The 57,252-nt window shown below is 64.5% G+C and carries 57 protein-coding genes (2 of these 57 running past the window's edge); 34 read left to right on the plus strand and 23 right to left on the minus strand.

The features are described from left to right. From L0B83_RS05715 to L0B83_RS05785, 15 genes are all read left to right on the plus strand, one after another. Positions 1-477, plus strand: the 3' portion of a protein-coding gene (locus L0B83_RS05715; RefSeq protein WP_372461160.1) for an ABC transporter ATP-binding protein. Its footprint begins 1,314 nt before the window's first position; 477 of the gene's 1,791 nt are visible here — the last part of the coding sequence; its start codon lies off the left edge, out of view; it ends in the stop codon at positions 475-477. Between the two features lie 5 nt (positions 478-482). Further along, positions 483-860: a GntR family transcriptional regulator gene (locus L0B83_RS05720; protein ID WP_234757443.1), complete on the plus strand. Its 378-nt coding sequence runs from the start codon at positions 483-485 to the stop codon at positions 858-860. A gap of 65 nt (positions 861-925) precedes the next feature. Continuing rightward, entirely contained in the window at positions 926-3,853 is a 2,928-nt protein-coding gene (gene uvrA / locus L0B83_RS05725; RefSeq protein WP_234757444.1) for an excinuclease ABC subunit UvrA, read from the plus strand. Positions 3,854-3,953: 100 nt separating this feature from the next. Beyond that, positions 3,954-4,670, plus strand: a complete 717-nt coding sequence (locus tag L0B83_RS05730) for an HAD hydrolase-like protein (RefSeq protein ID WP_234757445.1) — start codon at positions 3,954-3,956, stop codon at positions 4,668-4,670. Then, positions 4,657-5,325, plus strand: coding sequence for a lysophospholipid acyltransferase family protein (locus L0B83_RS05735; protein ID WP_234757446.1), 669 nt, complete (start codon positions 4,657-4,659; stop codon positions 5,323-5,325). The genes L0B83_RS05730 and L0B83_RS05735 overlap by 14 nt, the downstream gene beginning before the upstream one ends. A gap of 58 nt (positions 5,326-5,383) precedes the next feature. Further along, the gene (gene uvrC, locus L0B83_RS05740; protein WP_234757447.1) at positions 5,384-7,375 is read left to right on the plus strand and encodes an excinuclease ABC subunit UvrC; all 1,992 of its coding nucleotides are present in this window, start codon (positions 5,384-5,386) and stop codon (positions 7,373-7,375) included. An 82-nt stretch (positions 7,376-7,457) separates the two neighbouring features. Beyond that, positions 7,458-8,381: an RNase adapter RapZ gene (gene rapZ / locus L0B83_RS05745; RefSeq protein WP_234757448.1), complete on the plus strand. Its 924-nt coding sequence runs from the start codon at positions 7,458-7,460 to the stop codon at positions 8,379-8,381. Next, positions 8,381-9,397, plus strand: a complete 1,017-nt coding sequence (locus L0B83_RS05750; protein WP_234757449.1) for a gluconeogenesis factor YvcK family protein — start codon at positions 8,381-8,383, stop codon at positions 9,395-9,397. Before rapZ ends, L0B83_RS05750 begins: the two co-directional genes overlap by 1 nt. 9 nt (positions 9,398-9,406) lie before the next feature. Continuing rightward, positions 9,407-10,387, plus strand: coding sequence for a DNA-binding protein WhiA (gene whiA / locus L0B83_RS05755; protein ID WP_133202987.1), 981 nt, complete (start codon positions 9,407-9,409; stop codon positions 10,385-10,387). Between the two features lie 110 nt (positions 10,388-10,497). Beyond that, positions 10,498-11,121: a superoxide dismutase gene (locus L0B83_RS05760; protein WP_234757450.1), complete on the plus strand. Its 624-nt coding sequence runs from the start codon at positions 10,498-10,500 to the stop codon at positions 11,119-11,121. A gap of 286 nt (positions 11,122-11,407) precedes the next feature. After that, positions 11,408-12,418 carry a type I glyceraldehyde-3-phosphate dehydrogenase gene (gene gap, locus L0B83_RS05765; protein WP_234757451.1) on the plus strand — a complete coding sequence of 337 codons (1,011 nt, stop codon included), beginning with the start codon at positions 11,408-11,410 and terminating at the stop codon, positions 12,416-12,418. Positions 12,419-12,427: 9 nt separating this feature from the next. Continuing rightward, complete coding sequence (locus L0B83_RS05770; RefSeq protein WP_234757452.1) at positions 12,428-13,654, plus strand: phosphoglycerate kinase; 1,227 nt, start codon at positions 12,428-12,430, stop codon at positions 13,652-13,654. Between the two features lie 83 nt (positions 13,655-13,737). Then, entirely contained in the window at positions 13,738-14,553 is an 816-nt protein-coding gene (gene tpiA / locus L0B83_RS05775) for a triose-phosphate isomerase (protein ID WP_234757453.1), read from the plus strand. 47 nt (positions 14,554-14,600) lie between these two features. After that, positions 14,601-14,858 carry a preprotein translocase subunit SecG gene (gene secG / locus L0B83_RS05780; RefSeq protein ID WP_234757454.1) on the plus strand — a complete coding sequence of 86 codons (258 nt, stop codon included), beginning with the start codon at positions 14,601-14,603 and terminating at the stop codon, positions 14,856-14,858. Positions 14,859-14,967: 109 nt separating this feature from the next. Continuing rightward, positions 14,968-15,363 carry an RNA polymerase-binding protein RbpA gene (locus tag L0B83_RS05785; RefSeq protein ID WP_234757455.1) on the plus strand — a complete coding sequence of 132 codons (396 nt, stop codon included), beginning with the start codon at positions 14,968-14,970 and terminating at the stop codon, positions 15,361-15,363. Here the strand turns inward: L0B83_RS05785 and pgl are convergent. The 6 genes from pgl to tkt are packed head-to-tail and all read right to left on the minus strand — an operon-like array spanning position 15,316 to position 23,573. Further along, entirely contained in the window at positions 15,316-16,134 is an 819-nt protein-coding gene (gene pgl, locus L0B83_RS05790; protein WP_234757456.1) for a 6-phosphogluconolactonase, read from the minus strand. The genes L0B83_RS05785 and pgl overlap by 48 nt on opposite strands. 8 nt (positions 16,135-16,142) lie before the next feature. Beyond that, positions 16,143-17,066, minus strand: coding sequence for a glucose-6-phosphate dehydrogenase assembly protein OpcA (locus L0B83_RS05795; RefSeq protein WP_234757457.1), 924 nt, complete (start codon positions 17,064-17,066; stop codon positions 16,143-16,145). Further along, the gene (gene zwf, locus L0B83_RS05800; RefSeq protein ID WP_234757458.1) at positions 17,063-18,628 is read right to left on the minus strand and encodes a glucose-6-phosphate dehydrogenase; all 1,566 of its coding nucleotides are present in this window, start codon (positions 18,626-18,628) and stop codon (positions 17,063-17,065) included. The genes L0B83_RS05795 and zwf overlap by 4 nt, the downstream gene beginning before the upstream one ends. 15 nt (positions 18,629-18,643) lie before the next feature. Next, on the minus strand, positions 18,644-20,275 hold the full coding sequence (locus L0B83_RS05805; RefSeq protein WP_234757459.1) for a glucose-6-phosphate isomerase: 1,632 nt from the start codon (positions 20,273-20,275) through the stop codon (positions 18,644-18,646). 5 nt (positions 20,276-20,280) lie between these two features. Next, positions 20,281-21,399, minus strand: a complete 1,119-nt coding sequence (tal, locus tag L0B83_RS05810) for a transaldolase (RefSeq protein ID WP_234757460.1) — start codon at positions 21,397-21,399, stop codon at positions 20,281-20,283. 56 nt (positions 21,400-21,455) lie between these two features. Further along, a complete protein-coding gene (gene tkt, locus L0B83_RS05815) occupies positions 21,456-23,573 on the minus strand; it encodes a transketolase (RefSeq protein WP_234757461.1) in 2,118 nt (705 codons plus the stop codon). A gap of 413 nt (positions 23,574-23,986) precedes the next feature. Here tkt and L0B83_RS05820 point away from each other — a divergent pair, with 413 nt between their 5' ends. Then, positions 23,987-24,949 (plus strand): heme o synthase, encoded by a 963-nt coding sequence (locus L0B83_RS05820; RefSeq protein ID WP_234757462.1) that lies wholly within the window; start codon positions 23,987-23,989, stop codon positions 24,947-24,949. 900 nt (positions 24,950-25,849) lie between these two features. Here L0B83_RS05820 and L0B83_RS05825 read toward each other — a convergent pair. Genes L0B83_RS05825 through L0B83_RS05835 form a run of 3 tightly spaced genes read right to left on the minus strand, consistent with a single transcriptional unit; the run spans position 25,850 to position 28,593 of the window. Then, positions 25,850-26,794, minus strand: a complete 945-nt coding sequence (locus L0B83_RS05825) for a COX15/CtaA family protein (protein ID WP_234757463.1) — start codon at positions 26,792-26,794, stop codon at positions 25,850-25,852. Between the two features lie 60 nt (positions 26,795-26,854). Then, complete coding sequence (locus tag L0B83_RS05830; protein ID WP_234757464.1) at positions 26,855-27,631, minus strand: ABC transporter permease; 777 nt, start codon at positions 27,629-27,631, stop codon at positions 26,855-26,857. Further along, positions 27,628-28,593, minus strand: a complete 966-nt coding sequence (locus L0B83_RS05835; protein WP_234757465.1) for an ABC transporter ATP-binding protein — start codon at positions 28,591-28,593, stop codon at positions 27,628-27,630. The genes L0B83_RS05830 and L0B83_RS05835 overlap by 4 nt, the downstream gene beginning before the upstream one ends. Before the next feature lie 152 nt (positions 28,594-28,745). Here L0B83_RS05835 and L0B83_RS05840 point away from each other — a divergent pair, with 152 nt between their 5' ends. The 8 genes from L0B83_RS05840 to L0B83_RS05875 all read left to right on the plus strand — a co-directional run bounded on the left by L0B83_RS05840 (position 28,746) and on the right by L0B83_RS05875 (position 36,620). Further along, entirely contained in the window at positions 28,746-29,513 is a 768-nt protein-coding gene (locus L0B83_RS05840) for a helix-turn-helix transcriptional regulator (RefSeq protein ID WP_234757466.1), read from the plus strand. 11 nt (positions 29,514-29,524) lie between these two features. Then, positions 29,525-31,000 (plus strand): Fe-S cluster assembly protein SufB, encoded by a 1,476-nt coding sequence (gene sufB, locus L0B83_RS05845; RefSeq protein ID WP_234757467.1) that lies wholly within the window; start codon positions 29,525-29,527, stop codon positions 30,998-31,000. 2 nt (positions 31,001-31,002) lie between these two features. Next, positions 31,003-32,316, plus strand: coding sequence for a Fe-S cluster assembly protein SufD (sufD, locus tag L0B83_RS05850; protein WP_234757468.1), 1,314 nt, complete (start codon positions 31,003-31,005; stop codon positions 32,314-32,316). 24 nt (positions 32,317-32,340) lie between these two features. Further along, a complete protein-coding gene (locus L0B83_RS05855) occupies positions 32,341-32,697 on the plus strand; it encodes a non-heme iron oxygenase ferredoxin subunit (RefSeq protein WP_234757469.1) in 357 nt (118 codons plus the stop codon). Between the two features lie 38 nt (positions 32,698-32,735). Next, positions 32,736-33,530: a Fe-S cluster assembly ATPase SufC gene (gene sufC, locus L0B83_RS05860; RefSeq protein ID WP_234757470.1), complete on the plus strand. Its 795-nt coding sequence runs from the start codon at positions 32,736-32,738 to the stop codon at positions 33,528-33,530. A gap of 14 nt (positions 33,531-33,544) precedes the next feature. Continuing rightward, the gene (locus L0B83_RS05865) at positions 33,545-33,877 is read left to right on the plus strand and encodes a metal-sulfur cluster assembly factor (RefSeq protein WP_059389266.1); all 333 of its coding nucleotides are present in this window, start codon (positions 33,545-33,547) and stop codon (positions 33,875-33,877) included. A 105-nt stretch (positions 33,878-33,982) separates the two neighbouring features. After that, positions 33,983-35,410, plus strand: a complete 1,428-nt coding sequence (locus L0B83_RS05870; protein ID WP_234757471.1) for a class I adenylate-forming enzyme family protein — start codon at positions 33,983-33,985, stop codon at positions 35,408-35,410. After that, a complete protein-coding gene (locus L0B83_RS05875) occupies positions 35,403-36,620 on the plus strand; it encodes a thiolase family protein (protein WP_234757472.1) in 1,218 nt (405 codons plus the stop codon). Before L0B83_RS05870 ends, L0B83_RS05875 begins: the two co-directional genes overlap by 8 nt. Before the next feature lie 4 nt (positions 36,621-36,624). Here L0B83_RS05875 and L0B83_RS05880 read toward each other — a convergent pair whose 3' ends face one another. The 4 genes from L0B83_RS05880 to L0B83_RS05895 form a co-directional block, all read right to left on the minus strand. Continuing rightward, positions 36,625-37,248, minus strand: coding sequence for an energy-coupling factor transporter transmembrane component T family protein (locus L0B83_RS05880; RefSeq protein WP_234757473.1), 624 nt, complete (start codon positions 37,246-37,248; stop codon positions 36,625-36,627). A gap of 7 nt (positions 37,249-37,255) precedes the next feature. Beyond that, entirely contained in the window at positions 37,256-37,978 is a 723-nt protein-coding gene (locus tag L0B83_RS05885) for an energy-coupling factor ABC transporter ATP-binding protein (RefSeq protein WP_234757474.1), read from the minus strand. Between the two features lie 17 nt (positions 37,979-37,995). Then, entirely contained in the window at positions 37,996-38,610 is a 615-nt protein-coding gene (locus L0B83_RS05890) for a biotin transporter BioY (RefSeq protein WP_234757475.1), read from the minus strand. A gap of 149 nt (positions 38,611-38,759) precedes the next feature. Then, a complete protein-coding gene (locus tag L0B83_RS05895; RefSeq protein WP_234757476.1) occupies positions 38,760-39,569 on the minus strand; it encodes a hypothetical protein in 810 nt (269 codons plus the stop codon). A 224-nt stretch (positions 39,570-39,793) separates the two neighbouring features. Between L0B83_RS05895 and L0B83_RS05900 the strand changes: the two genes are divergently transcribed. Further along, entirely contained in the window at positions 39,794-41,392 is a 1,599-nt protein-coding gene (locus L0B83_RS05900; RefSeq protein WP_234757477.1) for an ABC-F family ATP-binding cassette domain-containing protein, read from the plus strand. Between the two features lie 9 nt (positions 41,393-41,401). On the opposite strand, the gene L0B83_RS05905 is transcribed toward L0B83_RS05900, so the two are convergent. The 5 genes from L0B83_RS05905 to L0B83_RS05925 form a co-directional block, all read right to left on the minus strand. After that, on the minus strand, positions 41,402-41,845 hold the full coding sequence (locus L0B83_RS05905) for an SRPBCC domain-containing protein (RefSeq protein ID WP_234757478.1): 444 nt from the start codon (positions 41,843-41,845) through the stop codon (positions 41,402-41,404). A 74-nt stretch (positions 41,846-41,919) separates the two neighbouring features. Then, complete coding sequence (locus tag L0B83_RS05910) at positions 41,920-42,405, minus strand: YbaK/EbsC family protein (protein WP_234757479.1); 486 nt, start codon at positions 42,403-42,405, stop codon at positions 41,920-41,922. Then, positions 42,389-43,243 (minus strand): SURF1 family cytochrome oxidase biogenesis protein, encoded by an 855-nt coding sequence (locus tag L0B83_RS05915; RefSeq protein ID WP_234757480.1) that lies wholly within the window; start codon positions 43,241-43,243, stop codon positions 42,389-42,391. Before L0B83_RS05915 ends, L0B83_RS05910 begins: the two co-directional genes overlap by 17 nt. Beyond that, complete coding sequence (locus L0B83_RS05920; protein WP_234757481.1) at positions 43,244-43,522, minus strand: hypothetical protein; 279 nt, start codon at positions 43,520-43,522, stop codon at positions 43,244-43,246. Beyond that, a complete protein-coding gene (locus tag L0B83_RS05925) occupies positions 43,519-44,022 on the minus strand; it encodes a DUF3099 domain-containing protein (protein ID WP_234757482.1) in 504 nt (167 codons plus the stop codon). Before L0B83_RS05925 ends, L0B83_RS05920 begins: the two co-directional genes overlap by 4 nt. Before the next feature lie 153 nt (positions 44,023-44,175). Here L0B83_RS05925 and L0B83_RS05930 point away from each other — a divergent pair, with 153 nt between their 5' ends. After that, positions 44,176-44,901, plus strand: coding sequence for a beta-ketoacyl-ACP reductase (locus L0B83_RS05930; protein ID WP_234757483.1), 726 nt, complete (start codon positions 44,176-44,178; stop codon positions 44,899-44,901). 145 nt (positions 44,902-45,046) lie between these two features. Continuing rightward, complete coding sequence (locus tag L0B83_RS05935; RefSeq protein WP_234757484.1) at positions 45,047-45,796, plus strand: SDR family oxidoreductase; 750 nt, start codon at positions 45,047-45,049, stop codon at positions 45,794-45,796. An 80-nt stretch (positions 45,797-45,876) separates the two neighbouring features. On the opposite strand, the gene serB is transcribed toward L0B83_RS05935, so the two are convergent. Continuing rightward, complete coding sequence (gene serB / locus L0B83_RS05940) at positions 45,877-46,770, minus strand: phosphoserine phosphatase SerB (protein WP_234757485.1); 894 nt, start codon at positions 46,768-46,770, stop codon at positions 45,877-45,879. Positions 46,771-46,895: 125 nt separating this feature from the next. Here serB and L0B83_RS05945 point away from each other — a divergent pair, with 125 nt between their 5' ends. The 4 genes from L0B83_RS05945 to L0B83_RS05960 all read left to right on the plus strand — a co-directional run bounded on the left by L0B83_RS05945 (position 46,896) and on the right by L0B83_RS05960 (position 49,794). Next, positions 46,896-47,681 carry an ABC transporter ATP-binding protein gene (locus L0B83_RS05945; RefSeq protein WP_234757486.1) on the plus strand — a complete coding sequence of 262 codons (786 nt, stop codon included), beginning with the start codon at positions 46,896-46,898 and terminating at the stop codon, positions 47,679-47,681. 18 nt (positions 47,682-47,699) lie between these two features. Beyond that, the gene (locus L0B83_RS05950) at positions 47,700-48,485 is read left to right on the plus strand and encodes a sulfite exporter TauE/SafE family protein (RefSeq protein ID WP_234757487.1); all 786 of its coding nucleotides are present in this window, start codon (positions 47,700-47,702) and stop codon (positions 48,483-48,485) included. A 6-nt stretch (positions 48,486-48,491) separates the two neighbouring features. Beyond that, positions 48,492-49,349 (plus strand): TrmH family RNA methyltransferase, encoded by an 858-nt coding sequence (locus L0B83_RS05955; RefSeq protein WP_234757488.1) that lies wholly within the window; start codon positions 48,492-48,494, stop codon positions 49,347-49,349. A gap of 208 nt (positions 49,350-49,557) precedes the next feature. Beyond that, on the plus strand, positions 49,558-49,794 hold the full coding sequence (locus L0B83_RS05960; protein ID WP_234757489.1) for a hypothetical protein: 237 nt from the start codon (positions 49,558-49,560) through the stop codon (positions 49,792-49,794). A 74-nt stretch (positions 49,795-49,868) separates the two neighbouring features. Here L0B83_RS05960 and L0B83_RS05965 read toward each other — a convergent pair whose 3' ends face one another. Further along, entirely contained in the window at positions 49,869-50,495 is a 627-nt protein-coding gene (locus L0B83_RS05965; protein ID WP_234757490.1) for a dihydrofolate reductase family protein, read from the minus strand. Positions 50,496-50,751: 256 nt separating this feature from the next. Here L0B83_RS05965 and L0B83_RS05970 point away from each other — a divergent pair, with 256 nt between their 5' ends. After that, positions 50,752-51,009, plus strand: a complete 258-nt coding sequence (locus tag L0B83_RS05970; RefSeq protein ID WP_009358283.1) for a type B 50S ribosomal protein L31 — start codon at positions 50,752-50,754, stop codon at positions 51,007-51,009. Between the two features lie 81 nt (positions 51,010-51,090). Next, positions 51,091-52,188: a lipoate-protein ligase LplAB gene (lplAB, locus tag L0B83_RS05975; RefSeq protein ID WP_372461158.1), complete on the plus strand. Its 1,098-nt coding sequence runs from the start codon at positions 51,091-51,093 to the stop codon at positions 52,186-52,188. A 23-nt stretch (positions 52,189-52,211) separates the two neighbouring features. Here the strand turns inward: lplAB and L0B83_RS05980 are convergent, their stop codons facing one another. From L0B83_RS05980 to L0B83_RS05990, 3 genes are all read right to left on the minus strand, one after another. Continuing rightward, positions 52,212-52,592: a hypothetical protein gene (locus L0B83_RS05980; RefSeq protein ID WP_234757492.1), complete on the minus strand. Its 381-nt coding sequence runs from the start codon at positions 52,590-52,592 to the stop codon at positions 52,212-52,214. A gap of 144 nt (positions 52,593-52,736) precedes the next feature. Continuing rightward, entirely contained in the window at positions 52,737-55,352 is a 2,616-nt protein-coding gene (gene pepN, locus L0B83_RS05985) for an aminopeptidase N (RefSeq protein WP_234757493.1), read from the minus strand. A gap of 4 nt (positions 55,353-55,356) precedes the next feature. Further along, complete coding sequence (locus L0B83_RS05990; protein ID WP_234757494.1) at positions 55,357-56,400, minus strand: YeiH family protein; 1,044 nt, start codon at positions 56,398-56,400, stop codon at positions 55,357-55,359. Between the two features lie 113 nt (positions 56,401-56,513). On the opposite strand from L0B83_RS05990, the gene L0B83_RS05995 reads away from it, so the two are divergent. Beyond that, positions 56,514-57,252, plus strand: the 5' portion of a protein-coding gene (locus tag L0B83_RS05995) for a circularly permuted type 2 ATP-grasp protein (protein WP_234757495.1). The gene runs 818 nt beyond the window's last position; 739 of the gene's 1,557 nt are visible here — the first part of the coding sequence; it begins with the start codon at positions 56,514-56,516; the stop codon falls past the right edge of the window.

Here is a 57,252-nt window from a genome sequence, read left to right on the forward strand (position 1 = left end):
GATGCGGAGATCGTGGCGGCAGCCGAGGCGAGCCACGTTGACCACTTTGTCCGCTCGCTGCCCCACGGGTACTCGACCATGCTCAGCAACGGCGGTGAGCCCCTCAGCCAGGGCCAGAGGCAACTGCTGAGCATAGCGCGGGCACGGCTCTCGGGCCGCCCCATCCTGATCCTGGACGAGGCGACAAGTTCGGTGGACACGCGCACGGAGGTCCTCATCCGCCAGGCGATGCACAGGCTTCGGAGCAACAAGACGTCATTCGTCATCGCCCACCGCTTGTCCACCATCCGCGACGCTGATCTAATTCTCGTCATGGACCACGGACGGATCGTTGAACAGGGCACGCACCATTCGCTGTTGCAGCTTGGCGGGCACTACGCCCACCTGCATGAAGCGCAATTTGCCGCTGGAGGCGGCGAACTCGCCGCGATGCCGGTGAGGTCGGCGAAGCACCGCGCCGAGCAAGGGGAGAAGTGAGGATCATGAGCCCGCTTGAGTTTCCCGGTTCGTGGCGCCCCAATCAGTCCAGTTCCGTCGCCCTGTACGAACAGCTTCGGCTCCGCGTCATCGAGTTGGCCGACGGCGGCATCCTGGCTCCCGGTACCAAACTCCCCGCGGTGCGCAGCCTGGCCGAACAACTGGATGTCGCCCCGCACACAGTGGCCAGGGCATACAAGGAACTCGAAGCTGCCGGAGTGGTGGCGACCCGCGGCCGTAACGGAACAGTTGTGTGTGCCCGGGATGACCGTTGGAGCGCTTTGGCGGCCGTGGCCGCGAGCTACTCGGCGGCGGCCAAAGCGCAGGGCGCCAGTTTCGCGGAGGCCGTGCAGCTTCTGGCGGCCGCCTACGACGCCGATTGATACCCGCCGGTAGGCCACGGGAGGCCACATGGAAATTCGAAGAAGTTTTCGATTAGCATTAGTGGGTGCCTAAAGCCGTAGCTGAAGTCCCCGCCGTCGAATCCTTCGCAAGCATTTCCGAGCAGCAAGCTGCCACGCCCGTACGACATGATCTGTCCAGGCTTGTGGTCAAGGGAGCGCGTGAACACAACCTCCGCAACGTCGATCTCGATCTTCCCCGCGACGCCATGATCGTTTTCACGGGCTTGTCGGGGTCGGGCAAATCGTCGTTGGCCTTCGACACAATCTTCGCCGAGGGACAGCGCCGGTACGTGGAGTCCTTGTCGGCCTATGCCCGCCAGTTCCTTGGCCAAGTGGACAAACCGGATGTGGATTTCATCGAGGGCCTTTCGCCGGCGGTCTCCATCGACCAGAAGTCGACGAGCAAGAACCCGCGCTCCACAGTGGGCACCATCACCGAGATCTACGACTACATGCGCCTGCTTTGGGCACGCGTCGGCCGGCCGCATTGCCCTGTGTGCCACGAGCCGATCACGCGGCAGACCCCGCAGCAGATTGTCGACCAGTTGCTCGAGCTTGAATCCGGCACCCGCTTCCAGGTCCTGGCCCCGGTGGTCCGCGGACGCAAGGGCGAATTCATCGAACTCTTCAAGGAGCTCACTGCCAAGGGCTACTCGCGTGCCCGCGTGGACGGAGATCTCGTCCAGCTGAGCGATCCGCCCAAGCTCGGCAAGCAATTCAAGCACTCCATCGAAGTGGTTGTGGACCGGCTGGTGGTCAAGGAAGGGATCAGCCAACGGCTGACGGACTCCATCGAAACCGCGCTGCGGCTTGCGGAAGGCCGTGTACTGGTTGAGTTCGTGGACCTCGGCGCCGAAGACCCCGCACGGATCCGGGCCTTCTCCGAGAACCTGGCCTGCCCCAACGAGCATCCGCTGGCCATCGACGAAATCGAACCGCGTTCCTTTTCCTTCAACAACCCCTTCGGCGCATGTTCGGCATGCAGCGGCATCGGGACGAAGCTCGAAGTCGATGAGGAGCTGGTTGTCCCCAACCCGGAACTTTCCCTGAGCCAGGGTGCCATCGCGCCCTGGTCCCTGGGTACCGCCACCACGGAATACTGGAACAGGCTCCTCGAAGGCCTTGCCCTGGAGCTCGACTTCTCCATGGAGACCCCGTGGGAGAAGCTGCCGCAGGAAGTCCGGCAGACCGTCCTGCACGGCAAGGACCACAAAGTGGTGGTCCAGTACCGCAACAGGTTCGGCCGGGAGCGGAAGTACAGCACCGGCTTCGAAGGCGCCATCCAGTACGTTCACCGCAAGCACGGCGAAACGGACTCCGACTGGGCCCGTGACCGCTACGAAGAGTACATGCGCCAGGTTCCCTGCCCGGCATGCAACGGCGCCCGGCTCAACCCGGCGTCGCTGTCCGTGCTGATCAACGGCAAGTCCATCGCCGAAGTAGCGGCCCTTCCAATGCGCGATTGTGCCGATTTCCTCGGTAACCTCACGCTCACCGACCGCGAGGCCCAGATCGCCCACCAGGTCCTCAAGGAGATCCAGGCGCGCCTGACCTTCCTGCTGGACGTCGGGCTCGAATACCTGAACCTCGAACGTCCGTCCGGGACCTTGTCCGGCGGCGAAGCGCAGCGCATCCGGCTCGCCACCCAGATCGGGTCCGGCCTGGTGGGCGTCCTGTACGTCCTGGACGAGCCGTCCATCGGGCTGCACCAGAAGGACAACCGGCGGCTCATCGAAACGCTCACCCGGTTGCGCGATCTCGGCAACACGCTGATTGTGGTGGAGCACGACGAAGACACGATTCACGAGGCCGACTGGGTAGTGGATATCGGACCCGGCGCCGGTGAGCACGGCGGCCAGGTGGTGCACTCCGGTTCCTATAAGGAACTCCTCGAGAACACGAACTCGCTCACCGGCGACTACTTGTCCGGGCGGCGCAAGATCGAGGTCCCGGCCAAGCGGCGCAAATACGACAAGAAGCGCGAGCTCAAGGTCATCGGCGCACGCGAAAACAACCTGAATAACGTTGACGCAACGTTCCCGCTGGGCCTCTTCACGGCCGTCACTGGCGTCAGTGGCTCGGGGAAGTCCACCTTGGTGAACGAGATCCTTTACAAGGTTCTCGCCAACAAGCTCAACGGCGCCAAGCAAGTCGCCGGGCGGCATCGCTCCGTGGCGGGACTGGAGCACCTCGACAAGGTGGTCCACGTGGACCAGAGCCCCATCGGGCGCACCCCGCGCTCCAACCCTGCCACCTACACCGGAGTCTTCGACAACATCCGGAAGCTCTTCGCGGAAACTACTGAAGCCAAAGTCCGCGGATACCAGCCCGGCCGCTTCTCGTTCAACGTCAAAGGCGGCCGCTGCGAGGCGTGCTCGGGCGACGGCACCCTGAAGATCGAGATGAACTTCCTGCCTGATGTCTATGTTCCGTGCGAGGTGTGCCATGGTGCCCGGTACAACCGCGAGACCTTGGAGGTCCACTACAAGGGCAAGACCATCGCGGACGTCCTCAACATGCCCATCGAGGAGGGGGCCGAATTCTTTGCCGCGTTCACTCCGATCGCCCGGCACTTGAACACCCTCGTCGACGTCGGCCTTGGTTATGTCCGGCTCGGCCAGCCCGCCACCACGCTTTCAGGCGGAGAGGCGCAGCGCGTCAAGCTGGCCTCGGAGCTGCAGAAGCGTTCGAATGGCCGCAGCGTCTATGTCCTGGACGAGCCCACTACGGGCCTCCATTTCGAGGACATCCGGAAGTTGCTCATGGTGCTGCAGGGCTTGGTGGACAAGGGCAATACGGTCATCACCATCGAGCACAACCTTGACGTCATCAAGTCCGCGGACTGGATTGTGGACCTTGGCCCCAATGGCGGTTCAGGCGGCGGGCGCATCGTGGCAACGGGCACGCCCGAACAGGTTGCCAAATCCGCAGAAAGCCATACCGCAACCTTCCTGGCGGAGATTTTCGGCTAGCACTGCGTAAACGGCCAGGGAATATTTCGGCGCTGGGCGAAGTATTCCTTGGCCGGCATGTGAGTTTCAGGCATGCCTCAACTCGTGAGAAACTAACCCGGTGACTCAATCAACGGTGCCCGTAATCTTTGATCTGGACGGCACCCTTGTCGATCCTGCAGGTGGCATAACGGGCGGCATCGCCGCGGCCATGGGCGAAATGGGCCTCCGTGTCCCGGACCAGGCCGTGCTGGACTCCATGGTCGGGCCCAGGCTCGGCGATGCCCTCGAACACATTGCCGGAGTTCCCGCGGAAAAGGTCGACGACGTCATCCGGCTTTACCGCAGCTACTACCGTTCGGTGGGAATCGGCCAAAGCCGGCTCTATCCAGGCATCCGCGATCTCCTGGAGTTGTTCGCGGAATCGCGGCGGCCGGTTGCCGTAGCCACCCAGAAACCCCAGGGCTTGGCGCACATCGTGCTGGAGCACCACGGCATCGCCGGTTTCTTTGCCGCCATCTGCGGCTCTCCGGACGATGAATCAATCGCCGCCACCACCAGTCCGGGCAAATCGGCAATCGTTGGTGCGGCCCTGGCGTTGTTGCAATCCCAGCCGGCGGTGATGGTCGGCGACCGCCACCAGGATGTTGCCGGTGCGATGGCCAATGGCCTGGACTGCATCGGGGTCAGTTGGGGATTTGCTTCCGACGGCGAGCTTCAGGAGGCAGGCGCCGTCGCCGTCGTGGACACCGCGGCTGAGCTGCTGAAGAAGATCGAAGAACTTGATGCTGTCCGCGCGGCGGCCCTGAGCGAGGTGCAGAACGATGGAAGCCTTTGACATCATCCGCTGGACCACCCGCGGACTGATTTCCAGCACGTGCCGGCCCACGGTCATTGGGCTCGAGAACGTGCCCAAGGAAGGGCCCTTCATCGTGGCCCCGAACCATTTGTCGTTTCTGGACAGTGTCATTGTGCAAGCGCTGATGCCGCGCCCGGTGGGCTTCTTCGCCAAGGCCGAGTACTTCACCACCAAAGGGCTCAAGGGCCGCGCGATGAAAGCATTCTTCCAGGCGGTTGGCTCCATCCCGGTGGAACGCGGAGAACAAGCCGCCAGTGTGCAGGCCCTCAAGACCCTCTTGGACATCCTGGAGAACGGCAGGGGAATCGGCATCTATCCGGAGGGGACCCGCTCGCGCGACGGTTTGCTCTACCGCGGGCGCACCGGCGTCGGTTGGCTTGCCTTGACCACGGGAGCGCCCGTGGTGCCGGTTGGCCTGATCGGCACGGACAAGCTGCAACCGGTGGACCGCAACACCGTTCGTCCGCAGCATTTCACCATGAAGGTCGGCGAGCCGCTGTACTTCGAAAAGACCGGTCCGGACCACTCCCTGCCGGCCAGGCGCGAAGTCACTGACAAGATCATGGATGCCATTGCGGCATTGAGCGGCCAGGAACGTTCCACGAGCTACAACCAGAGCAAGTCCGCGGGGTAGCATCGGCGGGCTGTCCGATCCGTACGGGGGAGCGTAATTCCCTTACTAGACTGGATCTGTGGCAGATCCAGCTAGTTATCGACCCCAGACCGGAGAAATCCCCACCACCCCCGGCGTCTATCGGTTCCGGGATCCGCACGGCCGTGTCATCTACGTGGGCAAGGCGAAAAACCTCCGCTCCCGGCTGAACTCGTACTTCGCCAACCCGGCGGGTTTGCTGCCGAAGACGCATGCGATGGTGCACGCTGCCAGCAGCGTCGAGTGGACCGTGGTGGGCAGCGAGCTTGAGTCCCTTCAGCTCGAATACACCTGGATCAAGGAATTCAAACCCCGCTTCAACGTGGTCTTCCGCGATGACAAGACCTATCCGTACCTTGCCGTGAGCATGGGGGAGAAGTTCCCGCGTGTGCAGGTCATGCGCGGGGAGCGCCGCAAGGGCACGCGCTACTTCGGGCCATACACAGCCGGGGCCATCCGGGAAACCATGGACACCCTGCTTCGGGTCTTTCCGGTCCGTAGCTGCAGTCCGGGCGTGTTGAAGCGCGCCCAGGCCAGCGGCCGGCCATGTTTGTTGGGCTACATCGACAAGTGCTCGGCCCCGTGTGTCGGCCGTGTCAGCGCCGAAGAGCACCGGGCCATCGCTGAAGACTTCTGCTCGTTCATGGGCGGAGAAGCCAAGCGCTTCATCACCCGCCTCGAAAAGGACATGGCCGCCGCCGTCGCCGAACTGGACTACGAGCGGGCGGCGCGGCTCCGGGACGACATCATCGCACTGCGCAAAGTGTTCGAACGCAACGCCGTGGTGCTTTCCGAAGACACCGACGCCGATGTCTTCGCCCTGTACGACGACGACCTTGAGGCTTCCGTGCAGGTGTTCCACGTCAGGGGCGGCCGGATTCGCGGCCAGCGGGGCTGGGTTGTGGAAAAGGTCGAAGACGCGACCACCCCGGAACTTATCGAGCACCTGCTGCAGCAGGTGTACGGAGCGGACAGCGACAACGACGGCCGTATTCCGCGCGAAGTCCTGGTACCGGAGATCCCCAGCAACCATCACGAACTCCTTGAATGGCTCGGCGGCCTCAGGGGTGCCAAGGTGGACATCCGGGTGCCGCAACGCGGTGACAAGGCGGCCCTCATGTCCACCGTCCGCGAAAACGCCGAGCAGGCGCTGAAACTCCACAAAGTCCGTCGCGCGGGCGACATCACCGTCCGCTCCCAAGCGCTCCAGGAACTGCAGGAAGCGCTCGAGCTTCCCGTGCCGCTGCTCCGGATCGAGTGCTACGACATTTCCCATGTGCAGGGCACCAACGTTGTTGCGTCCATGGTGGTGGTGGAAGACGGCCTCCCCAAGAAGGCCGACTACAGGAAGTTCTCCATCACCGGCGCCGCGGCAAGCGATGATACCGCCGCGATGCACGATGTCCTGACCCGGCGTTTCAGGCACTACCTGCAGGACAAATCCGCCCAGGTTCCCAAGAGCGGAGAGGTTCCGAACCCGGCTGCCGGGGAATCGGCGTCGGATGACGCTGCCCTCACGGGAACCAAGGCGAAATTCGCCTATCCGCCCAACCTTGTGGTCGTCGACGGCGGGAAGCCCCAAGTGAATGCCGCAGCCCGGGCCCTGGCCGAACTCGGCATCGACGACGTCTACGTCGTCGGCCTTGCCAAGCGCCTCGAGGAAGTCTGGTTGCCGGACAGTGACTTCCCGGTGATTCTGCCCCGCACTTCCCAGGGACTCTATCTGCTCCAGCGCATCCGCGACGAAGCCCACCGGTTCGCCATCACTTTCCACCGGCAGAAGCGTGGAAAGGCCATGACCGTGTCTGCCCTCGACGGCGTTCCGGGGCTGGGCGAGGCCAAACGGAAGGCGCTCGTGGCGCACTTTGGTTCATTGAAGAAGATCAAGGCGGCCACAGCGATTGAGTTGACGGCCGCCAAGGGCATCGGCCCCGCTTTGGCGGAAGCGGTGGTCAGCCACTTGGCAGCGAGCTCCTCGGGCGAGGCTGCCCCGGCCGTGAACATGACCACCGGCGAAATCCTTGAAATTTAGCTAGGGTAATAATTGGGACGCCCTTTCAGGCGGTCTGCCTTCGGGCACGGAATCTGGACATTCTCAGAAACGGGGACACTAGATGTCAGAATCAACAGCGGCATCTGAGGCGGAGCAGGACGGCCTCATCGCCGTCAAGCCTGTCGAAGCGGAACTGCTGGTGGTCACTGGCATGTCCGGGGCAGGACGGAGCACCGCCTCCGACGCCCTGGAGGACCATGGCTGGTACGTCGTCGAGAACCTCCCGCCGCAGATGCTGGGCACGCTGGCTGAAATCGTCTCGCACGCTCCGCAGTCCATCCCGAAGCTCGCCGTCGTCGTTGACGTACGCAGCAAGGGCCTCTTCACCGATATCCGGACGGCACTTGGCGCCCTCAGCGCCAGCGGAATCACCTTTCGGGTCCTCTTCCTCGATGCCAGCGACGATGTCCTGGTGCGGCGCTTCGAGCAGGGCCGCCGTCCGCACCCGCTGCAGGGCGGCGGCAGGATCCTGGACGGTATCGCGGCGGAGCGCGATGTACTGAAGGAACTCCGCGAATCGGCAGACCTGGTCCTGGACACGAGTACCTACAACGTCCACGGCCTGGCCACTGCCATCACCGAACTTTTCACGGACACGGGTCCCGTGGCGGTGCGTTTGAACGTCATGAGCTTCGGGTTCAAGTATGGGCTCCCGGTGGACGCCAACTTCGTAGCGGACGCCCGCTTCATTCCCAACCCGCACTGGGTTCCGAAGTTGCGTCCGCACACCGGGCTCGACGCCGATGTCAGCGACTACGTCCTCGGGGCTGCGGGCGTGAAGGACTTCGTTGACCGCTACGTCCTTGCCTTGGAGCCCGTCCTGGACGGCTATCGGACGGAAAACAAGCACTACGCCACCATTGCTGTCGGTTGCACAGGCGGCAAGCACCGTTCAGTCGCGGTCGCCGTCGAGCTTTCCAAACGGCTCGCGCAATATCCCCGGGTCACCGTCACCACCAGCCACCGCGATCTGGGTCGCGAATAATGGGGGTCCTTACAGGACCCCTGCCGCTGGTTCCACCGAAGGGCACCCCGGGCAGCCAGCCCGCCAAGGACCCTTCGGTTGTGGCGCTCGGCGGCGGACACGGGCTTTCCGCGTCGTTGTCGGCATTGCGGCTGCTGACCTCCGAACTCACCGCGATCGTCACGGTTGCCGACGACGGCGGCTCCTCCGGGCGGCTCCGCGAAGAGTACGGCGTCCTTCCGCCGGGCGACCTTCGAATGGCCCTGAGCGCACTGTGCGACGACACCGATTGGGGCCGCACCTGGCGGGACGTCATGCAGCATCGCTTCAAGACTCCGAACGGCCGCCAAGGCTCCTTGGATGACCACGCCATGGGGAACCTGCTCATTGTCACGCTCTGGGAACTGCTCGGCGACGCCGTGGCCGGACTGAAATGGGCCGGCGCCCTTCTGGGTGCCCGCGGCCAGGTGCTCCCGATGTCCACCCAGCCCCTGAACATCGAGGGCGACGTCCGGGTACCGTTGCCCGGGGGCGGCTACGAGTTCCAGGCAGTCAAAGGCCAGGCCAAGTGCGCCGTCGCCGGATCGCTTGAAAACGTCAGGCTCCTCCCCGACGACGCGCGCGCCTGCATCGAAGCATTGACGGCCATCGAGCTTGCGGACTGGATCATTCTGGGCCCCGGCTCCTGGTACACGTCCGTGTTGCCGCATCTTCTGCTGCCGGAAATGCGGCAGGCCTTGTGCGATACCCCTGCCAAACGCTGCCTCACCATGAACCTCGCCATGGACACCAAGGAAACGTCCGGGATGTCCGCCGCGGACCACCTCGATGCCTTGCGCCACTACGCTCCGGAGTTCAGCCTGGACGTCGTCCTGGCAGATCCCAGCTCGATATCGGACCTCAAGGAATTCGAACGCGCTGCCGGAATGATCGGTGCGGAGGTGGTCTTGGGTAAAGTGGGGGCGTCGAGCCGCCGTCCAGTCCACGATCCGCTGCGTCTGGCATCGGCGTATCACGATATTTTCGGGAATAGTTAGGAACATGCGATGGCACTGACCGCATCGGTCAAGGAAGAACTTTCCCGGCTGGACATCAAGAAGTCGTCCGTCCGCAAGGCCGAGGTTTCGGCAATGCTGCGTTTTGCCGGCGGATTGCACATCATTTCGGGCCGCATCGTGATTGAGGCAGAGGTTGACCTCGCCTCCACGGCGCGGCGGCTGAGGGCCGCGATCGCCGAAGTTTACGGACACCAGAGCGAGATCATCGTCGTCTCAGGCGGGGGACTGCGTCGCGGTAGCCGCTATGTTGTCCGCGTGGTGCGCGACGGCGAGGCACTCGCCCGCCAGACCGGCCTCCTGGACGGACGTGGACGGCCAGTCCGCGGCTTGCCGTCCGCCGTTGTCAACGGCTCGGCGTCGGACGCCGAAGCTGTGTGGCGCGGCGCGTTCCTCGCTCACGGATCCCTCACCGAACCCGGCCGGTCCTCGTCGCTCGAGGTCACGTGCCCGGGACCGGAATCCGCGCTTGCCCTGGTGGGTGCAGCCCGTCGCCTCGGCATCCAGGCCAAGGCCCGCGAAGTGCGCGGCGTGGACCGCGTCGTCATCCGCGACGGCGACACCATCGCCGCGTTGCTCACCCGGATGGGCGCCCATGACGCCCTCATGGTGTGGGAGGAACGCCGCATGCGGAAGGAAGTGCGCGCTACGGCCAACCGCCTCGCGAACTTCGACGACGCCAACCTGCGGCGCTCGGCCCAGGCCGCCGTCGCAGCCGGCGCCCGCGTGGACAGGGCCCTGGAAATCCTTGGCGACGACGTTCCGGACCACCTCAAGTACGCCGGCGAACTCCGGGTCGCCCACAAACAGGCCAGCCTCGATGAATTGGGCCGGCTCGCTGATCCGCCCATGACCAAGGACGCCATCGCGGGAAGGATCCGCCGGCTTCTGGCCATGGCGGACAAAAGGGCCGGCGACCTCGGGATCCCGGGTACCGAGGCAAATGTGACCCCGGAGATGATGGACGAATAGGGCACCCGTCCTAGAATCGTCAGGGTGTAGATTTCCGGCCGGGCTCCCCGGGCGGATGAACAAAACGAGAGTTACCAACCGGACTCCGGTCCACTACATTGGAGGATTTCGTGACAGAGTACGTACTGCCCGAGCTCGGCTACGACTACGCAGCACTCGAGCCGCACATTTCGGCGAAGATCATGGAGCTGCACCACAGCAAGCACCACGCCGCCTATGTAGCAGGCGCCAACAACGCTTTGGCCCAGTTGGCCGAAGCCCGCGACAAGGGCGACTTCGCCAACATCAACCGCCTCTCCAAGGACCTCGCCTTCCACACGGGCGGCCACATCAACCACTCCGTGTTCTGGAACAACATCTCCCCGGACGGCGGCGACAAGCCTGAAGGCGAACTGGCTGCGGCCATCGATGACGCCTTCGGCTCCTTCGATGCCTTCCGTGCCCAGTTCTCCGCGGCCGCGCTCGGCCTCCAGGGATCCGGTTGGGGCTTCCTCGCCTACGAACCCATCGGCGGCAACCTCCTCATCGAGCAGCTCTACGACCAGCAGGGCAACGTCGCAGTCGGCACCACGCCCCTGCTCATGCTCGACATGTGGGAGCACGCTTTCTACCTCGACTACGTCAACGTCAAGGCTGACTACGTCAAGGCATTCTGGAACATCGTCAACTGGGCCGACGTCGCCAGGCGCTTCGAAGCGGCCCGCGCGAACGCCACTGGCCTGATCGTTCTCTAGGGAACACCGTCCCGAACCGGTGAGTGAGGCGGAATACACAGGGATGTAACAAACTTCACATTCAGGTGCATTTCGACCAAATCCCGGATTGTCTGCCCCCGCAGTTGCGGGGGCAGACGTAGTTAAACGTAAGATGGGTCACGGAAGGCGGTTAGCCTTCAGCAACGTGGCTGGTCGCCCTCCGATCTGATAATCACTTCTGCCCAATGATGTGCGGGAATTGTTAGTTGGAATCAAGATCCGACTCACTAGGTGTGCTTGCAAGAGCACCAAGGAGACTGAAAAAGTGACCACCCGTATTGGTATCAACGGCTTTGGCCGAATCGGCCGCAACTACTTCCGCGCAGCACTCGCCCAGGGTGCAGACCTTGAAATTGTTGCGGTCAACGACCTCACGAGTCCCGAGGCCCTTGCCCACCTTTTGAAGTACGACTCCGTCGGCGGCCGCCTGACCGAGTCCGTTGAAGTCAAGGAGGGCAACCTCATTGTCGACGGCAGCATCATCAAGGTCCTCGCAGAGCGCGATCCCGCGAACCTCCCTTGGGCCGAACTCGGCGTCGACATCGTCATCGAGTCCACCGGCTTCTTCACCAAGGCTGCCGCTGCGAAGAAGCACATCGACGCGGGCGCCAAGAAGGTCCTGATCTCCGCTCCCGCTTCGGACGAAGACATCACCATCGTCATGGGCGTCAACCACGAGCTCTACGACAACGAAGCGCACCACATCATCTCCAACGCTTCCTGCACCACCAACTGCCTCGGCCCGCTGGCCAAGGTGGTCAACGACGCGTTCGGCATCGAGCGCGGCCTCATGACCACGGTGCACGCCTACACGGCAGACCAGAACCTGCAGGACGGTCCCCACGGCGACCTGCGCCGTGCCCGTGCCGCAGCGATCAACATGGTTCCCACCTCCACGGGTGCCGCCAAGGCGATCGGCCTGGTCCTCCCGGAACTCAAGGGCAAGCTTGACGGCTACGCCATCCGGGTCCCGGTCCCGACCGGTTCCGCCACGGACCTGACCGTCACGGTGTCCCGCGAAGTGACCGTTGAGGAAGTCAACGCGGCTCTCAAGGCAGCGTCGGAGACCGAGCAGTTCAAGGGCATCCTGAGCTACACGGCAGACCCGATCGTCTCTTCGGACATCGTTGGCGACCCCGCCTCTTCGATCTTCGACTCCGGCCTGACCAAGGTCATCGGCAACCAGGTCAAGGTTGTTTCCTGGTATGACAACGAATGGGGCTACTCCAACCGCCTCGTTGACCTTACGGAGCTCGTCGCATCCAAGCTGGGCTAGGGTAGACACATGACATTTCACACCCTCAACGAATTGATCGCTGAAGGTGTCCGCGGGCGGTACATTCTTGTCAGAAGTGACCTGAATGTGCCGCTCGACGGCTCTACAGTGACCGACGACGGCCGCATCAAGGCCTCCCTCCCGGTCATCGAAAAGCTCTCGGACGCCGGTGCCCGCGTGCTCGTCACGGCCCACTTGGGACGCCCCAAGGGCGCCCCCGAGGCCAAATATTCGCTCAAGCCGGCGGTAGCGCGGCTTGCGGAACTCGCTCCGTTCAAGGTCCAACTCGCTGAAGACACCGTTGGTGAGTCCGCCAAGGAGCTGGCCGGGTCCCTGGACGACGGGGACGTCCTGGTCCTGGAGAGCGTGCGTTTCGACGCCCGCGAAACCAGCAAGGACGACGCCGAGCGCGGCGCCTTCGCCGATGAACTCGTGGCGCTGACCGGTGCCAACGGTGCCTATGTTGATGACGCCTTTGGCGCTGTCCACCGCAAGCACGCAAGCGTCTACGACGTCGCCACCCGGCTTCCCTCCTACCAGGGGGACCTCGTGCGCACAGAGGTAGAGGTCCTGCGCAAGCTCACCACGGACACCCAGCGCCCGTACGTCGTGGTTCTCGGCGGCTCCAAGGTCTCTGACAAGCTCGCGGTGATCGACAACCTCCTGGGCAAGGCGGACACCATCCTCGTGGGTGGCGGAATGCTCTTCACCTTCCTCGCGGCGGCCGGTCACAAGGTCGCGGGCAGCTTGCTTGAGGCTGACCAGATCCCCGTGGTCCAGGAATACCTCAAACGCGCCTCCGACGCCGGCACCACCTTCGTCATTCCAACCGACGTCGTGGTTGCAAGCCGCTTCGCTGCCGACGCCGACCACGAGGTGGTCGCCGCGGACGCGATCGAGGAAAGCTCGTTCGGTACTTCCGGCATTGGCCTGGACATCGGACCGGTATCGGCCGAGGCGTTCGCCGCGCAGATCCGGTCCGCCCAGACTGTGTTCTGGAACGGGCCGATGGGCGTCTTCGAATTCGAAGCCTTCTCCGGCGGCACCCGGGCCATCGCCCAGGCTTTGACCGAGACGCCGGCATTCACCGTGGTCGGCGGCGGCGACTCCGCCGCAGCCGTCCGGATCCTCGGCTTTGAGGACTCCCAGTTCGGCCATATTTCCACCGGCGGCGGCGCCAGCCTGGAATACCTTGAAGGCAAGGATCTTCCCGGCCTCAGCGTTCTGGACCGCTAAGGCTAAACGGCCGGCGGGGCGCCCTTCCTTGAAGGCAAGCGCCCCGCCGGCTTTCCCTATCTCAACCCATCTTTGGAGCACACGTGACCACTTCTGCAAACGGAAACTTCATCCGCAAGCCCTTCATTGCCGGCAACTGGAAGATGAACATGGACCATGTCCAAGGCATCACCCTGCTGCAGAAGCTTGCTTGGACCCTGTCCGACGCCAACCACGACTACAGCCGGGTGGAAGTTTCGGTGTTCCCGCCGTTTACCGACCTGCGCGGTGTGCAGACCCTCGTCCAAGGCGATGAGTTGGAGATTGTCTACGGTGGACAGGACCTCTCGCAGTTCGACTCCGGAGCGTACACTGGCGATATCTCCGGCCATTTCCTGAACAAGCTCGGCTGCGCCTACGTCCTGGTAGGCCACAGTGAACGCCGCACCATCCACCACGAGGACGACCAACTGCTCAACGCGAAGGTCAAGGCAGCCTTCCGCCACGACCTTACCCCCGTCCTGTGTGTCGGCGAGGGCCTGGAGATCCGCCAGGCCGGCACCCACGTGGAGCACACGCTGGCCCAGCTGCGCGCCGGCGTCGAAGGCCTCACGGCAGATCAAGCCGGCGAACTGGTTGTCGCGTACGAGCCCGTCTGGGCCATCGGAACGGGCGAGGTTGCAGGTCCCGAAGACGCACAGGAGATGTGCGCCGCGATCCGTGCAGAGCTCGCCTCCCTGTTCGACGAAACTGTCGCTGCGAAGACCCGCCTCCTCTACGGCGGATCGGTCAAGGCCAACAATGCCGCAGCGATCATGGCCGAAAGCGACGTCGACGGCCTGCTGGTAGGCGGCGCGAGCCTGGACCCCGCCGAGTTTGCTAACATTGTCAGGTTCGAGAGCCACCTCAGCGCGGCTTAGTCCGTTTCAGGTTCCGCTCCCGTTTTCCGTTCTTCTGAAAGGCCGTCGTGGACGTTCTTCAAGTTATTCTGCAGATCCTGCTGGGCATCACCAGCCTTCTGCTGACGCTGCTCATCCTTCTCCACAAGGGCCGTGGCGGCGGGTTGTCCGATATGTTCGGTGGCGGCATGAGCTCTGGATTGAGCTCTTCAGGTGTCGCAGAGCGAAACCTCAACCGCTTCACCATCGTCTTGGGCTGCACTTGGGGTGTCGTGATCATTGGACTCGGCCTCATCATGCGCTTCACCGCCGGCGCAAACTCCTAGCACCGGCTAACACCGACGCCGTCGGATCCTCGCACTGGCTGCGGGCTCTTACTAGACTAGGCTGCATGGCTTTCACAGCCATGCAGCCGAACTCTCAAGGGGATCGACGATGGTTCATGCTACTTCTGGATTCCGGGGCACACGGGCCGGCGTAACCGCTGGATCCGCCCCAAGGAACGAAACTGACTCCTCAGCCGGCGAAAGCCTGCCGCGTATTCGTGTTCCCTATTGGTGCGCCAAGGGACATGAGACGCGGCTTGTTTTCGTTAAGCTCGCCGAAGACCAAATCCCGGGCCAATGGGACTGCCCCAAATGCGGCCTGGTTGCAGTCCGGGAACCGGGCGAAGCCACCTTGGAACGCCCGGACGACGAGGTCTTCAAGAGCCACTTGGACTACGTTAAAGAAAGACGCTCCAGCCAGGACGCGGAGATTGTCCTGACTGGAGCGCTGGAGCGGCTACGCGCCCGCAGGGTCCTTTCGGACGAGCTGCTGGGGGACACGTGAGGCTGCATTCTCATCGATAAGCCATAGGGTCCTCGAGCGGCCGCTCGGACCCGCGGCGGGAACCTGGACCGGGTTGGCCCCGGCAAGGGCCAGTCCCACGGCGCCGGCCTTGTCCTCGCCTGCCACAACCATCCAGATTTCCTGGGCGGAGTTGATGGCGGGCAAGGTCAGCGAAATCCTCGACGGCGGCGGCTTAGGGGAGTTCTCCACCCCCACCACCGTGCGGTCCTTCACGCGGATACCTGCCCGCTCCGGGAAAAGCGAGGCGATGTGGGCATCCGGGCCGACACCGAGCAGCAGGATATCGAAGCGGGGCAGCTCGCCGGCCTCTTCCGGGCGATTGTCCGAAGCATCCGCCGCATGCTCCGCTTGCGCGGCGGCCTTGAGCCGGGCCGCGTAATCGGCGGCGGCGTCGTCCGCGGTGGCGAACTCATCGGAGGAGCCCGGTTCGTGGACGCGGGCCGGATCCACCGGCAGGCTGGAGAGCAGAGCCTCACGCGCTTGCACCGTATTCCGGTCCGCGCTGTCCTTGCCGACGAAACGCTCGTCACCCCACCAGAAGTTCACCCGTGACCAGTCGACAGCGGGAGCTGCGGGGGAGTCCGCGACTGCCCGCAGCGTGCCGATGCCCACTGTTCCGCCGGTGAGGACCACAGTGGCTTCCCCGTGCTTGTCCTGGACGTCCACCAGCTTGGTGATGAGGCGCGCCGCTATAGCTGCCATCAGCACGGTGGAGTCGGGATGGATGCTTACTCTTGGGTCAGCGCTCACTGGGACGGTCACTCCTTGCTGTTGGTTCGGGGCAGTCCCATAGTAATCACTTCTCCGAAGACATCGTCCGGATCAAGGCGGCGCAATTCTTCGGCGAGGCAGTCCCGCAGGCTTCGGCGAGGCAATGAGATCCGCTGGGCGGGCTGCCCCGGCTGGGTCAGTTCCGCCACTGTCAGGCCCGGACGAACCAGCTGGACGTCGCCCGTAGCCCGGCTTAGGCGCACCCTCCGGATGCCTGTTCCTGCGGGATCCGCGACGATCTCGACCGGTGCGTCGAGGAACAGCGTGAGCCACGAGGCCAGCAGCAGCGTGCTGGGAGAGTCAGAAGCACCCTCGACCTCGATAGCCGTCACGGGGGATTCGTCCACCTGGTCCAGGGCTGCCGCGAGCTGGAGGCGCCAGTTCGTCAGGCGTGTCCACGCGAGGTCGGTGTCCCCGGCCCGGTACGTTTCCCGGATTCGTGCCAGCGCCGCCGCGGGGTCCGGCTCGTTGGCGGAGTCCGTGATGCGGCGGTGCGCGATCCTGCCGATGGAAGTCTCGCAGGCGTTCTCGGGGGCGCCGTGCGGCCACCAGGCCACGATCGGCGCGTCCGGGAGCAGGAGTGCAGCGACGAGTGATTCGCTTTCCTTGGCGAGCTCACCGTAGCCGCGCAGCACGATGACCTCTGACGCTCCGGCGTCGCCACCCACACGGATCTGGCCGTCGAGGCGGGTCGGCGCTTCGCTGCCTGCGTCCGCAAGGACGATGATGCGGCAGGGGTGTTCGCGGCTGGCCTCGTTGGCTGCCTCGATGGCTTCTTCCTCGAGACCGGACTTGGTGACCACCACAAGGGTCAGGACGCGTCCGAGGGCGATCACGCCTCCCTGCTCGCGCAGGGAGGTGAGCTTCTTGGAGATCTTGGAGGTAGTGGTATCGGGAAGATCTACGATCATGGCCTTCTCCAGGTTCGTCCGTCGCGGGCAAGCAGTTCGTCGGCCGAGGCCGGGCCCCAGCTGCCGGGAGCATAGGGCTCGGGCTGTTCGTCGAGCCCGGCCCAGTATTCCTCGAAGGGGTCCAGGATCTTCCAGGACTCCTCGACTTCCTGGTGCCGGGGGAACAACGGGGGCTCGCCCAGGAGCACGTCCAGGATGAGGCGTTCGTAAGCCTCGGGACTGGACTCTGTGAACGAGTGTCCGTAACCGAAGTCCATCGTGACGTCGCGGACCTCCATCTGCGTACCGGGAACTTTGGACCCGAAGCGGATGGTGGCGCCCTCATCGGGCTGCACCCGGATCACCACGGCGTTCTGGCCGAAGTCGTCCTCGCCGTGGCCGCGGAAGAGCAGGTTGGGTGCCCGCTTGAAGACCACGGCAATTTCCGTGACACGGCGGCCAAGCCGTTTGCCGGCCCGCAGGTAGAACGGCGCCCCGGCCCAGCGCCGGGTGTTGATGTCCAGGCGGATGGCCGCATAGGTCTCCGTCTTGGAATCAGCCGGAATGCCTTCTTCCTCCAAGTAGCCTTGGACGAGCTCGCCGCCCTGCCAGCCACCCGTGAACTGGCCGCGGGCAGAATGGGTAGACAGGTCCTCGGGAAGCCTGACGGCAGCGAGCACCTTTTCCTTTTCGGCCCGCAGGTCGTCGGCATTGAAGGAGATGGGTTCCTCCATGGCCGTCAGGGCCAGCAGTTGCAGAAGGTGGTTCTGGATGACGTCGCGGGCCGCGCCCACGCCGTCGTAATATCCCGCGCGGCCACCGGTGCCGATGTCCTCGGCCATGGTGATCTGGACATGGTCGACATAGTTGGCGTTCCAGAGCGGCTCGAACAACTGGTTGGCGAAGCGCAGGGCCAGGATGTTCTGGACCGTCTCCTTGCCAAGGTAGTGGTCGATCCGGAAGACCGCGTCCGGCGGGAAGACGGACTCAACGATGGAGTTCAGCTTGCGCGCCGACTCCAAGTCGTGGCCGAAGGGCTTCTCGATGACCACCCGGCGCCACTGCCCCTCGCCGGCCTGCGCCAGCCCGTGCTTGGAGAGCTGCTGGCAGACCTGCTCGAAAGCCTTCGGCGGGATGGAAAGGTAGAAGCCGTGATTGCCGCGCGTGCCGCGGTTCTCGTCCAGTTCGTCGAGCGTGGCGCTGAGGCGCTTGAACGCCTGGTCGTCGTCGAACTCTCCTTGCACGAAGCGGATGCCTTCGGAGAGCTGGTTCCAGACGGACTCGTCGAACGGGGTGCGGGAGTGCGCCTTGACGTTTTCCTTGACCTCGTTCGCGAACTCCTCGTTGTTCCAGTCCCGCCGGCCGAAGCCGACGAGCGCGAAGCTCGGCGGCAACAGCCCGCGGTTGGCGAGGTCGTAGACCGCCGGCATGAGTTTCTTGCGGGCAAGGTCGCCGGTGACTCCGAAGAACACGAGCGACGATGGCCCTGCGATGCGGTTCAGGCGCCGGTCCCGGGGATCCCGGAGGGGATTGCGGTGGCTTGCCTTTCCGGTGGACCGGTAGCCGGTTTCAGTTTCTGGCATGTTTGGGTTTGTGCCTTAGCTTTCGAGCGCGCTGGCCTGGTCGGCCAATGCGGCGACGATTTCCTGGAGCTGGGCGACGCCGGCTCCGCGGTCCGTGAGGTGCAGCCGCAGGACCGGGCGGCCGTGGTTCTCGAGAACCTGGGCATCGCCGGCCGCCTGGGCCGCAATCAGTTGACCGAAGGTGAACGGACGGTCCGGGATCGCGATGTCGCCCGCCGCGGCTGCCGTCACCTGCAGGAACGAACCGATAGCCGGGCCGCCCTTGTGGAATTGGCCGGTGGAGTGCAGGAAACGCGGGCCCCAGCCAAAAGTGACCGGGCGGCCGCTGACGGCCGCGAGTTCATCGCGGATGCCTTCGAGTTGCGCGAACGCGATCCGGTCGAAATATGCCTGGACGCTCAGGTAGCCGTCCGCTCCGAGTTCGCCAAGGAGTGCCTTGACGGCATCGGCGACAGTCGCCACTTCGCCGAGCCACGCACCGCCGCGGACCTCGATCACGCCGTCGACGAAGTTCGCCGGCGTCGGCTCGGGCCGGGCGTCAAGCAGGCCGCGCGCGGCCACCTTGGCTGCCTCGACGTCGGGCTGGTCGAAGGGGTTGATGCCCAACAGGCGCCCTGCGACGGCGGTGGCGAACTCCCAAACGAACATTTGGGTGGCGAGGCCGCCGGCGATGGCGGCTTCGTTCTGGCCGAGCTCGACGTCGGATTCCGCACCGACGAGGCGGATCACCAGGACGTCCTCCGCGCCACTGCTGACCTCGGGCGCGGAGGGGCCGGCAACAACCGGCAGCACTCCAGTGCCGAGCTTGCCGGTGGACTCGGCGATGAGCTGTTCGGCCCAGTCCGCAAAACCAACGATTCCGGAGCCGTCTTCGACGATGACGATCTTGTTGCGCAGGGGGGTGGTTCCGCCCAGCGCGGCACCGAGCCGGAGCCCGATGTTTTCGGGGGAGTCGTCGTTGAGGATTTCCGCGGCTTCCTCGGCCTCATCCAGGAATGCCTGGATGTCGACGCCCGCGAGGCCGCTCGGGACCAGGCCGAAAGCCGTCAGCGCCGAAAAGCGGCCGCCGACGTTCGGATCGGCGTTGAAGACGGCACGGTAGCCTGCTTCGCGGGAGGCCTTGTCGAGCGGGGAACCGGGATCGGTCACGATAATGATGCGGCTCTTGGCATCGATGCCGGCCTCGGTGAAGGCCTGCTCGAACACCCGCCGCTGCGAGTCGGTTTCCACGGTGGAACCCGACTTGGACGAGACCACGATTGCGGTCTCGGCCAGGCGGTCCGCCAGGGCAGCACCGACCTGTTCAGGGTCGGTGCTGTCCAGCACGGTCAGCTCGACGCCAGCAGTGCCGGCAATGACCTCGGGGGCAAGCGAAGAGCCGCCCATGCCACACAGGACAATGCGGGAGACGCCTTCGGCGCGGAGGGCGTCCCGGAGTTCCAGGATCCCTTCGACCAAGGGCTGGGAAACGGTTGCCGCTTCCACCCATCCGAGACGGATGGCTGCTTCGGATTCGGCGTCAGGGCCCCACAGAGTGTGGTCCTTGGCGAAAATCCTGGTGGCAATCCGGTCTTCGACAAGTGCCGGGATGTGTTGCTCGATGGCCTGCTGCGCAGCACCGCTGGCGTCGTAGCTGAGAGTGCTCATGTGGGTTAGGAAGCCTTCCGTGCAGAGGCGAGGGCACCGTCGACGTCGGCCAGAAGTTCCTTCCAGCTGGCGACGAACTTGTCCAGGCCCTCGGATTCGAGGATTGCGACGACGTCGTTGTAGGAGATGCCCAGGCCCTCAAGCTGGTTAAGGACGTTGTTTGCTTCTTCGTAGGTGCCGGAGACGGTGTCACCCTTCACGACCGCGTGGTCGAACGTGGCGTCGAGGGTCTTTTCCGGCATGGTGTTGACGACCCCCGCGACCACCAGTTCGGTCACGTAGAGGGTGTCCGGGTACGCCGGGTCCTTGACACCGGTGGAGGCCCACAGCGGACGCTGGGGGCGCGCACCGGCTTCGGCGAGGACTGCCCAGCGCTCGGTGGAGAACAGCTCTTCGTAGACCTGGTACGCGAGGCGGGCGTTCGCGACGCCGGCCTTGCCCTTGAGGGCCTTGGCTTCCTCGGTGCCGATCGCGTCGAGGCGCTTGTCGATCTCGGTGTCCACGCGGGAGACGAAGAAGGACGCCACGGAGTGGATCTTGGAGAGGTCGTGGCCGTTTTCCTTGGCCTGTTCCAGTCCGGACTGGAACGCGTTGACGACGGCGCGGTAGCGTTCAAGGGAGAAGATCAGGGTCACGTTGACGCTGATGCCCTCGGCCAGGGTTGCCGTGATGGCGGCGAGGCCTTCAAGGGTTGCCGGGATCTTGATGTGGACGTTGTCCTTGTTGACCTTCTTGTAAAGGTGCTGGGCTTCGGCGATGGTTCCTTCGGTGTCCCAAGCCAGCCGGGGGTCCACCTCGATGGATACGCGGCCGTCGACGCCGTTGGTCGCGGCAGCGACCGGGGCGAAGAGGTCGCAGGCGTCGGCGACGTCCGTGGTGGTGATCTCGAAGACGGTTTCTTCGACCGACGCGCCCTTTGCGGCGCTTTCGGCGATCACGGCGTCGTAGTCGCTGCCGGCGGTAATGGCGGCGTGGAAGATCGACGGGTTGGTGGTGACACCGACGACGTTCTTCTCGTCGATGAGCTTCTGCAGGGTTCCGCTGGAAAGGCGTTCGCGGGAAAGGTCATCGAGCCAGATGGATACGCCGGCGTCGGAGAGCTGCTGGGTGGGAGTCTTAGTCATTTCGTTAATCTCCTTGGAAATCTGTTCGTTGCTGTCGGATTCGTCTCAGACGCGTTTCAGCTGGCGAGACCCGCGAGGGAGTCCTTCGCGGCGGCGGCGACCGCTTCCGCCGTAATGCCGAACTCCTTGAAGAGGCGCTTGTAATCTGCCGAGGCGCCGAAGTGCTCGAGGCTGATGGACCGTCCTGCGTCGCCGACGAAGTCCTTCCAGCCCAGTGCCAGGCCGGCTTCCACCGAGACGCGGGCCTTGACCGCGGCAGGAAGCACGGACTCGCGGTATGCGGAGTCCTGCTTGTTGAACCACTCGACGCACGGCATGGAGACGACGCGGGTGGCGATGCCTTCGGCCTGCAGTGCTTCACGGGCCTGGACTGCCAGCTGGACCTCGGAACCGGTACCGATGAGGATGACCTCGGCCGGGACCGTTGCACCGTCCTTCGAAGCCTCTGCCAGGACGTAGCCGCCCTTGGCGACCCCGGCGGTGGAGCCGAAAGTGTCACCTTCGGCAATGCCTTCGCCGCGTGCGTAGGTCGGGATGTTCTGGCGGGTCAGCACGATGCCTGCCGGGTTCTCGTGGTTCTCCAGCATGGCCTTCCATGCCGCCGCAACCTCGTTGGCGTCGCCGGGGCGGACGACGTCGAGGCCCGGGATGGCGCGGAGGCTGGCGAGCTGTTCCACCGGCTGGTGGGTGGGGCCGTCTTCGCCAAGGCCGATGGAGTCGTGGGTCCAGACATACAGCGACGGAACACCCATGAGTGCGCCGAGGCGGATCGCCGGACGCTGGTAGTCGCTGAAGATCAGGAACGTTCCGGAGAACGCGCGGGTCCGGCCGTGCAGTGAGATTCCGTTCACAATCGACGCCGCCGCGTGCTCGCGGATACCGAAGTGCAGCACCCGTCCGTACGGGTTGCCCTTCCATGCGCCGGTGGAGCGCGAGGCCGGGATGAACGAGGGTGAACCCTCGATGGTGGTGTTGTTGGACTCGGCAAGGTCGGCCGAACCGCCCCACAGTTCCGGAAGGACCGGGCCGATCGCGTTCAGGACCTTGCCGGAAGCGGCACGGGTGGAAACGTCCTTGCCTGCTTCGAACACCGGCAGCGCGGCGTCGAGTTCGACCGGAAGCTTCTTGGCCTCGATGCGCTCAAGCAGTGCCGCGCCCTCGGGGTTGGCGGTCTGCCACGCCTCGAAGGACGCCTGCCATTCGCTGCGCTCGGCCGCGCCGCGTTCGACGACGGCACGGGCGTGGGCCAGGACGTCCTCGTCAACCTGGAAGGAACGCTCGGGGTCGAAGCCCAGGACTTCCTTCAGTGCTGCGACTTCCTCGGCGCCCAGGGCGGAGCCGTGGATCTTGCCGGTGTTCTGCTTCTTGGGCGCCGGGTAGCCGATGATGGTGCGCAGCGAGATGATGGACGGCTTGGACGTCTCGGCCTTGGCGGCGAGCAGCGCGCTGTAAAGTTCCTGGACGTCTTCGACGTACTCGCCGGTCTTGGTCCAGTCCACGCGCTGGGTGTGCCAGCCGTAGGCCTCGTAGCGCTTGAGGACGTCTTCGGTGAAGGCCACGTCGGTGTCGTCTTCGATGGAGATGTGGTTCTCGTCATAGATCACCACGAGGTTGCCCAGTTCCTGGTGGCCGGCCAGGGAAGAAGCTTCCGAGGTGACGCCTTCCTGGAGGTCGCCGTCGGAGGCGATGACCCAAATGGTGTGGTCGAACGGGCTCTCGCCGGCGGGAGCATCGGCGTCGAACAGGCCACGCTGGCGGCGCTGCGAGTAGGCGAAGCCCACCGAGGAGGCCAGGCCCTGGCCCAGCGGGCCGGTGGTGATTTCGACGCCCGCGGTGTGCTTGTATTCCGGGTGGCCGGGGGTCAGCGAACCCCAGGTGCGCAGGGCCTCGAGGTCCTTCAGTTCCAGGCCGTAGCCGGAAAGGAACAGCTGGATGTAAAGCGTCAGCGAGGTGTGTCCGGGGGACAGGATGAATCGGTCGCGGCCGATCCAGTCCGGGTGCTTCGGGTCGTGGCGCATCAGCTTCTGGAACAGCAGGTAGGCGGCCGGTGCAAGGCTCATGGCCGTACCGGGGTGACCGTTGCCGACCTTCTCGACGGCGTCAGCGGCCAAAACGCGCACGGTGTCCACCGCACGCTGGTCCAGGCTTGTCCAAGTCAGTTCTTGCTCTTCCAAATGTGGCACGTAAACCGAGCCCCTCTCTGTGCTGACGACTGGTGACGGCACATGGCAAGCCTCGGGCACAGGATGGCGCCCGCTGCGAAGTTCCTACCAGCCGTTCACCATTGAAACGTTGATCTTTCATCCAGACATGCAAATCTGAGAATACGCTTTCTCGGAAACCTGCGTGAGCTGATCTGCAGACAGCTTAGCCCGGTTCGCAGCCCCAAATGGTGGGAATCCCAAAAAATGGACGCATATTCCGTTTTATGAATCACCCCGACGGCAACGTGGCGGTGAACTTTCGGAAACAAGCGAAAGTTGACCGGTGCCGTGGCCCCGGACAGGCCACGGTATGATATTTGGAGGCCGAACCAGGGTGCCGCCGCAGCGGGAAACCCGCCTTGAGAACACCAGCAAAGAACAGAGTGACTGCCAACGTGAGCACAACAGATACGCCCCTCAATGCTTCCCCGGCTCTAGGGAAGCGCGGAATGTCCCGTAAGTTCAAGGCGTATCTGGCACTGACCAAGCCCCGCGTGATCGAGTTGCTGCTGGTCAGCACCTTGCCCACCATGATTTTCGCGCAGCGGGGGTTCCCCTCGCTCGGCTTGATTCTGGCAACGTTGGTGGGCGGCGCCTTCGCTGCCGGCAGCGCAGGGGTCTTCAATTGCTACATCGATCGCGACATCGACAAGTTGATGCACCGGACGGAGAAGCGTCCGCTTGTGACCGGCGAAGTCAGCCCGCGCGAAGCACTCGTCTTCGCGTGGATCCTCGGAGCTGCCGCCATCGCCATCCTGTGGTTCGGTGCCAATCCGCTGTCAGCGTGGCTCGGTCTTGGTGCGATTGTTTTCTACGTTGTCATCTACACCATGATCCTCAAGCGCCGCACGGCCCAGAACATCGTGTGGGGCGGTGCTGCCGGCTGCTTCCCGGTGCTGATCGCCTGGGCCGCGGTGACAAATACGGTCGAGTGGCCCGCCGTCGTGCTCTTCATGGTGATCTTCCTGTGGACTCCTCCGCACTACTGGCCCTTGTCGATGCGGTACGGCGAGGACTACCGCAACGCCAACGTCCCCATGCTCGGTGCCATCGCCGGCGCCAAGGTGGTTTCGGTCCAGGTGGTTCTCTACGCCTGGGCCATGGTGGCCTGTTCCCTGCTCCTGGTGCCGGTGGGCCGCGCCGGTTGGGTGTACACCGCGGCCGCCGTCCTTGCCGGCGCGTGGTTCCTGTACGAGTCCCATGCCCTCTACAACCGGGCGCAGGGCGGGGAAGTGTCGAACAAGGGAGCGATGAAGGTCTTCCACGGCTCAATCAGCTACTTGACGCTTCTGTTTATTGCCCTCGCGGTAGATCCGTTCATCGGTTCGCCGATCATGGGCGGCTGACGCCCGTTCCCCCGGACGCCCGGACCCCTGCTCACGTTTGGCAGCGTTTCCTCGGACGCCCGGTCACGTTTCGCGTTGTTTCCCCGGACGCCCGGTGACGTTTCTCTGCACATCCGCCGACCATAGTCCAGATATAGCGGCGTACCCTCCGACGCCTGCTCACGTTTGGCGCCGTTTCCCCGAACGCCCGGTCAGGTTTGGCGCCGTTTCCCGGGACGCCCGGTCACGTTTCGCTGCAAATCGGACGCCGGTTCACGTTTGGCGTCGTTTCCCGGGACGCCCGGTCACGTTTCGTTGCACATCGGACGCCCGGTCAGGTTTGGGGTCGTTTCCTCGGACGCCCGGTCACGTTTCGCTGCAAATCGGCCGACCATAGTCCAGATCGCGCGTCCACCGACGCCGCCTCACGTATTTCAGCCCAAATGAAAACCCTCCTTCCCATGGTTCAAATCCCTGTGTGAAGGAGGGTTTTTTGGCGCGCGGGATGTGACCGGGGGTTCGGGGCTGGCGCGCGGGATGTGACCGGGGGTTCGGGGCTGGCGCGCGGGATGTGGCCGGGGGGTTGGGGTTGGCGCGCGGGATGTGGCCGGGGGGTTGGGGTTGGCGCGCGGGATGTGGCCGGGGGTCGGGCGTAGACCCGCCGGATGTGGCCGGGGGTTGGGGGTTGGCGCGCGGGATGTGACCGGGGGTTCGGGGCTGGCGCGCGGGATGTGGCCGGGGGGTTGGGGTTGGCGCGCGGGATGTGGCCGGGGGGTTGGGGTTGGCGCGCGGGATGTGGCCGGGGGTCGGGCGTAGACCCGCCGGATGTGGCCGGGGGTTGGGGGTTGGCGCGCGGGATGTGACCGGGGGTTGCCCGAAAGGGGCGTTTATATGACCGGGGATCGCCGGGGGAGGCGGGCGTCAGGCCTTAGGGCTGAACCGGGCCACGTCGGCGGCGTTCGTCGCTGCACTCATGAGCAGGGCGGCACCCAACATGTGGGCACCTACCAGGAGGGCCGGGATGCCGTTGTAATACTGGGTGAAACCAATTACTGCCTGCAGAACCGTCACGGCAAGCAGAAGCAGGGCAGCCGTGCGGAACAAACCTGTGATTGGCTTCCGTAGGACCATGTAGACGGCGAAGGCGGCTCCGGCCGTGATCAGGTACGCGGGCACTGCGTGGATGTGCGAGAACAGGTCCCAATCGAGATCGTTGCGCGGCGCGTTCGCGTCGCCGGCGTGGGGTCCGGCGCCAGTCACGACCACGCCGAGGCACACCGCGACTGCAGAGAAGAATGCGACGGCGGTCATCACAGGGCTCATTGCGCCCGGAATCGGCGGCAACGTTCCCCTCATGAAGCGGCCGGTCCGGCCATAAGCACGGTTGACCAGGAGCGTGGAGAAGACGACCAGGGCCATGGACACCAGAAAGTGCAGGCCGACAACCCAGGGGTTCAGATTGGACAGCACGGTGATGCCGCCGATGATGGCCTGTGCCGGAATGCTGGCGAGCAGGCCCAAGGCCAGGAGGAAAAGGTCGCGGCGTTCCTTGCGAAGATTCCACAAATACACCAGCGTCAGTACGGCGACGGCGGCGAGGACGAACGTCAGCGTGCGGTTGCCGAATTCGATGAACCCGTGAATACCCATCTCGGGCGTATTCACAAGCGAACCGCTGGTGCAACGCGGCCACGTTGGGCAGCCGAGGCCCGAGGATGTCAGCCGGACCGCGCCGCCGGTGACCACCAGGACCACCTGGCCGATCAGCGACAACATCGCCAGCCGGCGGATCGTGCTGTTAACTTCCGTGGGGAGCTTGGCGGTCAGCTGGTGGATGGACTTTGGAAGGCGGGAAGCCGTGCTCACAGTTTTCTCAATTCTCGGTACTCAATTCGCACTGACGTTTCTGTTTCACAACGGGGACACTCAGTTCCATTTGAACCACCGGACCGCGGCCGCGCCGGGAACGATGGTCCAGAGCAACAACACGAGAACGTAGGGTACGGACACGTTGCCTTGGAGGAAAGCATCCCTAAGGGACTGGCCCAAGGCCCCTGAGGGCAGGAAGTGCACGACGTTCTGCGCCAGTTCCGGCAAACGCTCGGCAGGCACCACGATTCCGCCGAGGGCGCCCAACAAGATCCAGAGCAGGTTTGTAATGGCGAGCGTTGCCTCGGGCCGCACGGTGCCGGCAACCAGGAGCCCGAGAGCAGTGAAGGCGGCCGCACCGAGAATCAAAAGCGCCAGGCCCGAGAGCCAGCCTTCAGGACGCGGATGCCAGCCAAGCAACGCTGCCACGGCCCCGATCACCAGGACCTGGAGGACCAAGACGGCCAAGACGGCGATGATCTTGCCGGCGATAAGGCCGGTCCGGCCCAAAGGAGTAGTCGAGAGGAAGCGGAGCACGCCGTAGCGGCGGTCGAACCCGGTGGCGATGCCTTGGCCCGTAAATGCCGTGGACATGGCACAAAGCGCGAGAACACCCGGCGTCGCGATGTCCACACGGCCGGCGCCCAAGCCATCCAGAAGCGGTGTAACGGTGAGTCCCACCAGTGCCAGCAAGGGCATGATCACCGCGAGGATCAACTGCTCGCCGTTCCTGATCATGGTCAAAGTCTCGTAGCGGCCCTGCAGCAAGATCCGGCGCATGAGGGGTGCCGGTCCGGCGTGGGGTGAAGTGCGCTCGTGGATTGCGCTGGTCATCGGATCTCCCTTCCGGAAATGTCCAGGAATACGTCTTCCAGGCTGCGCGCCTCCAAGCGGAGCGACGCCGGCATGATGCCCTTCTCTGCCCACCAGGCCGTGAGTTTCGCCAGATGCTGTGGCGTCAGCGTGCCCGAGATCGCGTAGCTACCCGCCCGGCTTTCGGTGATGGCGAGGTCGTCGCCGATCGCTGCGGAGATGTCGAGGCCGGCCGGGGCATCGAAGAACAGGGTACGTTCGGTCACGCCGTCCATGGCCTCGTGGCTGTGGCTCAACAAGTCGGCGACGGTGCCCTCGGCGACGTTGTGGCCGCCGTCGATGATGTAAACATAGTCCGCTAGCCGCTGCGCGTCATCCATGAGGTGGGTGGTGAGGATGATGCCCATGCCGGAATCCCGGAGTTCGGCGATGAGCTCGAAGACGATTTGGCGGGACTGGGGATCGAGCCCGGCGCTGGGCTCGTCGAGGAACAGGACTTCGGGGTTGCCGATCAAGGCGGCCGCAAGCGAGAGCCGTTGCTTTTGGCCTCCGGACAAGCGGCGGACGCCCGTCCGGCTGAAGGTATCGATGCCCAGGCGCTCGACGAGGCTGTCCAGCGGCAGGGGCTTCCGGTACATGCCCGCGATGTGCCGAAGCAGGGGGATGGGACGGGCCGACGGCGGGAGGCCGCCGTCCTGCAGCATCACGCCAACGCGTGAACGGAGGTTCGCGCCGGCCGTGTCAGGGTCTTCGCCGAGAAGCTCGATGCGGCCGCCGGTACGCTTTTGGAGGCCTTGCGCGCATTCGAGCGTTGTTGTCTTTCCGGCGCCGTTGGCGCCCAGCAAGGCCGTGATCTGACCGCGTTCGGCGAACATTGAAAGGCCGCTGACTACCCGCAGCATCTTGCCGTCAAGGGAAGCCAGCGGGCCGACGTCCTTGATGAGTCCATCGATGGTGAGGACAGGGGATTCGGGGGATCGCACCAAAGTATTCTACGTGAAGTAGTAGGGGTGCTGCGGGCAAGGTGCCGCAGGCCAGCCTTGCCTTACTGGATGCCCGGACTAAATTACGACATGATTGTGTTGTGTATTCCATGAGGAGTTCTATTTCCGTGCCCGGAAGGCACAGCGCGGTGATGCCCGAGCCCGTTGGCACTGGCGTTGGAGTCGCTGATGCGGAAGACCGCACCCGGAACCGCGTTCTGAACGCGGTATTGGAACACGGCCCCGTAAGCGCGGCCGAACTCGGCGACATGCTCGGATTCACCCCCGCGGCTGTCCGCCGGCATTTGGATCACCTGCAGCGCGCCGGGGTTATCGAGGTAAAGCGCGTCGCGAAAGCGGGTGCCGGCGCAGGCCGGCCTGCCCGTCGCTATGTGCTGAGTTCCCAAGGGCAGTCGAAGCTCGGGGATGACTACTTGAACATTGCCAGTTCCGCGTTGCGGCGGCTGCGGGACCTCGCAGGCGAAGAGGCGGTCAGGGACTATGCGGTGGAGCGCTTTGCCGAGATGGAACAGCGCTACGCGCCCGAAATCGACCAAGCGGGTTCAGACATCGCCGCCCGCGCCGTGGCGCTGTCCAAGGCGCTGAGCCGGGACGGATACGTCGCATCGGCTGCGTCGATAGAGACCAAAGCGCCACTGCCCGCTTCCCTCTCAAGCGTCCAGCTGTGCCAGGGCCATTGCCCCATCCAACAGCTCGCCGCGGAATTTCCCGTTTTTTGCGACACTGAGACCGAACTGTTTTCCCGATTGGTCGGCGTCGATGTCCGCAGGCTCTCCACCCTCGCGCAGGGCGGACATGTCTGCACCACCCACATTCCTACGGGCAGGCCGGCCGCCAAGGAGGCCCTCGGGCTTCCGAAGCTGCCGGACGCGCCCCATGTCGAATCCAACAATCAGTAAGAAAGGCCGTGATGACGGGTCAATTAGCTGAAGGAACAGCAGAGAAAGCGCTAGCTGACGGTGCTGTGATCTCGGAGATTCTGGAGAAGAATCCCGAGCTGCACGGTATCGGCAACTACGAGTACGGATGGGCTGACAAGAACGACGTCGGCGCCAACGCACGCCGTGGTCTCAACGAAGAGGTAGTCCGCGACATTTCGGCGAAGAAGAACGAGCCGGAATGGATGCTGGACCTTCGTCTGAAGGGTTTGAAGTACTTCGACCGGAAGCCCATGCCCACGTGGGGTGCAGACCTCTCCGGCATTGACTTCGACAACATCAAGTACTTCGTGCGCTCCACCGAGAAGCAGGCTGCCACGTGGGAAGACCTCCCCGAGGACATCCGCAACACCTACGAGAAGCTGGGCATCCCGGAAGCCGAGCGCAGCCGCCTCGTCTCCGGCGTGGCCGCGCAGTACGAGTCCGAGGTCGTGTACCACCAGATCCGCGAGGACCTGGAAAAGCAGGGCGTGATCTTCCTGGACACCGACACCGCGCTTCGCGAGCACCCGGAAATCTTCCAGGAGTACTTCGGCACCATCATTCCGGTTGGCGACAACAAGTTCGCGTCGCTGAACACGGCCGTGTGGTCCGGCGGTTCCTTCGTGTACGTTCCCAAGGGCGTCCACGTCGAGATCCCGCTGCAGGCCTACTTCCGCATCAACACGGAGAACATGGGCCAGTTCGAGCGCACGCTCATCATCGCGGACGAGGACTCCTACGTCCACTACATCGAAGGCTGCACCGCTCCGATCTACACCTCGGACTCGCTGCACTCCGCCGTGGTGGAAATCATCGTGAAGAAGGGCGCCCGCGTCCGGTACACGACCATCCAAAACTGGTCCAACAACGTGTACAACCTGGTCACCAAGCGCGCCGTCTGCGAAGAGGGCGGCACCATGGAATGGATCGACGGCAACATCGGCTCCAAGGTGACCATGAAGTACCCGGCTGTCTACCTCGTGGGCGAGCACGCCAAGGGCGAGACCCTGTCCATCGCCTTCGCCGGCGAAGGACAGCACCAGGACACCGGCTCGAAGATGGTCCACATCGCGCCGAACACCAAGAGCTCCATCATCTCCAAGTCGGTTGCCCGCGGCGGCGGCCGTGCAGCGTACCGAGGCCTGGTCCAGGTCCGCGAAGGCGCCAAGCACTCCGCCAACACCGTCCGTTGCGACGCCTTGCTGGTAGACACCATTTCCCGTTCCGACACCTATCCCTACATCGACATCCGTGAGGATGACGTGGTGATGGGTCACGAGGCCACCGTTTCGCGGGTCAGTGAGGAGCAGCTCTTCTATCTGATGTCACGCGGCATGCCCGAGGACGAGGCCATGGCCATGATCGTGCGCGGCTTCATTGAGCCGATTGCCCGCGAGCTGCCCATGGAATACGCCCTTGAACTCAACCGCCTGATTGAACTGCAGATGGAAGGATCCGTCGGTTAGCAATGACTGAAATCACTACTGAAAAGGCCCGCATCGGCGCGCCCTCGGCACAACCGTTCATTGACGGCTTCACCGAAGAGGGCGAGAACCTCTCCCCGGTCAACACCGGAACGGAAACGACGACGGCGGCACAGGCACCGTCGGCCGGACCGCTCGCCGGCGCTTCGGCCAAGAGCCACTCCCATGGCGGCGGCGTTGGAGTTCCGGACAGTTCGCGCGCAGGCCGGCTGACCTCCTACAAGCTGGCGGACTTCAAGCCCCTCACCGGGCTTGAAGAAGACTGGCGGTTCACCCCGCTCAAGCGACTTCGCGGCCTTCACAACGAGGTCCTCTCGGGTTCGGCGCCGTCCGTCGCCGTCACCGCCCCGGAGGGCGTCGTCGTCGAGACCGTGGGGCGGGACGACAGCCGCATCGGCTCCGCAGCCATTCCGGAGGACCGCGTGTCCGCCAACGCCTGGGAGAACTTCGCCGAGGCCACCGTCATCACCGTGCCCGCAGAACTCCAGCTCGACGGCGAAGTGTCCGTCCTGCTGACCGGCACCTCCGCCGAGGCTTCTGCCCAGCACATCGTGATCGTGGCGGAACGCTTCTCCAAGTCCCGGATCGTCCTGGACCACCAGGGCAGCGCGATCGTTTCGGAGAACGTCGAAATCCTCGTCGAAGACGGTGCCGAGCTGACGGTCATCTCGCTCCAGGAGTGGAACGACGACGCTGTTCACGCCTCTTCGCAGCAGGCCAAGCTTGGCCGCGACGCCAAGTTCAAGCACATCGTGGTCAGCCTCGGCGGCGACCTCGTGCGCATGACTCCGTCGACGCGGTTCACGGCGCCTGGCGCGGAAGCCGAGATGTTCGGCTTGTACTTCGCCGACGCGGGCCAGCACCTGGAGCAGCGCCTGTTTGTTGACCACGCTGTGGCCAACTGCAAGTCGAACGTCCTGTACAAGGGCGCCCTGCAAGGCCGCAACGCGCACACGGTGTGGGTTGGCGATGTCCTGATCCGCAAGGAAGCCGAAGGCACCGATACCTACGAGGCCAACCGCAACCTGGTCCTCACGGACGGAGCACGCGCCGATTCGGTGCCGAACCTGGAAATCGAGACCGGCCTCATCGAGGGTGCAGGCCACGCCAGCGCCACCGGCCGCTTCGACGACGAGCACCTGTTCTACCTCATGGCACGCGGCATCCCGGAAGACGTCGCCCGCCGTTTGGTGGTCCGTGGCTTCCTCAACGAGATCATCCAGCAGATCAAGGTACCGGCACTCGAAGAGCGCCTCACCGACGCTGTTGAGCGTGAGCTCGCCGCGAGCGACAACTAATCAGCCAAGCAGGGAAAGCAGACTATGAGCGATCAGCCACAAGGCGAACTGGTGTGCAAGGCCAGCGAGATCCAGGTCAAGCAGGCGCTGCGCATCCTGATCGATGACTACCCCGTAGCCATCGTCAAGGACTCGATGGGGGAGATCCACGCCATTGGCGACACCTGCTCGCATGCCGACATTTCGCTCTCCGAGGGTGAGGTGGAAGGCTGCGCGATCGAATGCTGGGGCCACGGCTCCCAATTCGACCTCCGCACCGGGCAGCCCTTGCAACTCCCTGCCTATGACCCCGTCCCGGTCTTTGCCGTCACCCTCGACGGCGAGGACGTCTACGTGGATGTGACCAACGTTGTGAACGGCGCCTCGGTACAGAACTACTGAGCGCCAAGAGCCTAAAGACTTACGAAAGAAAGAAGAGCATGTCTACTCTTGAGATCAAGGACCTGCACGTCAGCATCGAGACGGAGCAGGGCACCAAGGAGATCCTGAAGGGCGTCAGCCTGACCATCAAGACCGGCGAGACCCACGCAATCATGGGCCCCAACGGTTCGGGCAAGTCGACCCTCGCCTCCACCATTGCCGGCCACCCGCGCTACAACGTCACGAGCGGCAGCATCACGCTCGACGGCGAAGACGTGCTCGCCATGAGCGTTGACGAGCGTGCCCGCGCAGGCGTCTTCCTGGCCATGCAGTACCCCGTGGAAGTTCCGGGCGTCACTATGACCAACTTCCTGCGCACCGCCAAGACGGCGATCGACGGAGAAGCTCCCGCCCTGCGCACCTGGACCAAGGACGTCAAGGCGGCCATGCAGCAGCTGCGCATCGACGCCGACTTCGCACAGCGCAACGTCAACGAGGGCTTCTCCGGCGGCGAGAAGAAGCGCGTGGAGATCCTCCAGCTCGAACTCTTCAAGCCGAAGTTCGCCGTGCTTGACGAGACTGACTCCGGCCTCGACGTTGACGCGCTCAAGGTCGTCTCCGAGGGCGTCAACCGCGCCCACGCCACGGGCAACATGGGTACCTTGCTCATCACCCACTACACCCGCATCCTGCGCTACATCAAGCCGGACTTCGTCCACGTGTTTGTTGATGGCCAGGTTGTCGAGGAGGGCGGCCCCGAACTGGCCGACCGCCTCGAAGAAGAAGGCTACGACCGTTACGCCAAGGGCGCCGGCGCAGCCACCATCGCTGCTCCCGCAGCAGCCCAGGCCTAGTTAGGACTCCCGCCATGACCGAAATCAACGCGGCTCGCACCAGCCTCGAGGACGTCGAGGAGGCGCTCAAGGATGTCATTGACCCGGAACTCGGTGTCAATGTGGTGGACCTTGGGCTGCTCTACGGTCTGAAGTACTCGGAAGAGGACGGCGCCCTGCTCATCGACATGACGCTGACCACGGCGGCATGTCCGCTGACGGACGTCCTCGAAGAGCAGGTCGGGCAGTCCTTGGACGGCATCGTGGACGACTGGCGCCTCAACTGGGTATGGATGCCGCCGTGGGGTCCCGAGCGGATCACGGACGACGGCAAAGACCAGATGCGGGCCCTCGGCTTCAACATCTAGCCATTACGACGACGGCCGGTCACCCTTTCGCGAAAGGGTGGCCGGCCGTCGTCGTACTTGTCGTCATATGCCTGCCCAAGGCGCTGAAGGGGCTAAAATTCGATGATGCCTTTTCTGGATAAACTTCAGCTCTGGGCCGACGAACGCCCCGACGACACCGCCGTCGTCGTTGGTGGTAAGCGGCTCAATTGGGCTGACCTTCGGGATGCCGCAGCCTTGCGCCTCGCTGAGACTGCCTCGACGACGATACTGGCCGAACCCAATTCCCTGGACTTCGTAGTGGCTTACACGGCCGCGGTGGCCGGCGAGCGTTGCTGTGCCGTGCTCGACCCGTTGTGGCCGCAGGCCATGATCGACGAGGTCACCCAGAGGATCGGACAATCCGGGCAGAGCGCCGTCCGGACACCAGCCGAAGGCCGGGTGCCGGGCGCGGGTGACGAGCTGACCGACGGCCATCCGGACAGCACGTTCCTGATCGGCCTGACCTCCGGAACCACGTCCGTACCCAAGGCCTTCACCCGGTCACGGCGATCGTGGCAGGTCTCGTTTGACGCCTCTATCGAATTCTTCGGGCTCACGACCGAGGACACGACGCTCGCACCGGGGCCGCTGGCCGCGAGCTTGAACCTCTACGCCTTGTCCGAATGCCTGTATGCCGGGGCGGCCTTCCACACCCTGGAGACCTTCGACGTCGGCGATGCCCACGCGGCGATCGCTTACGACGGCGTCACCCGCCTCGTCCTCGTACCCACCATGCTCCGCCTCTTGAGCGAGCGCGGACTGGCCGGGGGCGTGGACGCATCGGGCGTGCGGAGCATCATCTGCGCAGGATCGAAGCTCGACGCCCGCACCCTCGAGGCAGCCAGACGATGGGCGCCCAACGCCGCAATTTTCGAGTATTACGGCGCCTCGGAGCTCAGCTTCGTTTCCGGAACGCGCCTCGGCGCCGGGGAACCGCTCGACGCCGGCGGCACGGGAATCGGGCGGCCGTTTCCCGGCGTCGAACTCAAGATCCTGGACGACGACGGCGCGGAGCGGCCCGACGGGGCCGATGGGAACATCTGCGTCCGATCAGGCATGGTCAGCAACGGGTATCTTTGGGGCGACGACGGCCAGGCGCTGCGGTGCTTCGATGGTTGGTACACGGTGGGGGACCAGGGCTATGTGGACTCCGGTGTCCTGCATATCCTCGGCCGACGGTCAGACATGATCATTACCTCCGGGCGGAACGTCTATCCCCACGAGGTGGAACTTGCGCTGGCATCGGTTCCCGGGGTCTCTGCGGCCGTCGCGGCCGGCATGCCGGACGAAGTACGCGGCCAGAAAGTCATCGCGGGAATCGTGCCCGCTTACGGTTCGGTGACGGCAACCCAAGTAAAGACGGGCCTGGATGGTCTGCTGGCCCGGGACAAGCGGCCCTTGCGGTATTTCATGCTGTCCGAACTGCCCGTGTCGGACCGCGGGAAGGTGAGCCGCCAGATGTTGCTGGACTGGATCGGGAACAACGATCCGCGGGCGAGGCCCCTTGCCTAGCTTCGAGCCGGCCACGGGGCCGGACCCTTCCCGCCAGCCGGTGATCATCGCCGCCCTGCGCACGCCGGTTTGCCGGGCCAATGGTCAACTGAAGCCCCTTCGCGCCGAGGAACTCCTGTCTCCCGTGCTGCGCTCGCTCCTGGACACCTCCGGTGTTGACGGCTCGGACGTCGAGGACGTCGTCATCGGTAATGCGGTAGGAGGGGGCGGAAACCTAGCCCGGTATGCCGCATTGCACGCCGGGCTGCCGGTCGGGATTCCCGGACTGACAGTTGACCGGCAGTGCGGGTCCGGACTCGACGCCATCGCCCTGGCCTCGCGGCTCGTGGCTTCGGGCGGCAACGGCGTGTTCCTGGCCGGGGGAGTGGAAAGCATCAGTACCGCTCCGCTGCGGGCCAGGCGGAATCCCGATGCCGACGGCGGGCTGGACTTCTACTCCCGGGCCGCCTTTGTGCCGCCCGCGTTCGGGGACCCGGACATGGGGGTGGCCGCGGAGAACGTGGCGCTTGAGTACGGCATCAGCCGCGAACGGCAGGATGATTTCGCCTTGCGGAGCCACCAGCGGGCGGTCGCGGCCAGGGCGGCGGGCGCATTCGGTACGGAAACTGTGGCGCTGCAGGCAGGGGACGCCCTGGTGCAAACGGATGACGGACCCCGGGCATCCCTCAACGCCGGGCTCATGGGCCGCTTTCCGCCGGCGTTCGTGCCGGGCGGTTCCGTGACGGCCGGGAACTCGTGCTTCGACGCTGACGCGGCCTCCGCCGTCGTGATCACCTCACTCGAGCGCGCACGGCACCTTGGTGCTGCCGACGGTTTGCTCGTCCTGGGCTGTGACACGGCGGGCGTGGAGCCGGAATTGCTGGGCATCGGAGCCGCGGTGGCGGCCAAGCGGTTGCTGGCGAAGCTTGACGTTAAAGCTGGGGAACTTGACCTCGTGGAATTCAACGAGGCCTTCGCGTCGCAGACGCTCGCTTGCCTTGACGCGTTGGGCGTGGAGCCGGAACGGGCGAACCTCGACGGCGGTGCGCTGGCCATGGGGCATGCTTACGGAGCGTCGGGCGCTGTGCTGGTAACGCGGCTACTGGCCCAGTCCCGCAGGATAGCCGAAGCGCAGCCCGTCCGGGAGAGCTTGGCGCTGGCAATGATCAGCATCGCGGGCGGTATGGGCACGGCAGTCATGTTCCGGTACGCGCAGTTGCAGGAGGCTTGACCCGCTAGTCGGCGGGCTCGCCAAGGCCGCGGGCGGCCAGGGCGTCGCCGGTTTGCCGCGCGTAGGCGACCGTGGTGATGAAGACGGGCAATACGAGGGCGCGGGGATTGCGTTCAAGGCCCCGGGCGCGGGCTGAGTCGCGGACATCGGAGAACGCGCCGGCAATGAACGGAAGGCTGCGCAGCATGATGGCGATAGTCAGCGCGAAGCGCTCGGGGTCCGCCCCGAGCCGCTTGAAAGGTCTGGACAGGGCAACCACTCCGTCCAGCAACGCCTGGACCGGAGTCGTGACCGTGAGCACCGCCGCGGCTACGACGCAAACGAGCACATTGAGCACGATCCGCGCGGCTGTGGGGCCGCCCAGTTGCCACCATTGGACGGCGCCGATGGCAGCAAGGATCGGCGTCACGAGCCATACTGAACGCGCGAGCCGTTCGACCCCTGCACCGGTCAGAAGGAAGAGTCCGCACATCACTGCGAGGACGGCGGCGGAGACCATCCAGTCGACAACGAGGAACGAAGCAAGGCCGCAGGCGGCAACCAGCAGGAACTTGAGCCATAGCGGAGTGCGGTGCACGATCGAGTCGCCCGGCACATAGTTGGGGATCAGGACCCCGTGTCTCCTCATTTCGCCTTCACCTTGCGCCTTGGGCGGGCTCTGCGGCGCAAAGCGCCCGGTAGTGTTCGACGGCGTCGGCTGGTCCGCCGTCGAACACTATCCGCCCGTCATCCACCACCAGGGCGCGATCCGCTTCGAGGGCAAGGCCGAGATCGTGGGTGGACATGATGATCTGTTGCTCCAGGCCCGCAAGGGTCCGCCTGAGCAGTTCCCGGTTGCGAAGGTCCAGGAGCGTTGACGGCTCGTCCAGGACGAGTACGGCGGGGTTGACCGCCAGGACTGCGGCGAGGGCGAGCAGTTGCCGTTCGCCGCCGGAGAGTTCGTAAATGCTCTGGTCGGCGAGGTCGAGGAGGCCGAACCGTTCCAGGACGGCTTCCGCCCGGGCCCTGCGTTCTGTGGAATTCTTGATGGAACGGCGCAGCGACAGTTCGACGTCTTCCCGCCCGGTGGGCATGACCAGTTGCGACAAGGGGTCGGTGAACACGAATCCCACCTTGCTGCGGACACGGCGCACATCCCGCGTACTGTCGGCGCCGTTGACGCTGACAGTTCCTTCGCTGGGAGCCACCAAGCCGTTGAGCAAGCGCAGCAGGGTGGACTTTCCCGAGCCGTTGGCCCCGATGACCGCGATGCGTTGTTCCGTGAGTTCCAAGGAGACGTCTTGCAGCAAGGTCTTGGGCGCGGGGGCGCCGTCGACGGCCACGCGCACGGAGACTTCGCTGAGAATGATGGTGTTCATGTACTGCTTGTTCCGCCCTACTTGACGCGGCGGACCAGGATGTCCGGGAAGGCCTTGTGGAGCGAGACGGCGATGATCGCCGCGAGGACGTTCTTGATGGTGTCCCCGGGGTAGTAGGGCAGGTCGGCCAGGAAGGCCTTGGTGAAGTCGAACTTGGCGTTGACCATGAAGCCAAGCACTCCGAGGCCGTGGATGATGACGATGGTACTGGCCATCGCTGCGGCAAACAGGAAAAGGGCGCGGTACTTGACGGTCCTGCGGATCACGATCGCGGCCAACCAGCCGCTGGCGGCCGCCGCCAAGGGGAAGGCGATGATGTAGCCGGCCGACGGCGTTGCCAGGATACCGAGTCCGCTCCGGCCACCGCTGAAGATCGGCAGTCCCGCGAAGCCGAGAAGGGTGTAGAGCCCGACGGCGGCAAAGGCCCGGCCGCCGCCGAGCACGAGGCCGGTGAGGATGACGGCGAGGGTCTGCAGCGTGATCGGCACGCCGAGGGCGCCGACCGGGATCCCCGGAATCTGCGTTGAGGCTGCCACGAGGGCCGCGAATACCGCGATGAGGCCAATGTCCGTTGACGTCCAGCGTGCCCGGTTCGGGGTTTGTCGCGATGATGCGGTTTCGGTGCTGCTCATGGTGTGTCCTGTCTGGTCCGGGGGGCAGAGGGAATCCCCTGGAACCGACACTACAGAGCGGCCTGGCACAGCATTTTGTAGGGTGTCCACGAGCCGTGGAACAAGGCCTTGGGCCCAAGGTACAAAGAGTAGCCCCCTTGCAGCCTTGGCTATTCCTCGACGTCCTCTGCCGGCGGGGTGAAGCCTGCGCGGTCTACCTGGCGGTGGTAATGCATGCCGACCAGGCCGCCGAGTGCCGCGGCGGCGAGGGTCACCACTGCCACCACGACGGCGGCGATGATCCCGGTGGTGCTTAGCTGCCCCTCATTGACCGGAATCCTTGGGAAGCTGTTCACGTTGGCGAGGATGTTGAACCGCGGTCCGGCGAGCAAGCCCAACAAAGCCACCAGCACGGAGACGATAACCGCCCAAAACCAGACCATGAGCCCTTGCCTGACGCCGTTGAACCGGGCCATGCGTCCGGCAACGTATCCGCCGCAATAGTAGGAAAGGAACAGGATGACGAGGAGCGCGATGATCCCCGCGATGCCGACGGTCTGCGATGACGCAAGGTTCACTGCATCACTGACGTTCGCATTATTGGCGAGTCCGACAGCGATCCCCGCCGCGGCAAGGAGGGCGACCAGCAGCACGGCCATCCCAGTGGCGGTGAGCCAGCCGAAGAAGGCCGAGCCGATCTTGATTCCGCCGAATTGTTCCTTCTCACGGGCGATGACCGTCTCGCGGGTGGCGGCGCTTGGGTCTGATGCGGCCGGAACCACGGGGTAGGTGCTCGTCTCGTCGACGTAGCGGTTGTCTGCGTAGCCACGGTCGGATACAGGTGCATTGTCTGTGTATCCACGGTCGGATACAGGTGCATTGTCCGCCCTTTCCCGTCGTGGTTCGGCGGTGTAAGGGGCTTCGTCCTGGCCGACGTCGGTCCTGACGTGTTTGCCATCGGATCCTGTAGTGCTGCTCATCGAGAGCCTCCTTCGCGATCGTCCTACCTTCACCTAACCATGCGCCGAAAGTAGTAGCAAGGGTACTTACTATTTCTGGGCCGTCCTCTCCCGGGGTTGGCGCTGGCCAGTGTTCCATTCCGTGGGCGGTAGAATCGTCAAGGCCGTTTACTCGGCCCCTCCACTTCAGCCGCGCCTTGACTCCGGGTGCTGCGGGTGTTCCCCATTGAAAGGCATCCCCCGAATTGATTACCGTCCAGGAACTCGAACTGCGCGCCGGCGCCCGCCTGCTCATGGACCAGGTGAGCTTCCGCGTGGACAAGGGGGACAAAATCGGCCTGGTGGGCCGGAACGGTGCCGGGAAAACCACCCTCACCCGCGTCCTCGCCGGTGAGGGACTGCCGGCTGCGGGCAAGGTTACCCGCAGTGGTGAGATCGGTTACCTGCCCCAGGATCCGCGGACCCCGGACATGGAACAGTTGGCACGCGACCGGATTCTTTCCGCCCGCGGCCTCGACGTCGTGGTGGGCAAACTCCGGCAGGCACAATCCGACATGTCCAGCGAAGACGCCACCGTCCAGCGGAAGGCCATGAACCGCTACGACCGTTTGGAAGCGGAGTTCCTCGCAGGCGGCGGCTATGCGGCCGAGGCGGAAGCCGCGGCTATTTCCTCCAACCTGGCACTTCCCGAGCGTCTCCTGAACCAGCCGCTCAAAACCCTCTCCGGTGGCCAGCGCCGCCGTGTGGAACTGGCCAGGATCCTTTACTCGGACGCTGAAACCCTCCTCCTGGACGAACCCACCAACCACCTCGACGCGGACTCCATCGCGTGGCTCCGCGACTTCCTCAAGGGCCACCAGGGCGGGCTGATTGTGATCAGCCACGATGTGGAGCTCCTCGAAGCCACGGTGAACAAGGTCTACCACCTGGACGCCAACCGGGCGCAGATCGACTTCTACAACATGGGTTGGAAGCGCTACCTGCAACAGCGTGAAACCGACGAGCGCGCCCGTAAGCGCGAACGCGCCAATGCCGAGAAGAAGGCCCAGGTCCTCATGGATCAGGCCAACAAGATGCGTGCCAAGGCGACCAAGGCCGTAGCGGCGCAGAACATGGCCAAGCGTGCCGAACGGCTCCTGGGCGGCCTCGAGGCAGTCCGTGAGAATGACCGCGTGGCAGCGTTGCGCTTCCCGGACCCTGCTCCGTGCGGCAAGACGCCGCTCACCGCCGAGGGCTTGAGCAAATCGTACGGCTCACTGGAAATTTTCACCGACGTGGGCCTGGCAATCGATCGTGGTTCCAAGGTGGTCATCCTGGGACTCAACGGTGCCGGCAAGACCACCCTCCTGCGGATGCTCGCCGGGGTGGATAAGCCGGACACCGGCGGCATCGTCGCGGGGCACGGGCTCAAAGTGGGCTACTACGCGCAGGAACACGAGACCCTGGACCACGACCGTACCGTGCTGGAGAACATGCGTTCATCCGCTCCGGACATGAAGGACGCGGAGGTCCGGGGGATCCTCGGTTCCTTCCTGTTCTCGGGTGACGACGTCGACAAGCCGGCAGGTGTGCTTTCCGGTGGTGAGAAGACGCGACTTGCCCTCGCGACGATCGTGGCCTCGAGCGCCAACGTGCTGCTCCTGGACGAACCCACCAACAACCTCGACCCCGCCAGCCGCGCAGAGATCCTGGGCGCGTTGCGAAACTATTCCGGCGCCGTCGTGCTCGTCAGCCACGATGAAGGCGCCGTTCAGGCACTGAACCCGGAACGGGTTGTCCTGCTTCCGGACGGCGTCGAAGACCACTGGAACGAAGACTACCTGGACCTCATCACCCTCGCTTAAGGCTGAGCCTCAGGGCATCTCCCACGGTACGGAGGCAAGCGGGCGGCCCAGTTCGATGTAGCTTTTCAGATTGGACAGGACCGCCGACCATCCGCGGCCCGCTATCGCCAATTGCTCGTCGTCGGCGATGTTGCGGTGGTGGACGGTAAGCCTGGCGATGCCATCGTGTGACTCAATGGTGAACGTGACCACGTCCGGCTTTACGACCGCGGGAACTGAAGGATCCTCCCACGTGTTCACCAGGCGCGCCGGGGGTGTCGCTTCGAGGATGGTTCCCACCACGTCCGCGGTTCCGGAGCCGTCCGTGCGCTGGTGTTCCCACCGTGAACCGGGCTTCCAATCCGAGACATTGGCGTGGCCCCAGTATTCAGCACTTTGGACTGCGTCCGTCAGTGCCGTCCAAATCTGGTCCGCTGTTCCTTCGATGTACGTGACGTAGGTGTATTCAGCCATGACCACCAGCCTAGCCCCAGGCCATGATGGATCAATGGTCCCTGTCGGACCAATAGCCCCGCCGGACTGCGGGTTCAGCGGACTTTGAGGGGCTGGGCGGCCGTGATCCGTTGGAGTTCGCTGTAGCTGATGGAGAACATCGAGTTATGGTCGCCCGCGCCCGCCCAGAGCACAGGATGATCCTGGAGCGATATGTCGAGGATCGTCCGTATGGGCCGCGGGTGTCCAAGTGGAGCGACGCCGCCCACTGCCTGGCCGGTGTGCTCCAAGACAAAGTCCGGGCTGGCCCGGCGGATCTTGGCTGTTCCGAGGGAATCGGCTACCAAGGCGGTGTCCACCTCGGCGGCCCCGCTTGCGAGGATCAACAGGGGAGTGCCGTCAAGTTCGAAGACCAGGCTGTTCGCGATGGCCGCAATGTCGCAACCCAGCAAGGAAGCTGCTGCTGCGGCGGTAGGCACACGGTCATCGAAGGTGCGCACTGTGTCTTGGGCGCCGGCCGCGGTCAGGGCCGACTTCACATTCAGCACGGGGGCCGGGAGCATGTCAGTAGCCTTGTGCATCCAGGATCGCGTCTTCCTCTTCTTCGGCCGTCCGCCGCTTTGATTTCCGTGGCGCGGGTGACTTGGGCCGAGGCGTCGCGCTGATCTCTTCTTCCTCGTCCTCGGCATCAATCTGCGCATTGCGGGCCTGTTGCCTGGCCGCGTAGCCGAAACCGACGAACATCAGCACGCCGAAGGCGAACCACTGCAAGGAGTACGAGAGGTGGGTGCCTTCGTCCGTGGCCGGTTTGGCGAACGGAGCCGGCATCACCGGGACGGCGGGCGATTCCGTGGCGAGCTGTCCGTAGGCCCCGGTCATGATGGGGTAGCCAAGCTCGGAGGCGTACGAGGGGAGGTCGATCGATGCCAGTTGGCCGTCCACGGCGCCCCGGTCCAGTTTCGGCTCCGAGGCCTTCAAGCGCGCGACGACGGTGACCTCGCCGGCCGGCGGGGCCGGGATGCTGTCCGGATGCCCGGGCGTCTTGTTTCCGATAGGCAACCAGCCACGGTCGATGACTACGGCTTCACCGCTCGACAACCGGAACGGAACCACGACTTCGTACCCGGGCTGGCCGTTGAGGGGGCGGTTGCGGACCACGCGTTGGCCCGCAAGGTCATAGCTTCCGTGGAGCTCGACTTGTGCCCATTCTTTTTCGGGATCCAAGGACTGGAATTGGGCCTTGGCGGCGGAGAAAGGAAGGGGGGTAGCCGAGTAGTTCGAGACAACGCGGTTGATTTCCGCCAACGTCTCGGCCCTGCGGTCCATTTGCCAGCGGCCCAGCAAGACGCAGCCGGCGGCAAAGATCAAGGCCAAGACGAAATAGCCCAGCCACTTGCTGGAAAAGAGGAAGCGGTACATTCAGTGGGCCTCGCCTGGGTCAACGGTCATAGGGAACGGCTGGGTCTCTTTCCAAAGCCCGCGGGTCTGCAAGTAGTCCTCCAGCCATTCCCGGTGTACCGCGCAGGACAGCCACACTTTGCGGCGGTCGGGGGTGTGGATGCGTGGATTGTTCCATAAGAGCTGCCACGTTGCCTCGGCGCGGCACGCCTTGCGCGAGCAGACGGCCGGAGTCGCGACGCCCCGGCCCGCATCCTCTTTCTTCTCCAGCCCAAGGCCGCCCATCGTGAAGATATTCATGAAGCCGCCTGTTCTTCCCCGCGGTGCGGTGCGTGCTTGTTGCTGCCGGGGTCTGCGCCGCGTGTTTCATCGCCGCCGGACTCTGCGTCGTCGTCGACGATTTCGCCTTCGAATACTGCCGGATCCGCGTCCGCTTCCCGTTCGTCAGCCCGCGACGCTTCCAGCTCGGCGGCCGGGACATGGTCCAGCAACGCGTCGCTGTGGACTTCGGCCTTGTCGCTGCCATTGGCGATCACTACGGCAATCCAGGGCAGGAACACGGCCCCCGCTACAGCGATGATCTTGAACCAGCCGTCGACGACGAAAATGAGGATGAGGCACACCAAACGGATACCCATGGCCAAGGCGTACTTGACCATTCGATCGCGCATGTCGTCCGAGTGGGCGGCGGCGGCGTCGGTAATGCTGTGTACCACGGGGTCACCTGAAACGGCGTCCGGGTCCCCGGGCGCCCGCAGGGGACTGCTGTCTCTTGTCACGGCTGATTCATCACGCTCCAACGGCTTCCCTTAATTCTCTCACCCTCGGACGGGCCGCCCAAACCGCGCCGGGCGGAGCTACCCGCGGCCGCGGGTCCGCGGCGGCTAAGATCGATCCAGGAAATCACCCACTTTCAAGCGGCACAGTCCTGTCGCGGAACCCTGGAGAGCAGCATGTCTGAAGCAGTATCAACCGCCCGCAGTGTCCTCATCACGGGCGGAAACCGCGGCATCGGCCTGGCGATCGCAGAGGCATTCCTCGCCAATGGCGACAAGGTTGCCGTGACGTACCGCAGCGAAACCCCCCTCCCCGAAGGCATCCTTGGCGTCAAGGCCGATGTGACTGACGAAGCGTCCCTCGACGCAGCGTTCAAGGAAGTCGAGGCTGCCCATGGACCTGTCGAGGTTCTGGTAGCCAATGCCGGAATCACCAAGGACACGCTCCTTTTGCGCATGAGCGAGGAGGACTTCACTTCTGTCATCGACACCAACCTCACGGGTGCCTTCCGGGTCATCAAGCGCGCCTCCAAGGGCATGATCCGGCTGCGCAAGGGCAGGGTTGTGCTGATCTCTTCCGTGTCGGGCCTTTACGGCGCCCCGGGCCAGATCAACTACTCGGCCTCGAAGGCGGGCATGGTAGGCATCGCACGTTCCCTCACCAGGGAACTTGGCAGCCGGGGCATCACGGCGAACGTGGTGGCACCGGGTTTCATCAACACGGATATGACGGCAGAACTTCCCGAAGACACCCAGAAGGCCTACTTGGCGAGTGTTCCGGCTGGCCGTTTTGCCGAAGCATCCGAGGTGGCCAACGTGGTCCGCTGGGTTGCCAGCGACGAAGCCGCATACATTTCCGGTGCTGTCATCCCCGTGGATGGCGGCCTGGGTATGGGCCACTAGCAAACGCCGGAGCCCGGTTCTTTGTGGGGACCCCACAGACGGAATCGGGAATCCCGCTGGCATGATTGACTCGGGACCAATGGAACTTGGACGTTATGGACAAGTTGGACGTTTGAATGCAGACGTTTTGAATGAAGGAGCATGAATGGGACTGCTGGACAACAAGACGGCGATCGTCACCGGATCTTCGCGTGGCATCGGCGCCGAGGTAGCCAAGATCCTGGCAGGCGAGGGGGCCGCCGTCGTCGTCAACTACCGCCAGAAGGCGCCACGCGCCAATAAGGTCGTGAGCGAGATTGAAGCGGCGGGAGGGCGCGCCGTCGCCGTTGGCGCCGACCTGACCACCCAGGAAGGCGTCCAGGCGCTGGCCAGCGCCGCCATGGAAAACTTCGGATCCTTGGACGTCCTAGTCTTGAATGCTTCCGGCGGCATGGAGTCCGGCATGGAAGAGGACTACGCCCTCAAGCTGAACCGCGACGCCCAGGTCAACATGCTCAACGCCGCGGTCCCGCTCATGCGCGAAGGCTCCCGCGTTGTCTTCGTCACCAGCCACCAGGCACACTTCATCTCGACCGTTCCGACCATGCCGGAGTATGAGCCGGTTGCACGCAGCAAGCGCGCCGGGGAGGACGCCTTGCGTGAGCTCCTCCCGAGCCTCGCCGAGAAGGGCATCTCACTGGTGGTGGTTTCCGGCGACATGATCGAAGGCACTGTGACGGCCACCCTCCTGGACCGCTCCAACCCGGGCGCCATCGAGGCCCGCCGCGCCGAGGCAGGCAAGCTGTACTCGGTGCAGGAGTTCGGCGCCGAGGTGGCCAAGATGGCAACGGCCGACGTCGAAAGCGGCCACACCGAATACGTCGGTGGTGCCGACTACTTCGGCAAGGGCGCCTAGCTCCCGGAGGAAACAAAAAGCGGCCCGCGACTGCCTGAACGGCAGTCCCGGGCCGCTTTTTGGTGGCGCACGGCGCCGGGCTAGACGCCGGCGATGTGCCGGACGGCGTCGAGGTACGGCATGTTGATGGCGGCGTCGGCAACGGCACGGACGGCAGGCTTGGCGTTGAAGGCGACGCCGATGCCGGCGGCTCCGAGCATGTCGAGGTCGTTCGCGCCGTCGCCCACTGCGATGGTGTGCTCAAGGTCGATTCCCTCGGCGGCCGCCCATTCGCGGAGGTACTTCTCCTTGGCCGCGCGGTCGATGACGTCGCCAAGGACCCTGCCCGTGAGGAGCCCGTCAACGATTTCGAGTTCATTCGCGATCCAGTAGTCCAGCCCGAGTTCCTCGGCGATGGGTTGCAGGATCTGGTTGAAGCCGCCGGAAACAACGGCCACCGCATGTCCGGCCGCCTTGAAGGCGGCAACGAGTTCCGCCGCGCCCTCGCTCAACCGCACCTCGGCGCGGACGGCATCGACGACGGCGGCCGGCAGCCCCGCGAGGACCGCCACCCGGGCGTGAAGGCTTTGCGCGAAATCCAGTTCGCCCCGCATCGCGGCCTCGGTCACGGCAGCCACTTCCTCGCGCTTTCCGGCGTGCGCGGCAAGGAGTTCGATTACTTCCTGCTGGATCAGCGTGGAGTCCACATCCATGATCAGCAGCTTGCGCGAAGCGTTGCGCAACGCGTCGGCGACGATCGCGGTGTCCATGCCCGGTGCGGCGGCCTCGGCGACGCTGCGCCGGATGCCCGACAGGTCGGCGACGGTGGCTCCGTCAACGGCCAGGCCCATGGTGTAGACCCCGAAGCGCTCGTCGCCCGAACGCGACTCTGACGTCAACGAAGCCCCCGATTCGGACAGCACCTCGCGCAGGTGTTCAAGCTCCGAAAGGGACAAATTCACGCCATAGCTGACCGCAGTCAAGTTCGAACTCATGGCTGCAATCTTAGCGAGGGGCGAACCGCCGCCCGAACCGGTGTTTCATCCACGTCGTCGCACAAAGCATGTGACCGAAGTTCCAGTTATCTATCGCCCCTGTTTTTGTCCTAGTGTCTACTCCTATGAGTGATGTTCTTGAATTGGCTTCCGTCAGCGTTGTCCGAGGCACCAAGACCCTGTTGGACAAGGTTGACTGGCAGGTCAATGAAGGCGAACGTTGGGTCATCCTCGGTCCCAACGGTGCCGGGAAGACCACGTTGCTCCAGATTGCGGCCGCCCGCATGCACCCCACCAGCGGGAAAGCCGGGATCCTTGATGAGACGCTCGGCCGCGTGGACGTCTTCGAACTCCGCCCGCGCATCGGCCTATCCTCCGCGGCCCTGGCCACCCAGATCCCTGAGCATGAGAACGTGCTTAACGTCGTGGTCACCGCTGCCTACGGCGTGACGGGCCGCTGGCGCGAGGGATACGAGCGCGACGACGAGCGGCGCGCCTTCGGCCTCCTCAACGAATGGGGGATGGGCCCCTTGTTGAACCGTTCTTTTGCCTCGCTTTCCGAAGGCGAGCGCAAGCGCGTGCAGATCGCCCGCGCCCTCATGACGGACCCGGAGCTCCTCCTGCTCGACGAGCCGGCCGCGGGCCTTGACCTCGGTGGACGCGAAGAGCTCGTCCATAAACTCGGCGAACTTGCCCGTGACGAAGACGCTCCCGCCATGGTCCTTGTGACCCACCACCTCGAAGAAGTCCCGCCGGGATTCACCCACGCCATGCTGCTGCGCGACGGCGGCGTGGTGGCGTCGGGCCCCATTGAGGAGGTCCTCACCGAGGAGCACCTCAGCGACACTTTCGGCCTGCCCCTGGACGTGACGGAAAACTCCGGCCGCTACACGGCCACCGCACGCCGCTAAGCGCCGCTGCCAGAAACAGTGGAGATACTCAGCGGCATCCTGGTCTTCTTAGCGGGCTTGTGGGCGGGGACCATCAACAGCGTGGTCGGCTCGGGCACGCTCGTCACGTTCCCGGTCCTCATCGCACTCGGCTACGCACCTGTTACGGCCTCCATCAGCAATGCCATGGGCCTCGTGGCAGGAAACGTCACCGGGGCCTGGGGCTACCGGCACGAACTGAGGGGCCGTGGCCGGCAACTGCTTAGGCTTTTGCCGGCGTCGGTCCTTGGCGGCATCACGGGCGCGTGGCTGCTGCTGCACCTCCCCGAGAAGGTCTTCTACTACGCCGCTCCCATCCTGATCGTCGTCGCGCTGCTCATGGTGCTTTTCCAACCCAGGCTCCAGCGGTGGGTCCAGGACCGGGAAGGCAACCCGGAGCATGCCATCCATGACAAGCGGCACACGGTCATCCTGGTGGTCTTGGTGTACCTCGCCGGGGTGTATGGCGGCTACTTTGTGGCAGCCCAAGGCATCCTGCTCGTCGGCATTCTGGGTGTCTTCATGACCGGGACCATCCAGAACGCCAACGCGATGAAGAACATCCTGGTGCTGGCCGTCAACGTGGTGGCCGCGTGCTCCTACCTCTTGATTGCGTTCGGGCGGATCGAATGGCCGGTGGTGGCAGTCATTGCGGTCAGTTCCTTGATCGGCGGCCTGGTGGGTTCCAAAGTAGGCCGCCGCCTGAAGCCCCTCGCCCTGCGGATCGTGATTTTCGCCCTCGGGCTCGTGGCACTGGGCTTCATGATCGCCAACCTGCTGAAATAGGAACCCGTGACCTTCCACTACCTTGAGTCCGCCGACGATCCCCGCGTTGCCGACTACACACAACTGACGGATGTCCACCTCCGCAAGCTCCGCGAGCCCGAGGAAGGCATGTATATTGCCGAGTCGTCGCGGGTCCTGCGGCGGGCCCTCGCGGCCGGGCACCGCCCCCGCTCCTTCTTCCTTGCGGAAAAGTGGTTGGCAGACCTCGACGATGTCTTCCAACAGTTCCCTGAGGTGCCGGCCTACATCGGCACGGCGTCCCTGCTCGAGGAAATCACCGGATTCCACCTGCACCGCGGCGCCATGGCGGCAATGCATCGCCCCGCACCGCTTCCGCTCGGGGACCTTCTGGCCGGGGCACAGCGCGTGGCTGGGCTGGAGGACGATTCTTCACGATCGAAAGGCGCTCCGCACCGGTCGAGGATCGCGATCCTGGAAGACCTGACCGATCATACAAACGTAGGTGCGATTTTCCGCAGCGCCGCAGCAATCGGTGTTGACGCTGTCCTGGTCTCGCCACAGTGCGCCGACCCGCTCTATCGACGTTCCATCCGGGTGTCGATGGGGACCGTGTTCCAGGTTCCTTGGACGCGGATCGAATCGTGGCCTGGGGACCTTGAGGTCCTCAAGGAAGCAGGCTACTTGGTGGCTGGCATGTCGCTCGGCGAAGGGGCGATTACACTCGATGAGCTGGTCGCCCAGGACCATCCGAACCTGGCGCTGGTCTTCGGAACTGAAGGCGAGGGGCTGAGGCCGGAGACCGACCAGGTGCTTGACGCGCGCGTAACGATTCCGATGATGAACGGCGTGGATTCGCTGAATGTCGCGGCGTCATCCGCGGTTGCTTTCTACGCGACGCGGTAGGCGGAAGCTCCCTTGATGTCGGGGGTTATTGTTCTGTATTAATGACCGGGTGCTACAGCTGGACCGGACAAAACCAGATCTGCGCACAATCTAGTCCTCCAGGATGATGTATCCCTCGGCGCCGGAGACATAAAGTGAGAGACGATCATCACTTTTGTCTGCTTAATCCATGCCAGCCCGCGACTGCGCATAACGCACAAGGAGGAACATGCTTGCCTTCCGGTACGTGTACAGCGCCGTATTCCTCTTCGCGGTTTTTTGGGCGATCTTTCTCGAAGACCTCCCGGTCTTCGGGCGGCTCGTCTTCCCGCTCTTTGTGCTCATTCCCCTGATCCTCAACGAAATACAGATCCAGAAGACACGGAAGCTGAGAGCAGAACTCCGCTCACACGAGGCAACGTCCCTGCGGAACGAGGTCCACCATGACTACAGGGAAACAAGCTAGCCAGAACGCTTGCTTTCGCTTCGTCGGCGGGTGCCTTCTACGCGACGAGGTCGTGAACGGCGCGGTCCCCATTCTCATTTGGTGGGGTCGGACGCGTAACGGGGGAGTCCGGCGGGCCGGTATGTCTGCAGGATGATTCCCTTCGGGAAGGCCCGCGTCGCCGTCAGTTCGAGCGCTAGATCGGGGCCTTGTTCCGGGAACAGCCGCTCGCCTTGGCCTACGATCACGGGGCACACGAGCAGGGTGAGCTCGTCGACAAGGCCGCTTGCAAGCAGCCAGCGGGTGAGTGCGCCGCTGCCATGAACCTGCAGTTCGCCGCCAGGCTGGGCCTTGAGGTCACGTATCACGCTGGCAAGGTTCCCGGAGAGCACGGTTGTGTTCGCCCAGGACGGGTCGGTGAGGGTGGTGGATGCAACGTATTTCGACTTGGTGTTCAAGGCTGCGGAGATCGGGTTGTCGCCATGGTCGGAGCCCCAGGTGCCGGTTCCCCAGGACCAGGCGAACATCTCGTAGGTGCGTCGGCCGAACAGGAACGCGTCGGCGCGCTGGTAGTAGTCGCTGACGTAGGCCTGCGACTCGTCGTCGAACAGCGGCCTGGCCCAGCCGCCTCTGTCCATGCCCGGGTCGAAGTCGGGATGGCGTCCGCCGTTGGACTGATAGACGCCGTCGACAGACACTTGGATGTTGACCTTCAGTTCCATGGCAGTGGTTCCTCGTCCCATCGTGGCGGTCGTTTTGGTACCCCGCCTGATTGCCCGATATGTCGCTTAAAAAGTGAAGCACGCTCGGCCACGGCTGAGTATGCATTGGGCTGTGTCGACGTTGTTCGTCGCAGGGTGCGGTTTCCGCTATGATTGATTGTTGGCCCGGCACGGGGAATTTGTTTTCAATGCGCGGTCCGAATCCATTCATACCTGGCAGCTGGCAAAATCCAGCTGCGCGAACAAAGGTCCCATTATGAAGTCTGATATCCACCCGAAGTACGAAGCTGTTGTCTTCAACGACCTGGCTTCCGGCGTCAAGTTCCTGACCAAGTCCACTGTGTCCTCTTCCAAGACCATCGAGTGGGAAGACGGCAACACCTACCCGGTCATCGACGTCGAAATCTCCTCCGAGTCCCACCCGTTCTACACGGGCAAGCAGCGCATCATGGACTCTGCAGGCCGCGTCGAGCGCTTCAACGCTCGCTTCAAGGGCTTCGGCGGCAAGAAGTAACCAACTTCACCTCCAAGCTTCACCAAAAGCCCGCACCCGCCGAATCCTCGGCAGCTGCGGGCTTTTGCGTTTTCGGGCAGGATGGACGCCATGACTTCCAGCGCGCTTTCCGAGCAGAACGAACCCCGGCTCCACGGTGAATACAAGGTTCCCGGCGGGAAGCTCGTGGTGGTGGACCTCGAGGTGGTCGATGGGCGGTTCGCGCAGGTCTCGCTCAGCGGCGACTTTTTCCTGGAACCGGACGAGGCCCTGTTGGACATCAACCGGGCGCTCACGGGCCTTCCGGAAGGTTCGACGCCGGGAGAGATTTCCGCGGCCGTCTCCGCCGCGCTGCCTCCCGGCGCCGTCCTGTTCGGCTTCTCTGCCGACGCCGTCGCCGTCGCTGTCCGCAGGGCGCTCTCCAAGGCCAGCGGGTGGGCGGACCACCAGTGGGAGGTCATCCCGCCGTCCGTCCTTCCCACCCGCCTTAACGTAGCCCTGGACGAGGTCCTCACCGAACGCGTCGGCGCGGGCCTCCGCAACCCCACCCTGCGTTTTTGGGACTGGGAGGAGCCGTCCGTGGTGATCGGCAGCTTCCAGTCCTTCCGCAATGAAGTCGATCCCGACGGCGTGGCGCGCCACGGCATCACAGTGGTCCGCCGCATCAGCGGCGGGGGAGCCATGTTCATGGAATCGGGCAACTGCATCACTTATTCCCTTTATGTGCCGCAGAGCCTCGTAGATGGGATCAGCTTCGCCGATTCCTACGCGTTCCTGGACGCGTGGGTCATGGCCGCCCTGGAAAAACTGGGCATTACCGCCTTCTACGTCCCGCTCAATGACATCGCCACCGATCAAGGCAAGATCGGAGGTGCGGCGCAAAAGCGCCTTGCCAACGGCGGCATGTTGCACCACGTCACCATGAGCTACGACATCGACGCCGACAAGATGGTTGAGGTGTTGCGCATCGGAAAGGAAAAGCTTTCCGACAAAGGCACGCGCAGCGCCAAGAAACGGGTCGATCCCCTCAGGCGGCAGACCGGCCTGGCCCGGACGGAAATCATCGACGCCATGCAGGCGGTGTTCACCGAACGCTACGGTGCCACAGAGTCCCGCATCACCGACGAGGAATTGGCAACAGCCCGGGAGCGGGTGCAGTCAAAGTTCGGCACCGAAGAATGGCTGCACCGGGTTCCTTAGCTACTCTGTCGCGAAGCAGTGCGCTACCGGTTTCCATCGCCGTCATCCGGTCCGCCGTTATCGTCGCCGTCGCGATCGCCGCCGTTGGGGTGCCGCGGCGGCGGTGGGACCATGCGCGGTGGCGCCGGTGCCGGAGGCGGGACGACGGCCGGCGGTGCCGGAGACGGCTGGACGACGGCAGGAGGGACCGTGGGTTGCGGGGCCGGCGCAGGAGGTGGAACCGCCGTCGGCTCGAGCGTGGTCGGCGGGACGGTGGCTGGGGCCGTCGGCGCTGGTGTCGATGCGCCAGTGGCGGGCTTGGTTGTTGCTGGCGGCGGAGCGGCGGGCTGTCCGCCGAAGCATCCTCCGAGTAAAAGGCTGGTGCCCAGCGCCGCGACGGCAAGCACGGGGCGAGGGATCTTCATGGTGACCGTCCTCAACAAGAGCCCATGCGGAGCGCCGGGCTTTCAATCTAAAGACGGTGCTGGAGATTTCCCCGGTTCAAACGCCAGCCCGTCAACCCCGGAGCGCAATCTCGCGTGGCCACTTGGCTGCACCGGGCTCCCTAGCTACTCCGCCTGGAAGCCTGCCGCTTGGGCCGTCAGGGCCCGGAACAGATGGCTCCGCTGTTCAATGACGATGCGACGCAGAGCCCGTGGAGCATCCGTGTGGGCGCTCAGCCAATCGTCCGTACGCCGAAGCACCGGATGATCGGCGGGCGCCATGCCCGCGGGCAGGTCCTGCGCCGAGGGGAACAGGCCGCGCACAATCCGGCTTGCGATCTCGATGCTCCTGGCCTGCCAGACGTTCTCCAAACAGTCGAAGTATCGCTCCGTGAAGGGGTCCAGGAGCCCGGACGGGGCTAGCGAGAATCCCGCGATGGTCGCGCTGAGGATCTCGTTGGAGAGCCTGGTGTCGTTGACAGCAGCGTTCCACGCCGCTTCTTTGACCGCGGCTTCGGGACGGGCAGCCGCGGCCCGTGCATGGCCTTCGCGTCCGGAGGCGGTGCGGTCGATGGCGAGTTCGGCATCCAATTCGGTGAGCGTGGCCGCTCCGTTGGCTGCCAACGCCTGCCACAGGGTCCACCGGAGATCCGCATCCACCGTCAGCCCGTCCACTTTCACGCTCCCGGAGAGGATGCCGCGGAGGAATTCGACGTAGCCGGCATCGTGGCATGACAAGTCCGCCAGGGTCCTGGTCCACGCGAGTTGCTGGTCCGAACCCGGCTCGGAGGCCCGAAGCTGCATGGCGCTGGCGGCCATCAGGCGCTCCCGGACCTCGTTCCGCTGCGGAGCCGGGACGTAACGTTCGACGGCGGTCACGGCGTTGCCCAGAACGTTGAGAAGGACCCCGATTCCTGACTCGGCAGCCGCGAAGCTTTCGACGGCGGCGACGTACTGCGCCGCGGGGGTAACGGCGTCGCGTGCCGAATCCCACAGGGCTGTCCAGCACAACGCCCGCGCCATCGGATCGCCGAGGCGGTCAAGGGAGGAACGTACCGTTGCCTCGGACCCGGAATCCAGGCGGACCTTCGCGTAGCTGAGGTCGTCGTCGTTGACGAGAAGGAGGGCCGGGCGGGGCCTTCCCACGAGTTCGTGCACGGTGGCCTCGGCGCCGTCGAGATCGAGTTCGAGGCCCTCCGTGCGGAGCAACTGGCCGCTGCCGTCAAAGTCGTAGAGGCCGATCCTGAGCCGATGTGGGCGGTGCTCTTGCTTGCCGGTAAGCGGGTCCACGGAATCCTGGCGGAGAGTGACCGCCGACATCGCGCCGTCGGTACTGGAGATCCCGGCTTCGATGGTGGAGATGCCTGAAGTCTGCAGCCACTGCCGGGCCCACGTGCCGAGATCCCGGCCTGATGCTGCGCTGAGCGCTTCGAGGAGGTCCGCCAAGGACGTGTTACCGTACCCGTGATCCTTGAAATAGCGGCGCGAGCCGGCAATGAACGCCTCGAAGCCGACGTAGGCCACTAATTGCTTGAGCACCGATGCGCCCTTGGCATAGGTGATGCCGTCGAAGTTCTGCTTGGCGGCTTCCAGGTCCGGAATGTCGGCCACGATGGGATGGGTTGTGGGCAACTGGTCCTGCATGTAGGCCCAGGACTTGCGCTTGTTCGCGAAATCCACCCACGCACTGTCCCAATCGGTCGCCTTGTCGACGCCGAGGGTGCCCATGTAGTCGGCGAAGGATTCCTTGAGCCAGAGGTCGTCCCACCACGTCATGGTCACGAGGTCTCCGAACCACATGTGTGCCATCTCGTGCATGAGCGTATTGGCCCGGGCCTGGTATTGGGCATCCGTGGCCCGCGAGGTGAAGACGTACTTCTCCGTGAAGGTGACGAGTCCCGGATTCTCCATCGCACCGAGGTTGTACTCGGGAACGAACGCCTGATCGTACTTGCCCCACGGGTAGGGATAGTCGAACAGATCGTTGAAGAAGTCCAAGCCGTTCTTCGTCAGCCGGAAAAGCTCCGCGGCGTCGAAAGACTCCTGCATGGATGCGCGGCAGTAAAGGGCCAGCGGAACCTCAAGGCTGGTCCCGTCGTCGAGCGTTGTGCTCCAGTGGTCCTCGGCGCGGAAATACGGTCCGGCGAGGACGGTGGTGATGTAGGTGGACATCCGCTTGGTGGTGGCAAAATCCCACTGGCTTGCGGCCGGATCGTCCGTGAGCTGCGTCCGGGCAACCTCGGCGCCGTTCGAAGCGACCTGCCAGGCGGAAGGCGCGATGACCTGGAAGGTGAATTCCGCCTTCAGGTCCGGCTGTTCGAAATTCGCAAACACGCGGCGGGCGTCGGCCGGTTCGTATTGCGTGTACAGGTAGCACTGTCCGTCGGCGGGATCGACGAAGCGGTGCATGCCCTCGCCTGACCGGCTGTAAAGGGCGGTTCCGGTCACCATGACCTGGTTTTCGGCCTGGAGGTTGCCGAGGTGGATCCTGTCGCCGTCCACTACCTCGGCCACGTCGACGCTCTGTCCATTGAGGACGACGCTGTGCACACCGCCGTGGATGAAATCCAGGAACGTGGAAGAACCGGGCTCGGCCGAGAAGTCAATGACACTTCGGCTTGTGTACCCCGGCACGCCGGCATCTGCGGCGTCGCGGATGTCAAGGGATACGGCGTACCTGTGGGTTCTGACCAGGGCTGAGCGAGTGGCGGCTTCGGCGCGCGCCAGGTTGTGATTCGACACCAAGCTATCTAATCATGAGGCTGACGGCGCCCAGGCCCAACATGGCGATCAGGAACCAGGAGCCAAGCGCAACGAGCGCCGCGCGGCCACCCGTGAGCAACAGCGTGCGGACGCGGACGGCCGAACCCAGCCCGAACAGGGCCGAGGCGAGCAGGATGTCCTGGAGTCCGCCCGCCGCCTCCAGGACGCCAGGGCCCGCCCAACCCAAGGACCGGACGGCCACCATCGCGATGAACCCGAGCACGAAGAGCGGAACGATCGGCGGAAACTTGCCGCCGTCGTCGTTCGCCAGGGTTCCGTTGCGCGACTTCCGGCGCATCGACCAGCGCTGCGCAAGGCCCGCTCCGGCAACGATGGGCGCCAGCAAAACCACCCTCGCAAGTTTCACGATGACGGCGAGCGCCAGCGCCGCAGGACCGGCCGTCTGGGCAGTCGCGACTACCTGTCCGACGTCGTGCACCGAGGCGCCCGTCCATGCTCCGAATTGTTCCGGGCTCAGGCCCAGGGGGTGCATGAGCAGGGGCAGGACGCCGATCGCGAGCGTGCCGCAAAGGGTCACGAGGGCAACCGGCAGGACGGTGTCCTGGTGTTTGATGCGGCGCACCGCGGCCATCGCTCCGATCGCCGAGGCGCCGCAGATCGAGAAGCCGGTTGCTATCAGGAGGGCGCCATCGCGCGGAACCTTGACCAGCCGCGCGAGCCCGTACGTGCCCCCGAAACTGAGGAGCACGACGGCGGCAATCAGGACGAGCGCAAACCAGCCAAGGTCGAGGACATCGACAACGCTGACCTTCAAGCCCAACAGCACAATGCCCGCCCGCATGAGGTGCTTGCCGGCGAAGTCGAGGCCCGGGCGGGCGCGTCCGGCAGCCCATCCCGCCGTCCCCGGTATATTTGCAGCTAACAAACCCAGCGCTACAGCAGCTGTCATGGCAGGGATGGGGGGAAGCAAGGCATGAACAATGAAGGCGAGTCCAGTGGCGGCCACTGCCATGACAAGTCCGGCTCCCAGTCGGGAGACGGGAGCCGGAAAACGATTGGGGTGCATTCGTCAACCTTGATACAAGCAGGTGCTGAAATGCGAACCGGGTTCACGCTTGGTGTCGCAACACGCAGAACGCGAAATGCGTTCGTAATCGAAAAGGTGATTGTCTGAATCCCATGTCAGAGCTATTCCGGGATTACTCCGAGGTCGCCGCCCGTTCCGGCGCCTACGACGAAATGTTCGCCCCGGGCACCGTTGCCCGGAAATCCTACGGCCAAGTGGACGGCGCCCTCCGGGAGCTGTCGCTCGCGGACGTGAGCGCCCGCGCGGAGTCGATGGCACGGACCTTCCTGGACCGGGGCGTCACCTTCGATTACGCGGGGGAGGAGAGGCCCTTCCCTTTGGATATCGTGCCGAGGGTCATTCCTGCCGACGAATGGGATGTCCTTGAGCGCGGCGTCAAGCAACGCGTCCGTGCCCTGGAGGCTTTCCTGGACGATGTCTACGGACGGATGGCGGTGGTCGCCGACGGCGTCGTGCCGCGGGCATTGGTGACGACGAGTGCACACTTCCACCGTGCGGTGCACGGCTTCGAACCGGCCGGCGGCGTGCGGGTACACGTGTCCGGCATCGACGTGATCCGCGACGCGGGTGGCACGTTCAGGGTCTTGGAGGACAACGTCCGGGTGCCTTCCGGGGTGTCTTATGTGTTGGAGAACCGGCGGGCGATGGCGAAAGGTTTGCCGGAGGCGTTCGGGCAGCAGCACATCCGCCCGGTCGAGGAATACCCGCGCCGCCTGCTTTCGGCATTGCGGAAGACCGCGCCTTCCGGGGTGGATGACCCCACGGTGGTGGTCTTGACCCCCGGTGTATTCAATAGCGCCTACTTCGAGCACACCCTCCTTGCCGGGTTGA

The sequence above is a fragment of the Arthrobacter alkaliphilus genome (genome assembly GCF_021483235.1).
GTDB lineage: Bacteria > Actinomycetota > Actinomycetes > Actinomycetales > Micrococcaceae > Arthrobacter > Arthrobacter alkaliphilus.

Bases quoted from the DNA above. Each gene is read 5' to 3' on its own strand.
- L0B83_RS05915 (WP_234757480.1), bottom strand. From the start codon at position 43,243: ATGTACCGCTTCCTCTTTTCCAGCAAGTGGCTGGGCTATTTCGTCTTG.
- L0B83_RS05910 (WP_234757479.1), bottom strand. From the start codon at position 42,405: ATGCACAAGGCTACTGACATGCTCCCGGCCCCCGTGCTGAATGTGAAG.
- sufB (WP_234757467.1), top strand. From the start codon at position 29,525: ATGACGGGTCAATTAGCTGAAGGAACAGCAGAGAAAGCGCTAGCTGAC.
- L0B83_RS05895 (WP_234757476.1), bottom strand. From the start codon at position 39,569: ATGAGCAGCACTACAGGATCCGATGGCAAACACGTCAGGACCGACGTC.
- serB (WP_234757485.1), bottom strand. From the start codon at position 46,770: ATGAGTTCGAACTTGACTGCGGTCAGCTATGGCGTGAATTTGTCCCTT.
- L0B83_RS05980 (WP_234757492.1), bottom strand. From the start codon at position 52,592: ATGAAGATCCCTCGCCCCGTGCTTGCCGTCGCGGCGCTGGGCACCAGC.
- L0B83_RS05720 (WP_234757443.1), top strand. From the start codon at position 483: ATGAGCCCGCTTGAGTTTCCCGGTTCGTGGCGCCCCAATCAGTCCAGT.
- L0B83_RS05945 (WP_234757486.1), top strand. From the start codon at position 46,896: ATGAGTGATGTTCTTGAATTGGCTTCCGTCAGCGTTGTCCGAGGCACC.
- L0B83_RS05935 (WP_234757484.1), top strand. From the start codon at position 45,047: ATGGGACTGCTGGACAACAAGACGGCGATCGTCACCGGATCTTCGCGT.
- L0B83_RS05840 (WP_234757466.1), top strand. From the start codon at position 28,746: ATGCCCGAGCCCGTTGGCACTGGCGTTGGAGTCGCTGATGCGGAAGAC.
- L0B83_RS05795 (WP_234757457.1), bottom strand. From the start codon at position 17,066: ATGATCGTAGATCTTCCCGATACCACTACCTCCAAGATCTCCAAGAAG.
- L0B83_RS05830 (WP_234757464.1), bottom strand. From the start codon at position 27,631: ATGACCAGCGCAATCCACGAGCGCACTTCACCCCACGCCGGACCGGCA.
- sufD (WP_234757468.1), top strand. From the start codon at position 31,003: ATGACTGAAATCACTACTGAAAAGGCCCGCATCGGCGCGCCCTCGGCA.
- L0B83_RS05750 (WP_234757449.1), top strand. From the start codon at position 8,381: ATGGGGGTCCTTACAGGACCCCTGCCGCTGGTTCCACCGAAGGGCACC.
- L0B83_RS05880 (WP_234757473.1), bottom strand. From the start codon at position 37,248: ATGAGGAGACACGGGGTCCTGATCCCCAACTATGTGCCGGGCGACTCG.
- L0B83_RS05905 (WP_234757478.1), bottom strand. From the start codon at position 41,845: ATGGCTGAATACACCTACGTCACGTACATCGAAGGAACAGCGGACCAG.
- sufC (WP_234757470.1), top strand. From the start codon at position 32,736: ATGTCTACTCTTGAGATCAAGGACCTGCACGTCAGCATCGAGACGGAG.
- L0B83_RS05855 (WP_234757469.1), top strand. From the start codon at position 32,341: ATGAGCGATCAGCCACAAGGCGAACTGGTGTGCAAGGCCAGCGAGATC.
- L0B83_RS05990 (WP_234757494.1), bottom strand. From the start codon at position 56,400: ATGCACCCCAATCGTTTTCCGGCTCCCGTCTCCCGACTGGGAGCCGGA.
- L0B83_RS05890 (WP_234757475.1), bottom strand. From the start codon at position 38,610: ATGAGCAGCACCGAAACCGCATCATCGCGACAAACCCCGAACCGGGCA.
- L0B83_RS05865 (WP_059389266.1), top strand. From the start codon at position 33,545: ATGACCGAAATCAACGCGGCTCGCACCAGCCTCGAGGACGTCGAGGAG.
- lplAB (WP_372461158.1), top strand. From the start codon at position 51,091: ATGGACGCCATGACTTCCAGCGCGCTTTCCGAGCAGAACGAACCCCGG.
- L0B83_RS05960 (WP_234757489.1), top strand. From the start codon at position 49,558: ATGCTTGCCTTCCGGTACGTGTACAGCGCCGTATTCCTCTTCGCGGTT.
- whiA (WP_133202987.1), top strand. From the start codon at position 9,407: ATGGCACTGACCGCATCGGTCAAGGAAGAACTTTCCCGGCTGGACATC.
- L0B83_RS05970 (WP_009358283.1), top strand. From the start codon at position 50,752: ATGAAGTCTGATATCCACCCGAAGTACGAAGCTGTTGTCTTCAACGAC.
- L0B83_RS05785 (WP_234757455.1), top strand. From the start codon at position 14,968: ATGGTTCATGCTACTTCTGGATTCCGGGGCACACGGGCCGGCGTAACC.
- L0B83_RS05805 (WP_234757459.1), bottom strand. From the start codon at position 20,275: ATGAGCACTCTCAGCTACGACGCCAGCGGTGCTGCGCAGCAGGCCATC.
- L0B83_RS05965 (WP_234757490.1), bottom strand. From the start codon at position 50,495: ATGGAACTGAAGGTCAACATCCAAGTGTCTGTCGACGGCGTCTATCAG.
- L0B83_RS05770 (WP_234757452.1), top strand. From the start codon at position 12,428: ATGACATTTCACACCCTCAACGAATTGATCGCTGAAGGTGTCCGCGGG.
- L0B83_RS05930 (WP_234757483.1), top strand. From the start codon at position 44,176: ATGTCTGAAGCAGTATCAACCGCCCGCAGTGTCCTCATCACGGGCGGA.
- rapZ (WP_234757448.1), top strand. From the start codon at position 7,458: ATGTCAGAATCAACAGCGGCATCTGAGGCGGAGCAGGACGGCCTCATC.
- L0B83_RS05885 (WP_234757474.1), bottom strand. From the start codon at position 37,978: ATGAACACCATCATTCTCAGCGAAGTCTCCGTGCGCGTGGCCGTCGAC.
- tal (WP_234757460.1), bottom strand. From the start codon at position 21,399: ATGACTAAGACTCCCACCCAGCAGCTCTCCGACGCCGGCGTATCCATC.
- zwf (WP_234757458.1), bottom strand. From the start codon at position 18,628: ATGCCAGAAACTGAAACCGGCTACCGGTCCACCGGAAAGGCAAGCCAC.
- L0B83_RS05920 (WP_234757481.1), bottom strand. From the start codon at position 43,522: ATGAATATCTTCACGATGGGCGGCCTTGGGCTGGAGAAGAAAGAGGAT.
- L0B83_RS05735 (WP_234757446.1), top strand. From the start codon at position 4,657: ATGGAAGCCTTTGACATCATCCGCTGGACCACCCGCGGACTGATTTCC.
- L0B83_RS05870 (WP_234757471.1), top strand. From the start codon at position 33,983: ATGCCTTTTCTGGATAAACTTCAGCTCTGGGCCGACGAACGCCCCGAC.